The following is a 51,909-nucleotide window of genomic DNA, read 5'->3' on the forward strand; positions in this document are numbered from 1 at the left end:
CAACCACCGTTGCCAGATCAAGAATGTCGCGGAGAAACCGTCCGGTATGCGACGTGGGATGGCGGGCAACCTCTTCTGGGGTGCCCAGGGCGACCACTTCACCGCCGCCGTCGCCCCCTTCCGGCCCCATATCAATCACATAATCCGCCGTCTTGATCACGTCGAGGTTGTGTTCGATCACGACAACTGTGTTGCCAGCATCGACCAGACGGTGCAATACCCGCAGCAGGTTCTGAATATCGGCAAAGTGCAAACCGGTGGTTGGTTCATCGAGAATGTAGATGGTGCGACCGGTTGCCACGCGCGCCAGTTCCTTCGCCAGCTTGACGCGCTGGGCTTCACCGCCAGAGAGAGTGGTCGCCGGTTGACCGAGTTTGATGTAGTCGAGGCCAACATCGTGCAGGGTTTGCAGAATCCGGCGTACCCGTGGCACGTTGGCGAAAAACTCTAGCGCCGTCTGCACATCCATATCGAGCACGTCGGCGATGGTCTTGCCTTTGTACTTCACCTGCAACGTCTCGCGGTTGTAGCGTTTGCCCTTGCACTCGGCGCAGCGTACCCAGACATCGGCCAGGAATTGCATGTCAATCTTGATTTCACCGTTCCCCTCACAGGCTTCGCAGCGTCCACCTTTAAGGTTGAAGCTAAAGCGTCCCGGCCCGTAACCGCGCAGTTTGGCTTCGGGCGTTTCAGCAAACAACTCGCGCAAAAGATCGAACAGCTTCACATAGGTTGCCGGATTTGAACGTGGTGTGCGCCCAATCGGCTGCTGGTCGATGTTGATGACCTTGTCGAGCTGCTCAAGTCCGTACAGATTACGGAAGGGGCCGGGTTTGAGCTGGGCACGGTTGAGACGATTGGCCAGGGCCGGGTAAAGTGTTTCGGTAATGAGGGATGATTTGCCCGAACCGGAGACACCGGTAACGGCGACGAAGCAACCGAGCGGAAAACTAACCGTAACATCGCGCAGGTTGTTGAGGGTTGCTCCTTCCAGCGTCAACCATCCCTTCGTCGCCGAACGACGGCTGGTTGGGATGTGAATTGTCAGTCGACCGGAGAGGTACTGCCCGGTGAGCGAGGTTGGATGTTGGGCAACCTGATCAGGAGTACCGGCAGTAACGATCTGCCCGCCTTTCACGCCGGCTCCGGGGCCAAAGTCAATGATCCAGTCGGCGGCCTGCATCGTTTCCAGGTCGTGTTCGACGACGATCAGGGTGTTACCCAGATCGCGTAAGCGCAACAGTGAGTCGAGGAGTTTGCGATTATCGCGTTGATGCAGACCGATACTCGGCTCATCGAGAATATACATCACGCCAACCAGCCCGGAACCGATCTGTGAGGCCAGCCGAATCCGTTGCGCTTCCCCGCCGGAGAGGGTTGGCGCGGCCCGGTCGAGGGTCAGGTAGTGGAGGCCCACATTGTGCAGGAAACCGAGTCGTTCGCGAATCTCTTTCAGCACATCGCCGACGATTGCCTGCTCGGTCTCGTTGAGGTGATTGGGCAACTCACGCGCCCAATCGAGGGCTTGCGCGATATTCATTCGGGTCACGTCGCGAATTGAGCGGCCAACCACACGCACAGCCAGACTCTCCGGGCGGAGCCGGGCACCCTGACAATCCGGGCAGGGCTGTTCACTCATATACTGCGTGTAATATTCACGCATGGTGTCTGAGCCGCTCTGCATATAACGCCGCCGGATTTCGCTCGCCAGACCTTCCCAGGTGCGATAATACTCGCCGCGGGAACCATGCTCATTCGTCCACGAAAACCGGATGCGCTCCTGACCACTTCCGTAGATGATGGCATCGCGTTGACGCTGGGTCAACGAATGCCATGGAGCGTCGAGGTCGATCCGATAGTGTGCAGCAATCGCCTGTAACGCCTTATACGCCCAGGTGTCCTGCTTCTTGCGCATTTCGCCCCAATAGGTAACTGCGCCATCGTGAATCGAGAGCGCGTCGTTGGGCACCAGCAGCGCCGGATCGACCTCCAGCCGTGCGCCCAGGCCGCTACAGGTCGGGCAGGCGCCTTGCGGCGAGTTGAACGAAAACATCTGCGGGGTCAGTTCCGGGAAGGAGATACCACACGACGGACAGGTATTGCTTTCGCTCATCATCCATTCGCGGGGTTGAGCAGGATCGGCAGGTTCGTCGGCCAGGCTGATAATGACTTTCCCTTCGCCTACCCGCAATGCGGTTTCGATGCTGTCGGTCAGGCGGGTGATAAAGCCTTCCCGATCACCATTGTCACGTGCTGCCGGCAGGGCCAGACGGTCAATGACAACCTCTATCGAGTGTTTGACTTTCTTGTTGAGCTTGATCTCTTCGTCGAGCGAGCAGATTTCACCGTCTACTCGCACCCGCACAAAGCCTTCCGCCTTCGCTTCGGCGAAAATATCTTTGTACTCACCTTTGCGTTGCGAGACAACGGGGGCCAACACCATAAAGCGGGTGCCCGGTGGGAGTAAGAGCACCCGATCAACCATCTGTTGAGCCGATTGTGCAGCGACGGGTTGACCACAACGATGACAGTACTGATGACCAATGCGGGCGAAGAGCAGGCGCAGGTAATCGTAAATTTCGGTAACAGTGCCGACGGTTGAGCGCGGGTTCTTACTGGCGCTCTTCTGTTCGATGGCGATTGCCGGTGACAAGCCTTCGATCAGATCGACCTGCGGTTTTTCCATCTGACCGAGGAACTGGCGTGCGTAGGCCGATAAACTCTCGACATAGCGTCGTTGACCTTCGGCGTAGAGCGTATCAAACGCCAGCGAGCTTTTTCCCGATCCACTGACACCCGTCAATACCACCAGCTGGTCACGCGGAATTTCAACATCAATCCCTTTGAGGTTGTGCTCGCGGGCACCCTTGATTACGATTGTCGTCCTGGCCACGACTGTCTCCGCTGTTATACAGACGAAACAAGAGCGTCGTCCCTGCACGACGACGCTGACCTATCTTTTAGTATACCACTCTTTGGTAGAACAAACGAACTATGAATCAGAGATTTTCGCAGGCTCATGACTCCAGCTACGATGTCCCGTAGACTGACGTGGTCGCCGCTACCGATTCTTCCACCAGGTTGCACTCTCGACAAACAACGGCGTATCGGGCTGCAACTGCGCAGCGCGGTCGAGATCTGTTGCAATCGCTGGATCAGTAGCATCAACCAAAAATCTGCCCCATGCCTGGACGAAGAAAACCTCTGCGCGATCCGGTTGGATTGCCAGTACTCGTTCAGTTGCCGAGATCAAATGCTCACCCAACACAGTTTCCCAGCCCTCTGCTACCGTCCCCACGATGAGCGGTGATTCAGGACTAAAAATCTCAGCCGGTGCGGTTTGTCGCATCTGATCAATGACACCGGTATAATCGCCGTAAAACACGCGGTTCAGCAAGGGGAAGGCGCTGTTAGCAATCGCCTCCAGATGAGCGTCGTGCATCTTCTGGATCAGGCGCTGATTCCAGCGGAGCGATCCGCCGGTCGTTGGCGGATCGGTATTGCCGGCAGCGGCGACTGCCGCGTTGATCGCTGTTAAAGCCTCTGCCCATAAATCAGCCTGCGCAAATGCGACGGCCTGGCGGTTCTGTTCGGCAAACGGCGCGGTTTGATATTGGGGCACCAGATCGCTCATCGTGCGTTCAACCATGGAGCTGTTTTCCCATGCGTAGACCTGATAAAAAGGATAGTAGACGCCACAGGCATAACAGAAGATGTAGCGCTCCGACCGATCAAGAACAACCTCGGCAATCCCATCGCCGTCCAGGTCTGTGATGGAACCCACCCCAGGACTCGATGCATAGGCGGCAAGCTCCAGGCGCAGGGTATCATCGGCAAAACTGAACAGGTGATAACTACCGCTGTGCGCCCCCACTCCCCCTTCGACCTGCAACCAGATGCGATCCGGGCTGATATTGACCTGGCGAACAGCCCCAATAAAATCTGGTTCGAGCGAGGATTCGTCCTCGTCTGATGCCGATACCAGATTCTGCTGACTAAGAAGTTGCCAGCGTTCGCCGGTGTAGGCGTACACTGCAATAAAATGTGGTAGTGGCGGATCGAGAGCGAAGTTGCGCATGCCAGTGCTGTATACAGCCCACAATTGCCGATCTGGAGCGGAAGGCAACGGTTGGGCGGCAAACGAATCAAATGCCTCCGGTGGTAGTTCGGCCTTCACCAGAGCAAACAGCTCGTGCACAACCGGATCGAGAGTCGTTGTATCGCTGATGGCATTTGAGTCGATGTAGTACTGCTGGCCCGGTGCGCATTCACCGCGCAGAAAGGCCCACTCCTCGCAAACCGTTCCGTCATTGAACACACATACGCCCAGTTGTGCGCCATCAGCAGTGGTTTGTATCTCTACCTGCCCACCCTGTTCAATGCAGTAGCTCGCCGCAGGGTTGGCAAGGCCAATCATCGGCACTGCCGTTGGCCGGGAAGGTTCTGGTGCGGACTGGCGAGCTGGTGTAGCAGTGGCGGCACTTGGTTGAGCGGTTGGTGTGGATGTTGCTGCTGGTACCCAGGTGCAGCCGCCACTAAACACAAGAAAACTTATGATCAGGCCGAGCAGAGGATAACGAATGATCGTTGCCGGGTGCATAATAATCCATCTCTACCGGGGTGTGGCCCGGAAAGTATTGTATTCCTTACCGGCCCATCGTATAGAACTCGTCGTTAGGTCGCAGCGCACTCATATTGGCCAGCCGGTTACTCATAGCGAAGAACGCCGCTATCGCGCCGATCTCCCAGATGTCGTCGAGGGTCAGGCCGTGTTCCATCAGCGGTTGCCAGTCGTCTTCACTTATGCGTGCCGAGTCCAGGGCCACCTTTAGCGCATAATCGAGGATGGCGCGCTGACGGGGCGTGATCTCAGCGCGTCGGTAGTTCGTTGCGATCTGATCGGCCAGCCTTGGATTTTTGCTGCGAATACGCAGAATGGCGCCGTGGGCAATCACACAGTATAGACAATCATTGGCCGCCGAGGTAGCGACGACAATCATCTCTTTCTCGGCCTTGCTCAGATTCGAGGGGCGCTCCATCAGCGCATCGTGGTACGCAAAAAAGGCGCGAAATTCGTCGGGGCGTTGTGCCAGGGCCAGGAAGACGTTAGGGATAAAACCGCTCTTTTCGGCTACCTTTGCGATACGTTCACGAATGTCAACCGGCAAGTCATCGAGCCGCTCAGGATAGGGGAACCGACTGATTGGGCGCTCACTATGATCCATAGGTTTACTCCTTCCGTGTCCGGGCAACAAGGGTATTATACTGCGCACATGCTAATACGTGCAGTACATGGTGATGATGATGTGGTGAGAAGAGATTGTAACAGGGTGGACATTCACCCACTACCAGCACACTCTGGGGTGTTACTACAGGTGGGTATGCGGTAGAGCGATCCTGGCGATGGTGAGTTCATGCCTTCCCGTCAGTAGAGTCACGTACCGGAAAGGGAAACCGTCGCCATCCCAACCTGATCATGAGCGCTGCTGCTGCGGCAGCCACGCTGCCGCACTCCAAATGACGCGACCGGGCAAACTGTATCTTCGCCGGCGCGTGATACCACTGTGTGTACGGCGAACTGTCGTTCTCGGTACCGTATTCCACCGCCGTCCGAGGGGTGGTAGGGGCGGGTTCAGAACCCGCCCCTACCTGAATGCCCTCACCCCCGACCCCTCTCCCGCGCTGCGCGGGAGAGGGGAGCGCAGCAATCTGGATCGGGACATCCTAATGAAGTAGACGTTGTGTCAGGTCATACGCTCTGTTCATCCCTGAACTCTCGCCGGGATGAGCGCACGGTGGTGTGCTGAACATAACTGAACGCATGGCGGCAGGCTTTTCCGGTGAGGGTTGTGTAGTCTATGTTGCAAGAAACGCGCTTGAACCGGTACTGGTAGGTTCAAGCGCGTTCGTGATATGTTATCCTTCCCACTCTTCAAGGCGTTTTTTCACCGTTGCCAGGAACTGATCGGCGGTCGCGCCATCGGCAATCCGGTGATCGAAGGTGAATGAGAGGTAGCAGAGCGGACGAATCGCGATTGCATCAAGCCCATTTTGCGTAACCACGACCGGACGTTTGACAATTGCACCGATGCCGAGGATGCCGGCCTGGGGCTGATTGATGATTGGTGTGGCGAAGAGGCTACCGGTCACGCCGTGATTGGTGATGGTGAATGTGCCACCCTGGGTCTCTTCCGGGCGCAGTCGTTTGGAACGAGTGCGCTCGGCGAGGTCGTTGACGGCGCGAGCCAGACCGAGCAGATTCTTCTCGTCGGCGTCAGGGATCACCGGCACCAGCAAACCTTCCTGCAGCGCTACTGCTACGCCGATGTTGATCCGCCGATGCAGGATGATACCCTGGTCGGTGAAACTGCCGTTGAACACCGGCACTGCCTGGAGACCGGCAACTGCCGCCATCACAAAATAGGGGGTCATGGTCAGACGCACGCCCTGACGACTGAACGCTTCCTGGTGGGCGGCACGATGGGCAATGACGCGACTTAGATCGACTTCCATCACCGTGGTCACGTGCGGCGAGGTACGCACCGAACGTACCATATGTTCGGCAATACTGCGTCGCATCGGGGTGAGTGGCACCAGTTCCGCGTCCGCAGGAATATCGAACGTTGCCGGTGCGGGGGCCGCGGCTGGTACCGGAGCCGGTGCCGGGGCCGGTGTCGGGGTTGGTGCCGGGGTTGGTGCCGGGGCCGACGGGGGCGAGACGGGCGTGGGGGTGACCGGTGCCGCCACCGGTGTCGATGGTTGTTGCTGTCGTTCGTCCAGGAAGCGCAACACATCCTGCTTGGTGATACGGCCACCCTGACCGGTACCGCGAATCTGGCCGGGATCGAGGTTGTGCTCGGACAGTAAGCGGGCAACCACCGGCGAAAGATAGGTGTTACGCCCATCTGCTACCGGTGGAGCTACGGTAGCCGTCACGGAGGTGGAAGCTGAAGCCGTTGCAGCTATAGTTGTTGCTGCTGGTGCCGAAGCCGGTGTTGCAGGTACTGTTGCGCCTGCCGGGGCTAGGCGAGCGATGACTGTCCCGACCCGCACCGTCTCCCCCTCCGGTACCAGAATCTCGTGGAGCACGCCGGCTTCAGGAGCCGGCACTTCGGTGTCAACTTTGTCTGTTACCACTTCGAGCAGTGGTTCGTACTTAGCAACCGGATCGCCGGGCTGCTTTAGCCAGCGCCCGACCGTACCCTCGGTGACACTCTCGCCGAGCTGAGGCATTTTGATATCGATCATGAAGCTCACCTGCTGCTTAACTCACAAACGAATGTGTCTACACTGTAATCAGCCACAGGACTAGTGACGGTCATTAGTAGGCTGCCAGCCGCCGCATTGCTGCCGCAATCGAGGCAGGAGAGGGCATAAACGCCGTTTCCAGCGAATGAGCAAAGGGCATCGCCGGCACATCAGGGCCACCGATACGCACAATCGGCCCGTCGAGATACTCAAAAGCGTGTTCGGCAATAATGGCTGCTACTTCACCACCAAAACCGCCAAACAGATTATCCTCGTGGACGATCAAGACCTTGCCGGTACGGCGGACACTGGCGAGGATCGTTTCGGTATCGAGTGGCCGCAGGGTGCGTAGATCGACGACCTCTACACTTACCCCTTCTGCCGCCAGGGTTTGCGCTGCTTCGAGGCAGTAGTGCAGCATCAAGCCATAGGCAAAGACCGATATGTCTTCACCGGGACGTTTGATGTCAGCGGGGCCAATTGGTACTCGATAATCCTCTTCGGGCACAAACCCCTTAATCAGCCGGTAGGTCTTCTTGTGTTCGAGGAAGAGTACCGGATTGGGGTCTTCAATCGCGCTCTTCAGCAGTCCTTTTGCATCGTAAGGGGTAGCCGGTGTCACGACCTTCAGGCCGGGCACGTGAGCGAAGAAGGCTTCCACGCTTTGGCTATGGTAGAGTGCTCCGTGAATACCACCGCCGTAAGGTACCCGAATCACCAGCGGTACTTCCCAGTCGCCATTGGAGCGATAGTAAATACGGGCGGCTTCCTGCACGATCTGATTAAAGGCCGGGGCAATAAAATCGGCAAACTGGATCTCGGCGATGGGCAGTGTATCGTTCATTGCAGCGCCGATACAGGCGCCCACAATGACACTCTCGGCCAGCGGCGAGTCAATGACGCGCATGGGGCCATACTTGTCGTACAACCCTTCGGTGACACGGAAGACACCGCCGCGTTTGCCCACATCTTCACCGAAAATGAATACCCGTGAATCGGCAGCCATGGCTTCATCGAGGCCCTGGCGAATAGCTTCAAGCAAGTTCATCTCAGGCATACTATCCTCCCCGCAAATCAGCGACGCTGGCGCAACGGTGCGTAGACGTGGTCGTAGAGGGTTTCCGGTTCTGGCATCGGTGCTCGCTCGGCCTCTTCGGTGGCGCGATCAACGATTGCTTTCACCTCTGCACGCATCTCTTGTTCTTCAGCCTCACTCAAGACACCGTGCTCACGCAATTGGGCCACAAAGCGCACAATTGGGTCTTGATGACGAACTAGGGCAATCTCGTGCGGTGGGCGGTAGGTGCGGTCGTTATCGTCACTGGAGTGGGCCGTCATGCGCACGACTCGTGCTTCGATCAATGTAGGGCCATCACCGCGGCGTGCCCGTTCAACTGCGCGTCGAGTCACTTCATAGACGGCGAGGACATCGGTTCCATCAACGCTAATACCGGGAATGCCGTAGGCCGCAGCCCGTTCGGCAACGCTGCCAATAGCCATTTGCTGGCGTTGGTGAACACTGATCGCGTATTCATTATTTTCGCATTGGAAAATGACCGGCAGCCGGTGGACGGCTGCCAGATTGACTCCTTCGTGAAAATCACCCTGGCTGGTGGTGCCCTCACCGAAGGATACCCATACTACCGCGTCACCGCCTTTAATCTTCTCGGCCAGACCGATCCCTGCCGCATGCGGTATCTGGGTGCCGACCGGCGATGACTGGGTAACGATCTTCAGGCGCCGACAGCCGTAGTGGGCCGGCATCTGTCGTCCGCCTGAACTGGGATCGGTGGCCCGGGCGAACAGACCGAGCATCACTTCCGTCGGTGTCATGCCCATCACGAGAACGGTTGCCAGCCCGCGATAGTAGGGCAGAATGAAGTCTTTACCACGCATTAAGGCAAACGCGGCGCCAACCTGGGCAGCCTCGTGGCCCTGACAACTAATCACGAAGGGCGCTTTTCCGGCCCGATTGAGCACCCACATACGCTCGTCGAGTGCTCGCGCCAGCATCATGTACCGCAGCATATCGCGTAGCGTGTGCGGTGGTAGATCGTGCCCAAATCCTGGATCGGTGCTGATTTCATTGATTGAGAGGGTCATCGGCGCTCCCTTTCTCTAAACGGATATCCTGAAAACGAAAGTCCCGCCACGGTTCGCCGTAGCAGGACGCACCAACGCAGGCGTATGCTTTCTCACGCTTACGTTCCGTCCCCATCGACGGCGAGCAAATCATCAGCTAATCATGAATAGTATAGCCGAAAAATAGGGTTGATGCGAATAGATGGTATTGGTCTTTTGTCATAGTATGGATTAACATAACGTCAGTTGAGGGTGCGGGACGTTGGTTTCGCTCCGGGTGCCGTTGCTACCGCGCCATCTCCGTCACCGGGTAGTACCGGTGGTAGGGGCGCGTGATAGCAGCTTAGAGTGTGCGATGAATGCTGCGACACCAGATTTGATATGAGACACGCCCCCACCCTGACCCGCCCCCGCTGGGAGTGTGGACCAGCGGGGTAGAACCTAAACGTCCATAACAGGCTTTAGGAAGCCAACAGTATTGCCTTCGGCTATCTGGAGGTACAGATCGTGCAGGAGACAGGTGGAATGCAGTGATATTTGCTCTATCTACATCGACCCGACCACGACCCATCCATGGCAGGTCGGGGGTTTGTCTACCGAATGGTGTACGCGCTTATCAAACTCTCTTCGCCTAAGAGTTGAAGCTGGCTCTGGAAGCCGGCTTGTGCTCGTTCGATGAACGCTCGCGCCTCTTGAAAACGAAGGGCAGCGCGATTGGCGTGAGAGACATCATAGGTGCTGTAAAACTCAAGAATCGCATCCAGCCCGGTCAGTTCCAGCTCAAGGCCACGGCGGTAGTCTTCGTGTGCCGGCAGTAAGACACCCGGTACCCGTAGCTCCCCCAAATTGGCCAATGCTTGCGCAACCGTTGATCGCAACCGTTGTGTGGCGGCGACGTGGTTAATCGAGGCGCCACCGGGCTGGCTGGTCTCCTGACGATACGTCATCGTCGCTGTTCGCAGATCGGCACGTATCGACTCAACTGCACTGAGGTAAGAGACGGTCAAACTCTCAACCACTGCCAGTGGCTCTGCTTCGAGTGCCGGGATAGGCGTAGGGGTAGCAAAAGCTACAACTGATGGTGTCTCCACAGTAAAAGCCGGTTCTTGTTCGGCAGCCAGTGCTGCCAGTGCTTGCTCGCGGGCAATACTCACACTTTGATGCAGGAAGACTGCTACTGATAGCAACACAATTGGCAAAATCCAAAGCACAAGCCGTACCCGTGATGTTTCGCGATGCTGCCAGCGCCAGTGCAACCACCAGTCGCGGTGCGCTGTATCTTTCGCCGGCGATGATGCCGGCGTCGCAGGTGCTTCAATCGTTGCTTCCGGTGTAGCCGTCGGCACGCTCAGGTCGGCGATTGGACGAGCAGCGACCTTCCCTTGCCGTTCGAGGTAGGCCAGGCCGCGGCGAGCGTGAGGGTTTTGCGGATTAATACGCAACACGGCCTGTAAGCAGAATGCGCGTTGGGCAGGATCATCAACGACACCGCTCAACCACAACCATGCCCGCTCGTCGCGGGGATCGAGCTTTAGAGCGCGCGCCAGCAATCCCGCCGCAACACGGCGCTGACCACCGCGGGCGGCGGCGATCCCGCGTTCGACTAATTCACGCGCTTCAGCCGGATTGGCCCGAACACCAGATTCATTGACAGTGGTTGTCATTGCGATCTCGTTATATAGCGCTGCCCGCAGTGATATGTTGTAGTTTACTGTAACATATCTGTTACCCTGGGCAACGAGATTGTCGTCTACACCAGGTAAACGCAGAAATTGGTCTCAATCACACAAGTATAGTCTGATCAGAACACTTATGCAATGCCTGCGCTCAATGATCAGGGAGTAATGCATTGAGTGCGCGCTGGATCAGGGTCGAGTCTTGTACAAGATTGGCCCGTACTGTCTGCCAATATTCGGGACGTTCATAGCCCAATTGCCAGATGGCAATGCCGGCCAGATCGAGCTTCTGTACAGTTGCAATCTTATCGGCCAGACCGGTATCGGTCATAAACCAGACGGTGCGGGTACCGGCACTGGTGCGATAGGTAAAGGTGCTCTCACCCACTCGACCACGGGCATTACGTTCGATAAAACTGACCGTTGGCTGGTACTCGTTGATAATCTCTTCAATCACACGCCACGGACGAGCGGTGGCATTGCCGTTCGGCGGCCAATCGTAGCCGTAGAAGTGAACGCCGATCAATACTTTCGCCGGATCAACGACCTCACGGGCATAACTGGCGACCGCTTCGATCCAGTAGGCCGGTGCCACCGGGCCAGGGCCGGAACCGCGCCAATGATAATCGTAGGTCATAATCCGTAACTGATCGACGTGCGGCCCGATGGCTGCCCAATCCTGGAATGCCCCTAAACCGCCGTCGTCCCGATCCTTGGCATGGACGGCTACCGTCAGCAGCTTGTTGTGGGTATGCAGTGCAGCAGCCAGATCAACGATAAACGCGGTATAGTCATCGCGTAGTGACGGTGCCAGTGACTCATAATCGATATCAATGCCATCGTACCCACGGGCCAACACCTCATCCACAATATTCTGAATATGCCGCGCTCGCAGCTGGGGATTGGTCAGCACCGGAACCACCGCACCGGGATTATTGACATTATGAATGGAGGGGATAATCCGCACATTGTTCTCGTGCGCTATCCGCACCAATTCGTCATCACGTTGTCCGTAAAGACGGCCACTGGCATCGGTGGTGTACCAGAATGGACTGATGTCGTCGATAATGTCAACATTCGCGAAGAACGACTCACGGGCATCACCAGTAAAATTGGGCGGTAACCAGACAGCGATATAACGCCCGCTCTTTGGGTGGTAGCCAGCCATGTCCGGTTCGGGAGGGGCCGCGGTCGGTACTGGGGTTGGGGGAATCGGCGTTGGCAAAACCAGCAGGGGAGCTGCAGTCGTGGTTGGTTCGGGGGCAATCGTCGGTGAAGGAGCGGTAGCCGAGAACGTGATCAACGTCCTCGACATCTGCAAGGTCTGCCATAGCAGCACACCGGCAATGACTAATGCGCTGATGTAGATGCTTCCGGTAATAATCGTGCCAGCTCGCACGCTCGCCTCACTCTCCTGCTATTACGTCTAGGCTAGTAAGCACCTAGCTCGCGTAGACGTTCGTCGCTGATGCCAAAGTGATGAGCTATTTCATGCAATACCGTGCGCCGTACCTGTTCGCGTAGGGCTGATCTGGTGCGAAAATCGCGTTCAAGAGGTTCCTGGAAGATGGTGATGGTTGCCGGCAGGAAGATACCATCGCTATGTTGTTCAGTCAGCGGCGTTCCTTCGTAGAGACCGTAGATGGTCTGCCATGGGCGTAAGCCGAGTGCCAGTCGCTGTTCACGACTGGGACGTGGGGCAACCACGATCTCTACAGTGTCCAGGTGGCGGGCAAAGGCCGGTGGCAGGCTCTTGAGAACGTTCGCAACGAGATCGGCAAATTCTGATGTATTCATCACGTTGACAATAGTTGTGTTTGATAACATATCAATGCTCATTATACCGGTTGCGCTGAGATAGCGTCAAGCATTTTACTGATTTTGAACGCAAAGTACGGGAATGTATTCGCAGATTGTGGATCAAAAACCAATAACACAATGGTGCGTTATACTAGAGGCAGGGGCAGGCAACTCTGTTTTATCTGCGAGAAGGACGTATGGAACTTACCCAAATCTCTTTTCTGAAGCGGCTGCTCGCTACGCCCGGCCCTTCGGGTGACGAGGATCAGGCAGCACGGGTATGGCGGGCTGAAGCACGCACGTTTGCCGATCAGGTCTACAGTGATGTGTTGGGCAACAGCTTTGCCGTGTTGGAAGGCAGTGGTCCGCGGATTCTGCTGGCCGGTCATATCGATGAGATTGGCTTGATGATCAGCCATATCGACGATCAGGGCTTTCTGTTCTTCAGCCCGATTGGTGGCTGGGATGCGCAGGTTCTGGTCGGTCAGCGCGTGCGCTTGTTGGGCAAGAACGGTGACGTGATAGGGGTGATCGGGAAGAAGCCGATTCACCTGATGAAGCCCGACGAGCGCAATCAGGTCACGAAAATCGAACAGATGTGGATTGATATTGGGGCGACGAGCAAGAGCGAAGCCAGTGAACTGGTTCAGGTCGGCGATGTTGGCGTCATTGACGCACCGGTCTATGAGCTACCAGGGGGCCGCATTGTTAGTCGCTCTATCGACAACCGGATCGGCGCCTTTACCGTCCTGGAAGCCTTGCGTTTACTCAGCCAGAATCGGCCCAACGCTCACGTGGCGGCAGTAGCCACAACCCAGGAAGAGATCACCTTTGGCGGGGCAACGACAGCGGCGTTCAGTTTTGATCCGCAGATTGCGATTGTCGTGGATGTGACCTTTGCCACTGACCACCCAGACTCGGATCAGCGTCAGTGGAATGTAGTCAAACTGGGTGGTGGCCCGGTGTTGTCACGCGGTTCAGCCAACAGTGGTCGGGTTTTTCGACGGCTGGTTGAGCTGGCCGAGCGCGAATCGATCCCGTACAGTGTGCAAATTTCGCCACGGTACACCGGTACTGATGCCGACGCGATCCATCATGTGCGAGGAGGTATTGCCAGTGCCGTCATCTCGATCCCCAATCGCTATATGCATTCGCCGAACGAGATGATCGCATTGCACGATGTGGAATGCGCAGTGCGCCTGATCGCCGCTTTTGTGCATTCAGTCAGTAATGTGAACGAATTTATTCCACAAGATGAATAAAAATTATAACGTATCAGCTATGGCACCGTGGTACAATAGGAGCTGTCGCGCCGACGTTGTCGCGACCGGCCAGCGTTGGCCGATTCTACTCATCGTTGAGGGGTAAAGGTCATGGTGATGACAGATATTGAACGATCTGCCGCCGCGCCTTCTGAGAGCGTTGATCTGCTGAACATTGTGCAGCAACATTTTGATCAGGCGGCTGAACTGCTTAACCTTCCAGCCCGTCTGCGCGGTATTTTACGAGTGCCGCAGCGCGAATTGACCGTCAATTTCCCGGTGAAGCGAGATAGTGGACGGATCGAGGTCTTTCAAGGCTTTCGTGTCCAGCACAATCTGGCCCGTGGCCCAACGAAAGGTGGCATTCGCTACCACCCCAATGTCACGCTTGACGAGACCCGCGCCCTGGCAATGTTGATGACCTGGAAGTGTGCGCTGGCCGGTTTGCCATACGGCGGTGCGAAAGGTGCAGTGATCGTTGATCCCAAACAGCTTTCAACCGGTGAAATTGAACGCCTGACCCGCCGCTTCGCCACCGAGATTAGTGTTGTGATCGGCCCTGAGCGCGACATTCCGGCGCCCGATGTCGGTACCAACCCTCAGGTGATGGCGTGGATTATGGATACAATCTCGATGCACCAGGGCCATACCGTACCGGCGGTCGTGACCGGGAAGCCGATCAATATTGGCGGCTCAGAAGGGCGGCGCGAGGCTACCGGTCGTGGCTTGACCTACGTGTTGACGGCTGCGGCCCACCATCTTGGTCTGAATATCTCGGACATCCGGCTGGCGATTCAGGGGTGTGGCAATGTTGGCTCAACAGTAGCCCGTGAGGCAGTCGCATTGGGAATGAAGGTTATTGCCCTCAGTGACAGCCGTGGTGGGGTCTACAATCCGCACGGGCTGGATATTGAGGCTGTCCTGGCCCACAAAGCGCATACCGGCAGTGTGGTTGGTGCCGTCAATGCCGACTCGCTGACCAACGAAGAATTGCTGGAAGCCGAATGTGATGTGTTGGTGCCGGCGGCGTTAAGTGGTGTGATCACAGCCCAAAACGCCAGTCGGATCAAAGCACAGATCGTTGCTGAAGCGGCCAATGGTCCCACTACCAAAGCTGCTGATGCGATCCTATATGATCGGGGATGCCTGGTCATTCCAGACATTCTCGCCAATGCCGGTGGTGTCACCGTGAGCTACTTCGAGTGGGTGCAGGGTTTGCAAGAATTTTTCTGGAGCGAGCGGGAAGTCAACACGCAATTGCGCCGGGTGATGACCAATGCGTTGCAACAGGTCTTGCGTGTCTCAGCCGAGCGACAGGTCGATCTGCGCACGGCATCGTATATGCTGGCCGTGCAGCGCGTGGCCGACGCTGTCACGACCCGCGGTATTTATCCGTAGGATGAGCAGGCTATGGACGAACTAGATGCAGTAATCAACGAACTTATTCCTCACCCGATGAGCGGAAGGCGGTTTCTCTTTGGTCTCCTGTTAGGCTTTGCCGGGGGCGCAAGCGCTGCTGCGCTGCTGCTCCCCCGTAGCGGCCCGGCGCTACGGCAGTGGCTCAACGAACGCGCCACGGCGCTGGCCGGTCAGATTCGGCATATCCTGGCCGGCGAGGATAAACTGGGGTATAGTTGATTACTATGCTGTTTTTTCGTCATCCGTCCGGTTTTGCAGTGTACGTCGCCCAGGCTGATGGCCTGGGCGATAAGTTATCTCGTACATGTATGCAGAGAGGATGCTGCACGGATGTATGCAGTACCATTAAATCGATGAATCATCACTGGAGTTCGCAATCGTCATTGATCAACCCAGCCCCTGTACAACGTTTTGTTGCGTTGTCCGTGATGTATCGGTAGAGTCGGGCTGGAAGCTCGCGCTCATCTATCCGGGTTACGTGCCGGCAGGAGTAATCACTACACCCCGCGCTGATCGCGATCACAGTTGGCGTGGCAGCGTGGCTGCCGCACGCCAAACCATGCGCCACAAGTAACCCTCTCTGGTAACAGTATCCTCGCCAAAACGTGATCCCACTCTGACAACAGATGTTCGTGTTGCATCCACACGACATAGCCCGATGAGAATGGTATGTTAACCCAAGTTGCCACCTATGCTGTGAGCAGGTCACGTGAAGCTGATTGCCAGGATGGACAGCACGACGCTGCGCACAACATCGTGCAGTCTACCTGTATGAACGATTTGGATAGTAGCCAGTTTCCATAGACGCGCTACGTCACGACTCACGATAGCAACGCGGGTTATGCCCATCCTCTGTGTCCTCCATGTCTCTGTGATGACAAAGCAACTTGGGTTATGTTACCCGTTCCCTTGCGGCAGATTTTGCAAAAATCCAACATTCTACCAACATCCGGTTGTCATTCAAGAGTGGTATACTGTGCGTAGCATTGAGACAAATTACATTCCTCTGAGGAGGTCGTCTATGCCGTTCTTCTTCGATCCAACCTATCTGATCTTTGCCGTGCCGGCGATGCTCTTTGCCATCTGGGCACAGTTTCAGGTTCAGTCGGCTTTTAATAAATGGTCGCAAGTCGCCAATATGCGCCGCCTGAACGGATTTGATGTGGCGCGGGTATTGATGCGTAACGAAGGACTGGATCATGTCGGGGTCGAGACGATCCCCGGTATGCTGACCGATCACTACGATCCTTCCAGCAAAGTCATCCGGCTTTCGCAAGGGTCATTGCAGCCGTCAGTTGCGGCAATGGCCATTGTCGCGCATGAATTGGGCCACGCCGCACAAGATAAAGAGGGATATGCCTGGTTGCGGGTTCGTTCCGGGATTGTTGGTTTTGCCAACATCGGTTCTCAGCTTGGTACCTGGCTCTTCTTCATCGGGATGTTGCTAGGTGCTGCCGGAGGCCGTGGTTTTGGCTTCCAGTTGGCCGTTGTTGGGGTGATCCTGTTCAGTGCAGCGGTAGCTTTTACGCTGGTTACCCTGCCGGTTGAGTTTAATGCCAGCGCTCGTGCCCGTGAGATGTTGCAACGGGCCGGTCTGGTCACTGTGCAAGAGGCCGAAGGTGTGAACGCGGTGCTGAATGCAGCGGCGTTGACGTATGTTGCTGCCGCAGCACAGGCTATTGCACAGTTGCTGTACTTTGTGACCATTTTGATGCGACGGAGGGAATAATCGCATGACGGAAGAAGAGTTGCGGCGAAAGTTAGTCCACGGATTGCTGAGCCTGGTGCTGAGCCTGGCAGCAGCATGGCTGGCGACATATCTGACGAATAAGCTGCTGGGTGAACCGCCAAAATCAGAATCGCAAACAGTGTAATATGATAATCACGGTTGACACATGATCAATCTATGCGGGATGATGTCGATCGCGGGAGCGGTAGACACTGCCGGTTTCTGGTATCGCATATCTCCCCTTTTGATGTTCTGGCGTGGGGCGTGCCCGATGGAACGCCCCTTCTTCTATGTTTGAATGATGTTCTACGTCGTATGAGCACCTACCCAATCATTATCGGGGTCGCCGGCGGCAGCGCCAGCGGTAAGACAAGCGTCGCGCAGGCCATTTTGCAACGAGTCGGCGCTGATCGGATTGCCCACATCGACCACGACCGCTACTACAAAGATTTGAGCCATCTGCCCCTTGAAGAACGGGCAAAGTTCAACTTCGATCATCCCGATGCGCTTGATAATGATCTGCTGGTTGCCCATCTCGATGCGCTGTGTGCCGGTCAACCGGTAGATTTGCCAACCTACGACTACGCAACCTATGTGCGTCTACCGCAAACCGAACGGATCGAACCGCGCCCGGTGATTCTGGTCGAGGGGATTTTGATCTTCTACGAACCGGTGTTACGGCGGCGGATGCAAATTAAGTTGTTTGTTGATACCGACGCCGATCTGCGCTTTATCAGACGGTTGCGTCGCGATATTGTCGAGCGCGGTCGTTCGGTCGAGTCGGTGATCGAGCAGTATCTGGCGACGGTGCGGCCAATGCATCTGGAATTCGTGGAACCGACCAAGCGGTATGCGGATGTGATCTTCCCCGGTGGGGGGCGAAATCCGATTGCGATTGATATGGTCGTGGCCCGCATCGAAGCCGCCCTGCAAGCAATGCCTTGACAGCGAATCACAACCGGGCGCAAACTACTAACAGAATTCGATCTGATCGTTGGCGTTAACCCGGTTATGAATACCTATGCCATTTGACCCCACGCTTGCTGATGAATTACCACTCAGTTGGACACGGGCCTGCCTGCCGGTACCACGCTGGCAGGCCATTCGCTTGCCATTCTCCGGTTTTACCTGGCTGGCCTATGCCACGCTACCGCCCGACTACACACTTGACCATCTCCAGCGCGAGTATCTACCGGGCACACGGCTGCTGTTGCGTGGGTGTTCTGCCAGTCTGGCCGACCAACTGGCGATAGCCGGTTGGGAGTGTATCCGGGTTGGGATTGAAGGTCTGGTCGACCTGCGCGGTCACAGTCTGCAACGCCGTTCAGTGCGCAAGATGGTTCGTGCTGCGAGTCGGCATGGGTATGTAGTCGAGATCCCGTGGAGTCCATCGGCAGTAGCTCATCTGCGTCGGCTGGCGCGTGAAGCGCACTACGGACAGCGACCGCAACTGCGTTACCTGTTTCGCACTGTCTTTGAGCCTGAGACTCGTCTGTTTGTTTTTGTTGACGCCGAGGGCATCTGGCAAGGTGCGCTGCTGCTCACGCAGCCCTCGGCGACAACTGCGGTGACCGAATTGATGTTACGCAGGAAGCAGGCTCCTGCCGGTGTGATGGAGGCGCTCTTTGTAACTGCTGGGCAGACGTTACAGGCTGAAGGGTTTCACTTCTTGAGCCTCAATGAAGTGCCATTCCACCATCTCGATCACCGTCTCCGACCGCTAGAACGCCTGGTGACGCTAGTCGGGCGGCAGATGGGTGCCGTCTACGATACTAATGGCCTCTACCACTTCAAAGCAAAATTTGCCCCCCTCTGGCGACCGGTCTACATTTGCGCACAGACACGCCTTTCCCTGCTGGCCTTTGTTGATCTCTTCACGGTGTCTGGGTGTCTGGAGCTGGCGGCCAGTAGCCTCTATCATCAGCGGGCGGCATAAGCTGCCCGGATTGTCGGCGACCGGTCAGTATCTGCTCGTATGCCTGAAGTTGACGGAGTTGACGACGGTTAGGCCGAATGATGGGACGTGCCATACGCAAGGTGGTGAGCGCCGCTCGATAGCCGATGCCGTGATAGGCCATCAGATATGCCGCCGTCATCAATGGTGCTCTGCCGACCCCGGCGTGGCAATGGACAAACACCGGTAAGCCATCGCTAATGGCCTGAGTAATAAAATGCACCCCTTCATCAAGCTGTTCAATCGTTGGTGGATGGAAATCTGGTACCAGTAACCGTAAACTGCGCGCCGGTAGCGGCTCGCGAAAGGGATCAGCCCGTTCGGCCTGGAGCGAGAGCACTGCTCGCACACCGAGCTGATAAATAGCAGGCCATTGTTGAGCACTAAACTGACCACCAACGAAGAGCATTGGGCTAACGGGTGAGATATTCAGACCGAAAAATCGTTGCCATTGGGTGGCAAGATAGATACGCACGCGACGAATCATAAGACTTCTCTGGTACAATACACACTCGGACACTGTACGTATGGTAACACAGCTATGTGGCCATTTCGAAAACCTGTTGATCTCCAGGCGACAACGGTTCGTCCAGGCCAGCCAGCCGATGTGACAGCGGTGAGCCTGCTCTTTCGGCAGGCCGGACGCCGCTTTCTGTCAACGAACGGGAATGAATTGTATGCCGCTGTCGAAGAGGGACGGGCGGTTGTCCTTCAGCTCGATCACGATCTGCTGGCCGTGGCTACCTTGAGCAAGCCGATAGATCGAGTCTCTTGGTTGCGGGCATTGGCAATCAGTGAACGTGTGCAGCCTAAAGAGGCGTTGAAGGTATTGGCTCCTGCCCTCGAACAGCTCGCTCGTGATCAGGCTATCACCCACATCTACTATGCCGGCGATGAGCAAACCGATCAGTGGTTGCGTCCACTCCTCGAAGCTGCCGATTACTACCATCAAACTGATGTGGTTGTCTACGAAAAACGGGGCTGGGAAATTCCGGCAACCGGCAATCCTGATGTGCAAGTTCGCCCTGCCCATGCCGTTGATCTAGCCGAAGTGGTGCGACTCGATACGCGCTGTTTCGAGCCGCAATGGGTCAAGAATGAAGATATTCTGGCACCGGCTATCGCTGACGGCTCGTTTTTCGTGATGGCCGAGATCGATGGTGAGGTTGTGGGCTACAGTTACGCAACCAGTCATTTTGGTGGCCGACTGATGCACCTGGTACGAATTGCCGTTGATCCGGCATTGCGTGGCCGTGGAATTGGCGTGCGGTTGCTGGCAGAATTCGTGACCTATGCGGCTGAAGCCGGTGCCGGGTTGCTCACTCTCAACACACAGGCATACAACCATCATGCCCAGCGGCTCTACCGCTGGTTTGGCTTTGTGCCAACTGGCGAACGGCAGCCGGTGCTGTGTCGCTGGTTGTAGAGAGGGAGAACCGTGCCACCAAAAACTGATCCACGTGACTGGGAGCGGCTATTTGAAGGACGGCGGCGGCGGCGTGGGCCGCTGCGTATCGTGATGATTGCGCTGATCGCCGGTATCCTGATACTCGGACTGATCGGATCGGCACCGTTTGTGCTTGATCAAATCGAGACAATCCTCATTATTGCCCGCCAGCCCCAGATTGCAACGCAAACCCGCGAAACTCGTGCAACAGCGCAACAGGCAGCGACGCAGAGCGCTATTCCCACGCAACCCCCATCCCCTTCGCCCACCGCTACGCTGCCACCTGCACCCACGCCAGCGCCGATCATTGGCCGGGCGCAAGTCATCAATGGCGGCAATATTCGCAGTGCTCCTCGTGTCAGTGCCGACACCGTTATCGGTCAGGTCTGTGTTGGTGATCGCGTTGAATTGCTGGAAGAACAGACCATCGGTGACAACAATCGCTGGTATCGCTTGCGGGTTGTCGCAACTGCCGATGACTGCGTCCCACAACGAGTCGGTGCAGGTACTGAGGGGTGGGTTAGCGCCACGCTGCTGAGTCAGCCGGAACCGTGATCCGATGCGGTTTGGGCCAGGAATGACTTTGCTACAAGCCCATCGTTGTGTTGTCGCAAGGTAAGGTACCGTGTGCGATCAGTGTATGATGCGCTCTGTTCGCACACATCATCCCATCCTGACTTACCTTCATTCGAGCCTGTCATCTGGCCGCGACCTGTTCGTACACATCCAGCGTGGCCTGGGCCGTGGCTCGCCACGAAAAACGCGCCGCCTGACGCTGCCCGCGCTCGCGCAGAAAGCGGGCCAGATCGGGCGAACGTAACACGCGCAAGATACCCTCGGCGATCTCGTGCATATTGTGCGGATCGACGGTGAGCGCTGCTTCACCAACGACTTCCGGTAAACTGCCGGCATACGCACAGACCACTGGCGTGCCGCAAGCCATGGCCTCTAGCGGTGGTAAGCCGAATCCTTCATACGATGACGGAAATACAAACAGTAAGGCACCGCTGTACAGGGCCGGCAGGTCATCGTCACTCACTCCAGGGAGAATCTTCACCCGCTCGCTTAAACCGCGCTCGTTAGCAATCGTTGCCGGTAGTGGATAGCGCGGATCGAACTTACCGGCAATGACCAGTACTGTGTCGGTTAGCGACGCCGGCAGATCGGGGATGACGCGCTCCCAGGCGCGTAGCAGCCGGTCAATGTTCTTGTGCGGTTTGTTTGAGCCAACGTACAACACATAATGACGGGGCAGCCCATACCGCAAGCGCATATCGGTGATCTCATCAACTGGCTGGGGAGTAAACGAAGGCGCCGCAGCCAGCGGTGTGACCACAATCCGCTCGCGGGGAATGCGCAGATGAAACGCAAGATCGTCGCGTGAAACGGTTGAAATAGTGATCAGGCTGCGCGCACTCCGGGCAGCGAGGCGCAAGGCCAGCCGGTAGAAGCGCCGCCCGCGTGAACTAAGTGTGGTCGGGTAGCGTAAAGGCAAGACATCGTAAATGGTGACAACCGAAGGACAGGGGAGGAGATACGGCTTCACGATATAAGGGGAATGGAGTACGTCAAGCTGTATGCGGGCCGCTAGCAGCGGTAGTTCAAGCTGTTGGGTGAGCGCAAAAGGTTTACTCCGCACAATAATCTGCTCGACACTTGTGCCGTTTAGCGGTGGAAGTACCTGATCGGCGTTTACCAGCACAAACAGATGGTGTTGGCGACTGAGAGAACTCAGCTCCGGTAGCAGGGCAGTGATATAGCGACCAATACCGGGAAAATGGTCGCCGATATAACGGGCATCAAAGCCGATCCGCAGTGATTGCATCAGTGTTCATTATAGCCGGGATGTGGGTGTGTAAAAACAGGTGGCTCATGTTCAGAAGTGGTGCAGCCGGTCAATCATTGGGGTTTACTACGACGCAAGGGCACGTATGAGTGTACTCTACTGCACCGAGTTTGAACATGAGCCAATGAGAAATATCTCTTTTCATTTGACAAGTCAATGATTTATCAGGTACCATACTATTAGTTCGTCTAACTAACGGTTGATGTTCATGGATCAAATCACTATCGCCAACGCCCAACGCTTGCTCACCCTGCTCGACTGCATGCGGGCGAGACAGCCGCGTAGCCCCCTGTTCGATCAACTCAATGAATGGGGGTTATCGATCTCGCACCTGCGACTGCTCGCTTTGCTGGCCCCTGATCGGGAATTATCAATGCGTGAACTGGCTGAAGCGTTGAATATCAAGCCGCCATCACTGACGGCCCTGACACGTCGCTTGCTGCAAAGCGGGTTGCTTGAACGCCGCCCTCATCCCGACGATAGCCGGGTGATCCTGCTCTCGCTGAGTGAGTCTGGGCGTCAGCTTCATCGCGATCTCGAACACGAACGGTTAGGTCAACTGGTACACCTCCTGTCCGGTTTAAGCCATACCGAGCAACAGGTGTTTCTCGATTTACTTGAAAGGGCAATGCGGGCGTAACAGGATTCGGATTCGGTTAGCAGAGGGGTAGGAAAGAAACAGGTATGCAGGCTCAACGTAACATGGTTTCCGTGCCGGCTCAGCGCCCGGCTTCTGGTGCGTTAATACGGGCCATTCGCTATCTTGGCCGTCAGCGGCGCACTGTGCTGATCGCCTACGGTTCACTGGTGCTGGCCACCCTGGCTCAGTTGGCCGTACCGCAACTGGTACAAAATATGATCGACGCGGTCACGCGCAGTATTGTCGCGACCCGGATTTTGACGGAAGTACCGGCGGCATTTCAGGCTGCGGCGGCGGAACAGCTTGGCCTGACCATTGAAGCGTTGCAGCGTGATGCGGCAAACGCCGAAGGGATTGTGCTTAATGCTGCCTTGCTGATCCTGGTCTTCGCCGTCATGCGCGGTGTCTTCTCGTTTTTACAATCGTTCATGGCAGAGCAGACCTCTCACGGCCTGGCTTTCGATCTGCGCAATGCGATCTTCAGCAAGATTCAACGCATGTCGTTTAGTTTCTATGATCGCAATCAGACCGGGCAATTGATGGTACGCGCTACCGATGATGTTGAACGGGTGCGCACATTTGTAGCTCAGGGTCTTGTGTTGGCTGCCCAATCGTTTTTACTGTTAATCGGGGCGTTGATTGTGCTGGCCTTTACCAACTGGCAATTAACACTGGTTATTCTGCCTTTGTTGCCAATTGCGCTTGCTGTGTTCTTTGTCTTTGGCCGGATCAGCCAGCCGCTCTTTCTGGAAGTGCAGAATCGGCTTTCCCGTCTTAACACGATTTTGCAAGAAAATATCGCCGGTATTAAGGTCGTGAAGGCATTTACCCGCGAGCCGTATGAAGAACAACGCTTTGATCAGGCGGCGACTGCGCTGATGGAGCAGCAAATTCGGGTTAACCGGATTTTTGCCTTCCTCTTCCCGGTGATATTTTTAATTGCCCAATTAGGCCAGGCCGCCATTCTCTATTTTGGTGGTCAACAAATTCTGAACGGAACGCTGGCCCTCGGTGAATATCAGAAGTTTAGTCTCTATCTGGTGTACGTCTTCTTCCCACTCGGTCAGCTCGGTTTCATTATCGCATTGCTGGCTCAGGCCGGTGCCTCAGCCGGGCGCATCTTTGAAGTGCTCGATGCGCAGAGTGAGATTGTAGAACGACCAGACGCCATTGTGCTGCCGCCATTGCAGGGGCGGGTAGAGTTTCGCCATGTCACTTTCCGTTACTTCAACAGCAGCGCTCCCGTGTTGCAGGATGTCAGTTTTGTGGTTGAGCCGGGACAAACGGTTGCTCTGCTCGGCGCAACCGGTAGTGGCAAAACGTCGATCATCAATCTCATCCCGCGTTTCTACGATGTCAGCGCGGGGGCTGTGCTCATCGATGGTTATGACGTGCGTGACGTCACTATTGACAGCCTGCGCAGCCAGATCGGGATTGTGTTGCAAGAGAGCAACCTGTTTAGCGGAACGATCCGCGAGAATATTGCCTTTGGCCGCCCCGATGCCGGTGATGACGAGATCATTGCCGCAGCCAGAGCCGCGGCTGCACACGATTTCATCATGAGTTTTCCCGATGGTTACAACACGCGGGTGGGCGAGCGGGGGATGACGCTTTCCGGCGGGCAGAAACAGCGGATTGCGATTGCCCGTGCGTTGCTGCTCGACCCACGGCTGCTCATTCTTGACGATAGTACCAGCAATGTTGATGTGGCAACCGAAGCGCTGATTCAGCGGGCGCTCGATCGACTGATGCGTGGCCGTACCAGTTTCGTGATTGCTCAACGCATCAGCACTGTGCGAAACGCCGATCTGATCCTCGTCCTCGACAAGGGGCGACTGGTTGCCAGTGGTACGCACGCTGAATTGCTCGAACAAAGCCCAATCTACGCCGAAATCTACGCTTCGCAATTGATTGAAGATGCCCCGCTACCCTCAGTGAATGGTCAGGGTGAAGAAGGAGTGACAGGACGATGATGGGAGGACTGGGCGGCCCAGGCCGCATGCTCAACACCGATGTCCAGAAGCCGAAGAATGTGCTGGCGACGATTGCCCGCTTCTGGCCCTACTTTCGCCCCTACTGGCCGGTCGTGGTGCTCACCTTCGTCTTGATCACCGCCAGTGCCCAATTGCAGGTCACTGCCCCTGAACTGATTGGTCAGGCGGTTGACTGCTATCTCTTCCCACGGGCCGATGTCTGCTGGTACACCACGGTCGATGCCGCAGCAACGAATGCCAACCGTCTGAGCGGGCTGACCGGCCTGGTCGGTTGGTTGCTGGTTGTGTTTATCGGTGGTGCTTTTCTCCAGGGCCTGGCCTTCTTCAGTATGAACTGGGTTGGGCAGCGAGCACTCCGGCAGATACGAGAGGATGTTTTCGCGCACATTCATCGGCTCTCGCTGGGTTATTTTGCACGCAACGAAGCCGGTAATGTGATGAGCCGGATTACCAGCGACACCGATACGATTCAGCAAGCCCTGAGTTTTGCCTTGCTGAGCGTTGTCAGCGGCTTTTTGCAGATTGGTTTGACCATCAATGCGATGGTGCAGAGTAATCTACCGTATGCGCTGATCAGCCTGAGTGTGGTGCCATTTATGATGTTGGCAACCTTCTATTTTTCCACCCAGGCCCGGCGCGCATTTCGCGCCAGTCGGCAACAAATGGGCAATGTGAACGCCGGTTTGCAAGAGAGTATTGCTGGCGCTCGCGAAGTACAGGCCTTCAACCGTGAGGCAGAGAGCATTGCCCAGTTTGAACGGGCTAATGCCGCCAACCGCGATGCCAATATTCGCGCGGCCAGCTTCACCAGTGCCCTGAACCCGGTACTGGAAGCCCTGGGATACGTGGCTATTGCTATCGTTGTGGTTGTCGGTGCGCTGAGTGCGCTGCGCAATGCGCCACTCTTCGGTACCGGGATCATTTCACTGGGGACGATCTTTGCCTTCATTCAGTATGTGCAGCGCTTCAATCAGCCCATTCAGCAAATTGCCACCCTCTGGACAAACGTGCAGAATGCGATTGCTGGTGGCGAGCGCATCTTCGGGCTTCTCGATATCCAACCCGATCTGGTTGATGCGCCGAATGCGTATCCGCTACCGCCGATCCAGGGTCGAGTCGTCTTCGATCACGTTTGGGCCGAATACAAACCGGGTGAGCCGGTGCTGCGTGATGTAAGTTTTATCGCTGAACCGGGACAAACCATCGCTATCGTCGGCCCGACCGGTGCCGGCAAGACCACGCTGGTCAATCTCATCCCGCGTTTTTACGATGTCAGCGCCGGGCAGGTGACAATTGACGGCCATGATGTACGTGCCGTGACTGCTGCCAGCCTGCGTTCACAGATCGGCATTGTGCTGCAAGATACCTTCCTGTTTGCTGATACAGTGATGAACAATATCCGTTATGGACGCCTGTCTGCCACCGACGACGAGGTCATCGCTGCTGCCCAACTGGTTGGCGCACACGAGTTCATCGAGCGGTTACCCGACGGCTACCAGACGATCCTCGGTGAGCGAGGTACCGGTCTTAGTCAAGGGCAACGGCAACTGATCGCGATTGCGCGCGCAGCGCTGGCCAATCCCCGCATTCTGATCCTCGATGAAGCGACCAGTAGCGTTGACACCCGCACCGAGCGGATCATTCAGCGAGCGTTTGATCAGATGTTGGCAGGACGCACCAGCTTTGTGATTGCTCATCGCTTGAGTACAATCCGTAATGCCGATCTGGTGCTGATGGTCAAGAACGGTCAGATTGTCGAACGTGGTACGCATCAGGAGCTGTTGGCCTTGCGCGGAGCGTATTACGATCTGTATCAACAGCAATTTGCTGCCGGGGTAGAGGCAATTTCCTGAGTAGAACCTCTCTCGCCAACTGGCAACCACACAGGCTGACCGGAGCCGGTTTTACCCGCGCTGGCATAAGGGGCGGGAGATGATTTATTCCATCCTATGGAGTAGGGTAGGTGCAGGCAACATCTGCGCCTACCCCTGCAGAGAGCGTGCAGGTATCCCCGTGTCGCGCTGTTTAGCGTGCAATGGTTATCGGGCAACGATTGGCAGATAGCGATCATACGCCAGTGGTAGTCCGGTAATGAGCGGGAACGGCGTGCCACCGGTTGGGACATCAGTGACGCCGCCAATACCAACTGGTCGATCTGTTGCCAGGTATTGACGAACAAAGGCGCTCCAGTCATCGTTTTGTCCACGATACAGCAGATATTCGACCTGCAGCGGTTGTGTGCCCAAGAGAGCGTGGTGAGGGAATAATTCGGCTAGACCAGCACCGATGGGTAACTCTGGTAGCCCGACCTGTCCGTTTGCCAGCCTGCGGGTGGCTATAACCAGTGGTGCACTTCCACCAAGGGCATTTCTCAGGTGCAGTGTTGCGGTACGGGCCGCTGCCAGATCGGCGGCCTGTACCGCCGGCGCAGTGGCCAGAGCTGCCGCAAAATCACCAAGATCGATAAAGGCATCTTCCGGTGCCGGGAAGCGCTCGCCAAGCGAGTCCCGCATCGCATTAATCAGTCCATTTCCTGAGCTATCATAAGCTGTACTGCTGGTACGCACATCAATCAGCAACAATTGCATTACGGCAGCGCGCTCATTGAGGACACGTGTTAATTCAACCGCCAGTGCATCGCGTGCCGCCTTCACTTCATCAGCACGCGCAAGGTCGAGGGCCGTCAGCGCATATTCACGCAGAACACCATCGGCCCGCACGGCGTTACCGTACAATGCCGGCAGATCAATCGCAACTGTCCGCGGAGCGTTGTTAGCCGCATTAAGACGACTCAACACGCGGTTGAGCCAGGCGGTGCGCCAGATTTGCCCAGGCGGTGCGACCAGATAATCAGCCGCCGGTGCCAGGGCCAATGCCGTATTTAAATTGGCCGTGAGGGGTGCCTGCATCAGGATCAGATCAATGCGCTTTGCCGCAGTTGTGGTGGCATTAGTCAGCGCTGTACCAAGATCGGCAATCGCCATGGTCGGTGTATTCGCGACCGACTCATCACTGCCAAAACCGAGTGCCGGGTGAGCCGGGCCAACGAGCACCAGCATGGTACGAGTGGCTGGAAATTCGGTTAGGCCGAAGGTAACAAAGTCCCGCAGTGTCGCCGGATCGGCACTGTTTGGCTCTAATCGGTTCCGGCAATCAACGGTACTATCACGCAAGGCACACATCTGACCACCGGTAATCCCATAACCGTCGTAGAAGGTCACAATCGAAAGATTGGGATAGGTCGTCGCCAATGAGCGCAGGCGCTCTAGCTCAAAATCCGGGCGTGCAACAGCACTGGTGCGTAATGGGTCGCCGAGTGCGTTATCAGCCGCAACATAGATTAACACCGTCCAGCTTGCCGGCGGCAGACCATCCGGCAATCCTTCGTCATCGACCGGTCGTACCGGCAACGAAGGAGATTCAGGCAGAAATGTGATAGTACGTTCGGCAAAGCTGTAACCGTAGGCGGGCAACTGCTCTGTGCCGCGATTGTCGTGAACGATGGCGTACCAGCGGTACGGATGGCCGTAGCGCAGGGGGAAGGTGGCAAAACTGGCCGGCACGAGATCAATGTACGGTTCATCCGCGGTGAGCAGTGGACTGCACAATTGCGGTGGCAAGCCGGTTTCCGGGACAATCACAACCGGATCGTAGAGACAAATCTGATACAACTCGTCTTCGCTGTCTCGCGGTTCGATGGAAAGACGCACCGGATTGTCATCGCGCAGCACCAGGCGGGCACCAGGTTGTGGAGCAAGCAGGCGTGGTGAACTAAGCTTCAGGTCGAGATCGAGAATCGCTTCACCGGCAGCCAGTTCGCTAACAACTGGCCCTGCCAGGAGACCAAGACGGCGCTGATCACGACTCCCACTCAATGGCTGATTGACAAACCAGACCTGATAGCTTTGACCAGTCGCGAGTGGTGGTACATCGAACTGATAGCGAAACCCATCATCTACAGGTGCCGCACTGGCGGTGGCAACGACCGTCTGACCATTCGTGTCGGAGCGTACCAGGAGGACTTGAACGTCGCTCAGATCGGCTGCGTCCCGGTTGAGCTGGCTAACCCGGCCACCCAGGGTCGCAAGTGTGCGTGTGCATACCTGGGCTTCAATGTCATCGAACGAAAGCGCGAGTGCGGTACCGTCATTGACGCCGCGCATCGTGATCTGCAATCGTGCAGCGCCTTGATCGACCAGCGATGCCACGTCGGTGGCTGCCCAGGTGAAACTGCGCCAGTTACCATCGGCCCGGCCACTGAGCGGAATATCCACGGTAAAGACACGTCCGGCAGGTGTAGGGTCATCAGGTAGATTGAGCGAAATGGTCACACTATCGCTTGGGCCGAGCGCATCCGGCACGATCCGATACCGTAAGGAACCGATGATCTGTTCGGTAGTTGGTGGTATTGAAAATTGTTGCCCGAAGGCATCAATATCGATACCTCCATCACCGTCGCCATCGTCATCCTCGACCAGAAAGATGGCCTGGGGTGGTGAAAAGACGCGGGCAGACGCCGTGGTGAAACTGACCTCGTTCCGCAGTGGTCGCCAGGGTGATGAGGAGGGCGAGCGATCAATGGCTACGTCCTCAATCGCATCGAAGCAAACCAGATTTGCCAGTGTAGCTGATGGTGCTTCATACGCAGCACCAGATTGTGCTGGCCACGCAGTTATCAGCAGCACGATGCAGAAGAGTATTGAGAGCCGGCGCGGCCAGTACGCAACCCGCCGGGTCGAAGTCTGGTACACGAGAGACACCATGCGTTGCTACCTCACTACAGGCGATATGCCATATCACCCTGGTATCCTCAAAAGTCGTTCTCACTATTGGTGACATCGTAGCAGATACATTACGGGACTCCGGTATCAGCTTTAAGTAACGTTGTGCAGGTCGTGATACCAGACGTGACATATAGCGTGACCGACTCGATCTTCCGTAATGCGCTGGTTGCAGGTGTCAGATTCTCACTATGAATTCATGCTACTACATCCTACATCGTTGTGACTGCCGAAGCCAGTACAAATTTGGTTAACTTGAGTGCGAATTGTTGGGTAGCACCGGCTTCAGTGAGGATTATTTCAGAAATATCTACTAAAGGTTATATCATTCATTACTGACCGACTTCGTGATGGTGTCAACGGGGTGACACACGCCGGATCGTGAGCATAGCTGCTGCGGCGGCATGGCTGCCGCACTCCAAATACTGCGACACGCGCATAACGAGCAGGCAAGGCAACTCATTTAGCGCGTGATGGCACAACCGGAACTGCGCTCTGCTGACGGGCCAGGAGCAGGGTAGGCTGTTATTGGTGATTGGCAAGCGTGCATGCGCCTGTGCGACGGTTTGGATGCAGACAGCATAGCTGTTATGAAATAAGTTCTACTCATCCTGTCTGAGCACGCCAGCGGCGTGCGTTCCCGGTGAGGAGTACCGGCTTTGGTGCGGACTCCCGATCCTGCGCGTACCGGGTGGGAAGCGAGCCAGCGGCGTGCGTTCCCGGTGAGGAGTACCGGTTTTAGAAGTTATCTCATTAATTACTGACAGACCACATGGTTGTGACGAGAACACACAGCATCCCCGCGACCAGCAGGGTCAACGACCTGACACGTACCTGATCGCGAGCACGGCTGGTGCGGCAGCCATGCTGCCGCACTCCAAACGCTGCGACACGCGCCTGACGAGCGGGTAAGCCAATCTATCTAGCGCGTGGTGGTGCCGGCGATGATCGTCAGCACTGCATACCGGCGTGTCGGGAGCAGGATATGCTGTCGTTGGCGATTGGCAAAGCGTTCATGCGCCTGTGCGACCGCCTGGGTGCACAACAGCACAGCTTTTATGAAATTAAGTTCCAGGGAGGACGCCCGATCCTGCACAGATGGCGGATGAGTCACCGTGCAGCCGCAGGGTTTACCCCGGCACGTTGTAGGAAGTCACTTTACACATAGCGGATACTGCATCTCAGCGGGATTGTTCGACACAGTTGCAATGCATCCTGGTGACCAACATCTGTACATGGTTTCACAATAGTGCAACATCTGGCGGCAAGATGCTACAATGAGGGTACTATCAGCCGGCAAGCCATGACGTTACTCTGTGTTGTATCCCCGACAAAACACTACAGGCTATCAGGATGCGGTAACCGGGTACCGGATATGCCTTCCGTACACCTCTGTTGGCTATCGTTCGACTACAAGCTACGTAGTGGACAAAATAGCAGGAAAGGAACAATCAGATGACGGCAAAACAGAAAACAGTTGTTGCCGCCGCACTGGGTGAGTGTGTGCATGTCGCAGGGGTAATGAATTTTTTGCGACTGGCGGAAGAGGCGGGCTGGCGTACCGTCTTTCTCGGCCCGGCGACGCCGATTGAACGAGTCATTGATGCTGCCCGCCACGAACAGGCAGATCTGGTCGGTGTATCGTACCGCCTGACACCGGAGACCGGTGCTCATCTGCTAGGGCGTTTTGCTGAAGCTGCTGATGAATTGCACGCCGCCGGGGTACGCTTCGCCTTCGCCGGAACCCCACCTCTGGCAGCAAAGGCGATTACCCTCGGTTTCTTCGAGCAGGTCTTCGATGGCAGTGAGTCTGCCGATCAGGTACTGGCATACCTGCGCGGACAATGTCTGGCTACAGCAACTGAAGCCGATTTTCCCCAACACACTGTTGAGCGTATTCGCTGGAAATCGCCTTACCCGCTCATTCGTCACCACTTCGGTTTGCCGACGATGCAGGCTACCATTGACGGCATTGCCCGGATTGCAGAGGCTCGTTGCCTTGATGTTATCTCGTTGGGCATCGACCAGGATGCGCAAGAGAACTTCTTCCGTCCTGACCGTCAAGCCCCGGCGCGTAGAGGTGCGGGTGGCGTACCGGTGCGCAGTGCAGATGACTATCGTGCACTCTATACTGCCAGCCGGCGGGGGAACTACCCCTTGTTGAGAACCTATTCCGGCACTGATGATTTTGTCCGCCTGGCCGAGATGTACGTCGAAACGATCAACATTGCCTGGTGTGCCATCCCGCTCTTCTGGTTTAACCAAATGGATGGACGCGGGCCGTGGGATTTGGAAGGATCGATCCGCGAACACCAGACGGTTATGCGCTGGTATGGCGAGCGGAATATCCCGGTTGAGCTAAATGAACCTCATCATTGGGGGATGCGAGATGCGCCTGATACTGTCTTTGTCGCCAGTGCCTACCTCTCCGCGTACAATGCGCGGGCTTTTGGGGTGCGCGATTATATTGCGCAATTGATGTTTAACAGCCCGCCAGGACTCTCCGATGCGATGGACCTGGCAAAAATGCTGGCGGTGATCGAAATAACAAAGCCTCTGACAGGCCCAGACTTCCGTATCTGGAAGCAGACCCGTACCGGATTACTGAGTTACCCGGTTGATCAGACAGCCTCACGGGCACATCTGGCGACGAGTGTCTACTTGCAAATGGCGCTACGCCCGCACATTGTTCATGTTGTTGGACATACGGAAGCGCATCATGCCGCTACTGCCGAGGATATTATCGAGGCCTGTGGCATGGCACGGCGTGCCATCGAAAATGCGCTGCGTGGCCAACCTGATTTGACCGCCGACCCTGTCGTTCAGGTACGCGCCGCGCAACTGGTGGAAGAGACGCACTACCTGCTGGATGCGATTACTCAACTCGCACCCGCCGGTGTGACCGATCCCCTGATCGATCCGGTGACCTTAACGAAAGCGGTTACGGTTGGTTTACTCGATGCCCCTCAGTTGCGCAACAATCCCTTTGCTCCTGGTCGGGTCGTTACTCGCTTCATTAATGGCATGTGCGTGGCTGTTGATGAACGAGGGCGTCCTCTTGATGAAAAGCAACGCATTCAGCAGATTATGGATCGTCGTTCGGCGATGGAGACCTCCAGATAAGAGAGAGCAACATCTATGGCACCCTCAACCCGTTACACTGTGATTGGTGCGGGCAATGGTGGGAAAGCGATGGCTGCCCACCTCGCCCTCATGGGGTTCGAGATCACCCTGTACAATCGGACTCCTGCTCATGTGGAAGCAATTCGTCAACGTCGAGGCATTGAACTCGAGGCAGGAGAAACCGGTCCCCACGGATTTGGACAGCTTGCGTGCGTGACGTCAGATATGCGGGAGGCATTGGAGCACTGCGATGTGGCTATGATCGTGATCCCCTCATCAGCGCATGCAGAGGTAGCCCGTGTTATGGCACCGCATCTGCGTGATGGGCAGATCATCATTCTCCATCCCGGACGTACGTGCGGGGCGATTGAAGTAGCCAAAGTGTTGCGTGATGAACGGTGTCGAGCAGATGTTACCATTGCCGAGGCGGAAACGTTCATTTATGCCAGCCGCTCTGACGGCCCGGCGCAGGCGCGCATTTTTCGGATAAAAGAAGCAGTGCCATTAGCTGCGCTTCCGGCCAATCGCACTGGTGATGTGTTGGGGGTGTTACGTGATGCGTTTCCCCAATATATCGATGGCGGGAATGTGTTGCGGACCGGCCTGAACAATATGGGCGCAATCTTTCACCCGGCATTGACATTACTCAATGCCGGTCGGATCGAATCAACCCGCGGTGATTTTCAATTCTACATTGACGGTGTTACCCCATCGGTTGCCCGTGTACTAGAGGTTCTCGACCGAGAGCGCGTCACAGTGGCTGCGGCGCTCGGTATCCGTGCCCGTACCGCTCAGGAATGGTTGCTCATGGCATACAACGCAGCCGGTGATTCGCTGTACGAAGCGATCCAGAATCAACCGGGGTATTATGGCATCAAAGCACCGCCAACCCTACATCATCGGTATATCTTTGAGGATGTCCCGATGAGCCTGGTTCCGATTGCCGCACTCGGGCAACGCTATGGTGTGGCCGTTCCTGGTATTGATAGTATCATTCGCCTGGCGTGTATTATTCATCGTACCGATTACTGGCGGCGGGGGCGCACGCTCGAAAAGCTCGGTATCGCAAATCTGAGTGTCAGTGAGCTAACTCGCTATGTTGAAGAAGGCACCCTCGATTAACTGAACAGAAGATGATGAATGGGGTGATCACATCTCAGCCACACGTGGCCAGGTAAGCCGTGTCTTCTTCAGTTAGCCGGAGCAGTCGATGAGATGCTGGACACGCATTGTTGCATGCATAAGACCAAATCTTGCTCAACAATATGCACTGTTCAGGTGTGATCCGTGTGCTGAGGCATTACCGAGTGTATCAGCGGCGAATCGCCGGTGAATGGTTGGCGGAATCGTAGGGGCGACGCATGCGTTGCCCCTATAAACCGATTTGATATAAGATCCTCTTTTTGCAGATCGTCCTGTTCGGCGGTCTGATGGACACTATCTCTGCCAGGGCGAAGTCTGGTACAATAGAGCGACTATGCGCCACGACTCCACTGGAGGCGATATGACTGAACTACATCATCTCACCGTCACTGCTGCACAAGCAGCACTTGCTGCCGGCGACATCACGGCGGTGGAACTTACCGAAGCCTGTCTGGCCCGGATCAACGCTACTGAACCGACAATCCGCGCCTTTCTTCATCTCACACCAGATGCAGCTCTGGCCGCGGCACGGGCTGCCGATGAACGGCGGCAAAAAGGACGCTCACTCGGGCCGCTCGACGGCATTCCAATCGCGATCAAAGATGTTATCTGCACTGATGGCGTTCCGACGACTGCCGGCTCACGGATTCTGGCCGGTTTTCGCCCCCCGTACAATGCCACAGTGATCGAGCGCCTTGTTGCGGCGGGGGCCGTTCTGGTCGGTAAACTCAACTGCGATGAGTTTGCTATGGGTTCGAGCACTGAGAATAGTGCCTATCAGATTACCACCAACCCGTGGGATCCAACCAGGGTTCCGGGCGGGAGCAGTGGTGGTAGCGCGGCAGCAGTCGCCGCCGGTCAGGTGCCGGCTACTCTGGGAACCGATACTGGTGGTTCAATTCGTCAACCGGCTGCGCTCTGTGGAATCAGCGGTCTTAAGCCGACGTATGGCCGGGTTAGCCGCTATGGTCTCATTGCATATGGATCATCACTTGATCAAATCGGGCCAATGGCATGGACAGTTGCCGATCTGGCGGTACTGCTCAACGTCATCGCCGGCCATGATCCGCGTGATGGCACCAGTGCTCCCATTGATACTCCCGATTACACCGCAGCTCTGACCGGTGACATTCGCGGGTTGCGGATCGGTATTCCCCGTGAATATTTTGTTGAAGGGATGGAGCCTGGTGTCGAGTCAGCTACCCGTACTGCTATCGAGGTGTTGCGCGATCTGGGAGCGATCCTGGTCGATGTCTCGTTGCCACACACCAGATATGCGTTACCCACCTATTACATCATTGCCCCCGCCGAAGCCAGTGCCAACCTTGCCCGTTTCGACGGCGTGCGCTACGGCTTCCGGGCCGAGGGTGAAACGATGTGGGAGCAGATCGAACAGACCCGTGGTCAGGGATTTGGCCCTGAAGTCCGGCGCCGCATCATGCTCGGCACGTATGCCCTCTCCGCAGGGTATTACGATGCCTATTATCGGCGCGCCCAGCAGGTGCGCACGTTGATTAAGCGCGACTTTGAGCAGGTGTTTACGCAGGTAGACCTGTTGGCAGCACCGACCTCGCCAACCGTTGCTTTTCCAATTGGTCAGAAGATCAACGATCCGCTGGCAATGTATCTGAGCGATGTCTGCACATTGCCAATCAACCTGGCCGGTGTACCGGCGTTGGTTGTACCATGCGGTTGCAGTGAGGGTCTGCCGGTAGGTCTGCAACTGATCGGACGCCCCTTCGATGAAGCCACGCTGCTACGGGTAGGTGATGCCTATCAGCGTCTGACCGAATGGCATATGCAGCGTCCCAGGCTCAAGGTTTAGGCGGCCGGCGTCTCTGCGCACTGATCGGTCAAGATATGGTATACTAGAAAACGGCTTAAAACAAATATGTCGTGTCGAAAGATATAAGGAGAGAGACAATCAATGAGTCGTTCGCGAGCTTCAGGTCGGCCTCGTTCGCGCCGCCGCGAGTGTGAATTCACCAAGCTGGGCATTGTCCCGGACTACAAGGATGTCAAGCGCTTGCAGAAATACCTGACGGCGCAAGGCAAGATTCTCCCCCGTCGCCGTACCGGTGTCTCGGCTAAGATGCAGCGCCGCCTGGCGGTTGCGATTAAGCGAGCACGCCACCTGGCACTATTGCCGGTTGCTCCATCGCATACGCGCTAACGAACAGTGGTGTGATGCCTGTGGGGCGGCCCTTGTGGCCGCCCTATATCCATCGTATACGCGCTAACAACAGTGGTGCAATGCTCGTGCTGAAAGCGTTGCGCCTGGACACAAAGCACTATGACCACAAATGCTTCTTCATCACCCCAACCGTCGCTCGATACCCAGGCCTGGCTCAATAGTGTTCGGGCTGCATGGCAGCGTACCGGTTTGCGCATTACCGTTCCTCGCATGCGGGTGATTGAAACGATTGCGTCATACCGTGCTCCTTTCAGTGCCGAACAGCTCTACGCCGATCTGTGTACGCACAGTGAAACCCCCGGGCGGGCAACCGTCTATCGCACCATTGAACAACTTCACGCCAGTGGCTGGTTGGCCCGTATTCACGGGCCGGTCGGCGAAGAGGGGTATGTACCCTGCCATCCTGGTCATCTACATCACCTGGTTTGTACCAGGTGTGGTGCGGTCACCAGCTTTGAAGGGTGCGATCTCGATAATTTGCTGAACCGGGTTGCGGCTGAAACTGGCTTTAGTGTGGAGGGGCATCTCTTGCAGCTCTTTGGGCGTTGTGCGCACTGTCAGACCAATTAATAAAATCCTATCGAATAAGCTGTATGTCTATACTCTGGTGAGACGGCGAGGGGATTGCCCTCGCCTTTTGCTTCAGCAGATGTTTCGGACAGGAATCGAGTGCGCTTGATCATCACACGCTCGATAAACGAGCCGAAGCAGCATGGTGAAACCGTAACGCCGCTGCTCGTCTGAACTGACCTCGCGATGCTACGGTATGGCAATTCCGAAATCGAGGAGACGGGGACGCACGATGTCGAGTGCATTCATGCGTTGGAGACGCATGATCAGATAATCTACATCAAGCTGGTGACGCCGGATGATCCCAGCCGCATCCTGCGTATCGTGCTTACCCTGTTCAGGCCCACGCTGTAATAACAATTTGTGGGCCACAATATCTTCAGGTGCGGCCAGAAACACCTGGGCACCGAGGAGTGGCACACGACGTCGTCGTTCCTGCATGAGATCGTCAAGCCAGAATGGATGACTGGTGCCGGATCGCCGCACGCTAAGGTCCTCAAATACTTTGATACCACGCCAGATCACGCGCGAACCATCCGATTGCACCGCTTTATGGGATTGCTGCAATAGATTGACGATCCGCGACAATGTTTGTCGTTGTACCAAAATATCTACATCATTCAAAGGACGGCGGTCACCATACACATGAGCTGCTGCTCCACCGATAACCGCCCAGGCTATCTGATCGCCGTCGAGTAAACGTTGAACGATTGCAAGATTTCCGGCGATAAGTGACATGGTTTCCTCTTACATAAGTGCACCACCGGCGGCTAGCCACGCCTCGCGGGTTAATTCCATCTCGTAAAACTCAACCTGTGCATCAAAGCGATTGCGCCGAAAGTAAGGGCGCAAGTGTTTATACTGTTCTTCATCTAATAAGCGTAACACAGGCTCATTACCAATATGGCGCCATTCACTGCCTAAACCAACGAACCCCAACCGCTGATAGCAACGCACTGCCCGTCGATTGAAAGCCGCCACATCGAGGACCATACGCTGGTAACCAAGCGAGCCAAAGTAGTAGGCCAGGAAGAGGCGCAGTGCTTCCCCACCGAAACCCTGACCGACATACGGCTGGGCCAGGGAAATACCTAACCGTGCCGACTGACGTTGGCGATCAAATTCTCGTAACGATAAGCGACCGATCAACGTCCCTGACCTCAACTCAATGGCCCACGCCTCGGTTGCACCTGTCCAAAACTGATCATCGCGATCAGCCTGATAAGGACGCGGGATATTCCACAAGGCACTGAACGGTTCGCTATAACGCGGCCAGCGCTCTTGCATCAATGTATCGGCTCGTCGCCATGGACGAATTTTTACCCGTTCACCGAGCAATTCGCGCTTCTCCGCTTCCTGCTCCACACCGCCTCCTATCATACCACGCTTAATCGACGTTTCAACGCTGCTAGAACTTACTGTTGTGGACGCAGATAGTTCATCGACATCCAGCCCTCGATCACCTGGCCGTTGAGTTCAAACCGCACTTTTAACCATGGAATATTATCGGCCATCACCGGGCCTTTCAGCTTACGCACGACTGTACCGTTGGGGACAACCATCACTATTGTCTCCGGTCGGGTATTTGGTGCAGAACGTAAATTTAAACCCTCATTGATATTCACGACGTATAGTTCCGGGGTGTCTTGGCCGGTAAGGTTGAGATCGGGCCACTGCCATGCGGGTAATTCCGGCAGGCGTGGCGCACTTAGATTCAAGCGATCAAAGGCCCAGGTTACTGCCCAATATGATCCAAGGGCAACGGTGAGTAACAGCAATATCATGATAAGCCAGCCGGTCAGGCTGCGCCGCCGATCCTGGCGGCGAAATTGATCAATGTCGAAGGCAGCGGTTATAGCCTGACTGAAGCGGTCGCGCAGGTTTTGCGAGCGCGAAGGAGCCGGTGTACGAACGGGGTTGGTGCTGCCACGCGGCGTTGCTGTTCGTTCTGGTGCTGGCAATGCAACCTGGGCCACTTCTGGTCGATTCACAGAGAGACGGCGGGTAGGTACGGTCAACTGATGCCAGAGATTGTTGATAGCAGTGCCAAACACCTGCGCATCGGCGAAGCGTTGCCCTGGTTCGCGAGCGGTCGCCTGCGCAATAAGATCGTCAAGTGAAGGTACGTACATCGTTGGGCGTATCCGTGCCAGAGAGGGGACAGACTGGGTGAGGTGTGCTAACGCGGTTGTTTTGGCATCCTCACCGCGGATCGGTCGCTGGCCGGTAATCAGTTCAAAGAGTAAGATGCCCAATGCATATACCACACTTGCCGGTTGGGCTGCCTGACCGGTGCTTAATTCGGGTGCACGATAGTAGGCCAGATCGGCGGGTACCAGGGCAGGTGAAAGGTGCCAGCTCTCGACGAGTTTGACCTGATTATCACCGACGAGTAACAGGTTTGCGCTGCTAATGGGGGGATGATACAATCCCAGCGGGAGTTCGGGTGAACGTTGGCGCTGGCAGAGCGCGATGGCATCGACCACCTGGTGTACAATGCTGAGAGCCTGGGTAACGCTCAAGGCACCAATTCCGTACAGTGGGCGGCCTTCAGCAGCTTCTGTAATCAGGAAGGGGCGACCATTGCTTTCTCCGCTGTCGAACACTTCCAGGAAGACAGGATGTGAGCGTCGGGCACTTTGGGCCGCTTCAGCGAGAAACTGCTGCCGCTTCTGGTCATTACCGAGAAGAGACTTCCGTAACAGATGCACAAACACCGGTCGCTGAAGCCGCAAATCGGTTGCTTTGTACACCACCGCGAGGCGTGTTTCTCCCAGCGCCTCGTGGACCTGATAACGGCCAAAGATGACTGGCGAATTTGTTGTTCCAGGTGAGGTCATGCGCGAGACCTGTCACTCGTATTTGACAGTATCGTTTCAACTATTACCAATAGTGTTACTGATCTTACTACAAGTCTATCCAGATAATCCATCTATTCGATAAGCAGACAAATGTCTTCACCAGCTTTGGTAGATTTTTGGGATAGGCTCTACATCTCTATTCTTAGTATACCGCTGTCGCGCAAGACGTGCATCATATAACCCGGGATGAGGACGTTGCCATCAGCTTATTTTTGAACACGGGGCAACCCACATTCGCCGTGGGTTGCCCTCCTTCTGCCCTGGCTACGCAGTCAGACAGGCTTCAATTGCCAGTGCAAACCGGGCTACGGCCTCATCGGCCTGCGCTTTGGTCAGGGTCAATGGCGGGCAAAAGCGGATTGTTGAGGCACCGCAGGTAAGTACCAGCAGTCCTTTGCGAAAACTCTCGACCATCACTGCATCGGCCAGCGCACTGGCGGGATTGCCCTGACTATCGACAAACTCGACACCGATCATCAGGCCACGCCCACGCACTGCCCCGATCTGTGGGAACCGCTGCTGAAGGGCTTGCAGTTGTTTGAGGAGATAGGCACCAACCGTGGCGGCATTGTCCATCAACTCCTCTTCAACCAGCGTGAGCAGCTCATACGCGACCGCACAGGTCAGGCCATTCCCACCATACGTATTGCCATGTGAACCGGGTTGCCATTTGTGGGCCAGCTCGCTACGGGCGATCATGGCACCCAGCGGCAAGCCACCACCCAGTCCCTTGGCCGAAGCCACAATATCAGGCACAATACCCTCGTGTTCAAAAGCCCACATCTTACCGGTACGACCTACACCGCTCTGCACCTCATCAACGATCAGCAGAATGCCGTAACGATCACAGATTGAGCGCAGACGAGCCAGCGCACCAGGAGGCGGCACTACATAGCCACCCTCACCCTGGATCGGCTCGATAATGATGGCGGCAACTTCTTCCGGGGGTGTTGTGGTCTTGAACAACGTGCGCTCGATCAGATCAAGGCAGGCAATATCGCACTCTGGGAAACGAAGATTGATCGGGCAGCGGTAGCAATTGGGATAGTAGGTGTGACTAACGCCGGGCAGCAGAGGGAAGAACCCCTGGCGTTGACGCGGTTTGGACGCGGTAAGTGAAAGGCTGCCGTAGCTACGACCGTGAAATGCGCCGTAGAAGGCAATGATGTTCTGGCGACCGGTTGCATATCGGGCCAGTTTAATGCTGGCTTCAACCGCTTCCGTGCCACTGTTCGTGAAAAAGACTTGCCAGTCCTTGCCGCCGGGCATTAGTGAGACCAGCTTCTCGGCAGCACGCACCATCGGTTCGTTGTAGAAGTCGGTACCTGCCATGTGGGTGAAACGTTGAAGTTGTGCCTGGGCCACCTGGATCAGACGCGGATGGCAATGACCGGCCGCCAAAACTGCAATGCCTGCATTCATATCGAGGAAGCGATTGCCATCGACATCCCACACCTCACAGCCCTGCGCATGATCAATCACCAGGGGGTACACCCGTCCAAGCGGGGCAATGACGGTGTGATCGCGAGCCACCAGCTCCTGCGCTCGTGGGCCAGGAACCGGACCCGGCATGTAATCGGTGGGCAACCGTGCCGTATCAGTATGTGTGGTCATGATGTGCTCCCTTGCAGCTAACTCCAATTGTCAGGGTCATCATTGTAGCCGACGTGCAGATCGGGCGTCAAGCATTGCCGATGGCGGTATAGTTCAAGCGATGACATTGTATGCATTTACCCGTGGCTATCAATCCCGTCTGCATTGGTGTGGGAAAACGAGACTGCCGCATGCCAAAATAATAACCTCCATTTCTTTCTATTTTCTAGTTCCTATTTTCTCAGCAACGTACACTCCAACCCAAGAGTCGGCAATCCTGGACATACCTGTTATGATGAGAATGCGATATTTCTTGCTCGTTCATGACGATGATATGTCATCGTGAGCAATTGTATGACACCATTGTTGACTTCTCGTCATCGTCTCTGGACAGCAATCGAAGAGCAGATAACTACTCCTTCTGCTCAGCAACGCTTGCTATACCAGAGTTTGCAACGTCGGCTACACACCACGCCTGGCGGGGAAGGTGGGGTATGGAGTATTCTCCGGCAGCGAGCTGATCCGGTGCAATACCGACCGCAGCGCATCGATGGTGTGATCGAGGAGACCGTCCACGAGGGTGACCAGCAGGTGACGGTGTTACGCAGTCCAGGCGGACACTACCTGCGCCTCAGCCCTGCAGAACGGGAAATCTGGCAGGCGATGGATGGAACGCAAACCATCGCACAGTTGGCGATGATGGGTTTTGTGCGCTTCAAGCAGTTGTTGCCGGTTGCCGGACTGGTTGAGACATTACGGGTGCAGGGATTTCTTGTTGATCGTCCGGTCGGCATCTATCGACATATACGCGCTCGCCTCGAACGGCATACGGCTGAAGGCTGGGGACAGCGTCTATTGCGCCTTACCCATGGTCATACGTTTACCCTGTCGCATACTGATGGGGTGTTTGAATTGCTTTACCGTTGGGGCGGACGGTGGCTCTTCAATCGGGTTTTTGCGATATTGCTCGGCATTATCTGCGTGATTGGGTTGCTTTGCTACTTTTTGCCGGGTCAACAGATTGAACTGATCAGCAATGAATCGTTCGCCCTCGACATTTTGTTTTTGGGTGTGGCGTTGTTTGTGACCCTTACGTTGCACGAGATTGCGCATGGCCTGACGGTAAAACACTTCGGTCGTCAGGTATCGCGAGCCGGGATCATGCTCTACTTCGGGATGCCGGCAGCGTTTGTTGATACCAGTGACATCTGGCTGGCCCCACGCAATGCCCGTGTGCTTGTTTCGCTGGCCGGGCCGCTGTGCGACCTGCTGGTCGGTTCGGTTGCTGCGATTATCGCTGTCTTAGCACCCGAAACAACCGGTGGAGTGTGGATGCGACGGATTGCGACTGCCTCATATCTCACCGCGCTCTTCAATTTCAATCCACTGCTCGAACTTGATGGTTATTTTATCCTGGTTGACGCCTTGCGTCTGCCCAACCTGCGTAAGCGGGCACTGGCATTTATCAGTGGGCCATTCTGGCAGAAGTTGCGTTCCGGGGTCGCGTTGAATCGCGAAGAGCGAATTTTTGCCGGTTATGGTCTGTTAAGTGCGATTTACACGGTGGTAGCCGTCGTGATGGCGATTCTGTTCTGGCAGCGACAGTTTTCCGGTATGCTCAGTAACCTATGGGCTGGCGGTTTGATCGGGCGTTTGCTGGCAATCGCTCTCGTTGTCCTGGTCATCGGGCCGTTACTGATCGGTGTTGGTTTGGTCGGCTGGGGAGCAGTGCGAGCCGCCGCTGCCTGGCTGAACCGACGTGGTTATGCCCGCAATCCATTGTTTGTTGCCGGTACATTTGGCTTGCTGGCGCTGATGGTCGGTCTTCTCCCACTACGCTTTGGGTTGAGTCTGGAGATCGGCGTTCTCCTCACCTCGCTCTGGATAGCCGCGGTGGTGATGCAGTGGTATTTACAACGTGATTACGAGGGAGCCTGGATCAATCGGGCGCTGGCCAGTTTTTTATTGATAAGTGTTATCGAACTGATTGCACAGGCAGGCTATCTCATCGTGCCGGCAGCCGTCCGTCTCTGGTCGGGGATGGAGATTGTAGGCTATGCGTTGTTGCTGTTCGCGGGGTTTGTCGCTCTCCTTGATGTTGATCTGCATCAGCAGCGCAGCAGTGAACTGATTGCCAGTGCGTTACTGCTTACGATTGCCTTTCCAGCCGGTGCACTTGCCGCCGAACTGATTCGCCAGACGCACCCGGAATACAGTCCATGGTGGGCATTGATTGCCGCAGTTCCGGTGTACAGCGGGTTGATCGGACAGGCACTGCTGTTACCACTCCTGATTAGTTTACGCGATTCCCGCCTCTTCTGGAGCTGGTTGTTGCTCTGGCTGGGGATTCTGGCTCAGATTGGCAGCTATTTGCTCGAATTGCTGCCGATGTGGCGCAATACACTACCAGCTTTGACCCTACTGGTTTTGGCCGCAGGTTTGTGGGCGGCAGCCTGGGCAACGCATCTGGTTACACTACATAATGTTAGCCTGAGTGAGTTAAGCTGGCCGTTAGAGTCAGCACTGGGTGAACGTGTCCGCTTGCAAGATGGCTTTCGCCATGTCTATATTGGACTATACCGGTTACTACGTAACAATTATGGTATTCAGCGCACGACTGCACTAGACAATCGGATGGATGTGCTGGCGGCAACTGCCAACTGGGAGATCACATTTGATCGCGATCAGGTACGGATCAGCCCGGTGGTGATGGAACAACCGCTCGGTGTGCAGGGCACCCGTTATGCCGAGGTCTTGCGCTATGCGATCAAGACGCTGGAACAGCTTGCCGGTCGTACCTTTGCTCGACAGGCACTCTTGAAAGCGTATGATGCGCTGCCGTGGCCGGAACGGGAAGCACTTGATCGCCATTGTCTGCCCCATATGTCGTGGGCGAAGGATATTTCGCGTGCTTTTGGTGATGCTCGTGAAGCGCGTATGCGATTGCTGCGCCAGATTGAGTTATTCGTGACGTGCGATGACCAGGAGCTGAAAGCGCTGGCTGCGGCCTTTATGCCACAGCGGGTTTGCGCCGGCGAACTAATCCTGCGCGCCGGCGAACCACCAGATGGCATCTGGGTGGTTGAGACAGGCGAGATTCTGGAGCGTGATGGTGATCGGGTGCGTGAATTGCACCGTGGCGACTATTTCGGTGAGCTGCAAGGGCTAGAGGTGATACGGTGTGAATATCGGGCTACTATCGAGAGCGAACTCCTCTATTTACCGGCAGGTGAGTTGCAACGAATGTTGCGTGAAGCGGCACCACATACTGCTGAGGGGGCTGAACTACTTGCTCGCATGCGTCTGCTCGAACGAGTTCCGTTGCTCAGCGATCTGTCACGGGCACAATTGCGCGAGTTGGCCCGGCAGGCCGAACGGATAACGGTTGATGCACGTCAGGTGATTATCCGTCAAGGTCGCCCTGGCGGAAAACTCTATGTGATCGCACGTGGTCAGGTAGCCGTGTTACGGCAGGAAGAGACGCCACAAGGGCCGCGGGGACCGGCTCGTTTGATCGCCCGTCTGGGGCCGACCGAGTTTTTTGGCGAGATGGAGTTTCTCCGTGGTGTTCCTCCGATTGCCAGTGTCGTTGCCGTTACGCCGGTAGAGGTGATAGCACTGCCGCATCAGGCACTGGCCCAACTGATGCTAGGCGGTGATCGGGTGATTCACCAGCTAGAGCACCTTGCCGGTGGTCGCCTGCTTGAATTGCAGGCAAAGTCTTGAAGAGAGTAGTACGCTGCGACTGGCCCCACCCTCACCCGCCCCTGCTCTACGCATGACCCATAACTCGGATGATACATAGCCCGCGTGCGGGAGCGGGGCTGGAGGTGAGAGCCGGCGAGTCGGCGGGTTAAAACCCTGCCTCACGTCGTGGAAGCCCCTACGGGGCTGGCCTGGCGGTAGGGAGCAGTAGCGGGCGTGCTGCGTCTAGTAGAGCGCTGCAACTGGCCCCGCCCAACCCCATCCCCGCCAGGGACGGGAATTGCCGATGCAGGTCGGTATTACGATACACCGTTGGAAGCAGGTAGTGCTGGCGGTTGCCGGTGCTGGATGAGCTGGAGGCTCGCGCTGCCAGGAAGCAGTCAGGTGTTCGGCATGGAATGTATGAATTCGAGTCGGCATTGCCTGATTGCAGTCAGGATGAACCGAATTATTTGCCGGCCCCGCCATTACTATTCCCGGCAACATTTGCTATGATGTTGACCTGAGCCTTCGTTGATGAAATTCTGAGGGAGCACATCTATGACTCCTACCATTGTGGTTGTCGGTAGCCTAAACATGGATCTGGTGGTACGCGCACCACGCCATCCGCAACCGGGGGAAACAGTAATTGGTAGTGATTTTCAAACCTTTCCGGGTGGTAAAGGGGCAAATCAGGCAGTGGCCGCAGCCCGGTTGGGAGCACGTGTCCACCTCGTCGGGCGGGTGGGAGTAGATGCGTTCGGTCATACCCTGCTGGCAACAGTTCAAGAGCACGGCGTCGATCCCACCTTTGTTCAGCGTGACCCAACGGCCCCCACCGGTGTTGCGTTGATTACCCTTGATTCCCACGGTCAAAATACGATAGTTGTCGCGCCGGGTGCGAATATGCAGGTAATGGAAGCGGATGTGTTACGTGCGGAGTCGGTGCTGGCAACGGCTGATATGCTGTTGATGCAACTGGAATGCCCGCTTGAGGTCGTGATTGCGGCGGCCCGCCTGGCTCATCATCACGGTGTTCCGGTGGTGTTAAATCCGGCCCCGGCCCGTCCGTTACCGGTTGATCTGTTGGGGCTGGTTGATTTCCTCATTCCCAATCAACTTGAATTACAAGCCCTTGCCGAAGGTGAAGCCGATCTGCGCACCGCGATTAGCTATCTGCAACAACGTGGTGTCCGCAATGTTGTGGTCACCCTGGCCGAAGCCGGCGCTGTCCTGGCCGAAGCCGATCAGATCATCCACGAACCGGCGTTCGAGGTGCCGGTTGTCGATACGGTGGCGGCCGGTGATGCGTTTGTTGCTGCTTTCTGCGTTGCCAGCGCCAGCGGCAAATCGCCGCAGGAGGCTGTCCGTTGGGGAAACGCAGCCGGTGCGCTGGCGGTCACCCGTGAAGGTGCGCAGCCGTCATTGCCGGCTTATCGAGAGGTGTTGCGGTTGTTGAGGGTTAACGGATGAGGGAAATTGCCTGGCATAACCCAAGTTGCTACCTTTGTCACCACAGAGACACGGAGGACACAGAGGAGGTGAATAAACCGGGTTGCTACCGTGAGTCGTGACGTAGCACGTCCATGGGAACCGAATGCTACCCACATCGCTCATGCGGTTACGCCACACGGTGTTGCGGGCAACATCAGGCTGTTTATTCTGACAGTCAGACTCCGTGGTCTGCTCACAATCATAGGTGGCAACTTGAGTTAATGTTACATTGACGGAAAGTGTATCAGACTTGTCTGCATGTTCTACCTGAAACTATCCTCTCTATGTCTGGTAAAGTTGTTTGATGTTAGCGGTTAGAACGTGTGCTTATTTGGAGATCTCTATAAGGCGAAAACGGCTGACTGAAACAATCTTAAATTCATCTGGTTCAATGCGATCATCAAACTCGACTACAGCAATTGTCCCATCATGCAGTTGTTTGATGGCAAGAATCCGACGATGCAGGTCGGGAAAATCTTGTCGCACAAGTTTTGCCATCTGACTGATCTGAATACGACCGATCATCTCGTTCTCTGCCGGGCTTTTCGCTTCAATTGGGATAATATGTAACATGCCGGATTTATCTACACCAACGTAGAGAGCATCCAGTTCAACTTCACCCATACCCACAACAAAGCTGCGATAATGATTCTGTAGGTGAAAACACGTTAAACCGGTAAATATGTCTACCAGACGGTTGTAGAGAACTCGCGTTAGCAGTGATTGTTCATCATTTCGTAGCAGTTTTTCCACCACGTCAGGGATTGCGTTGTAAATGTCCACAGGTGCAAAATCATGGAAGGGGATACCGAAATGTGGTGCATTTTGGAGCAGTCGAAATGCGTATGATCCGCGACCAGCAGGCTCAATTGCCCAATAGCCTGTGGACAGTATTCTATCAGGTAAGCTTCTGCGCGAGCGGTAAGTGTAAATAATGTCTGGAATGTTTCGTATCGCAATACCTCGCTGTTTACATATCTCTACTAACTCATCTTTGTGAAATTTCAAATAACGCTCTCCCTGACGATAATGCCGTAAAAAGACTTCCAGCAGAACTTCGTCGTACCGCGATAAATCTTGAGGTTTCACGTTCTCTTCAGGCTGTTCTTTCTTCCTCCGTGTAGACACTATCAGCTCCTATTTGTTGTCGGTTTGCGCAGAATAAGGACATGCTCTGCCAAATCCTGCCTGGTGACCGTAGCACGCCGGGTTCGCCACAGCTCAATACCTTCCACGTCATATCCAACGCGGTGGGCAACGTCAGCTAACAAGTGTGCGGTGCGAATATGCACCCGGAAGAATGACATTTGATCACCAACAACATACGCACAACGTGCTCCGGGCCGTAATTTTGGGAATAATGCTGCCAGATGGCGGTACATGCCACCAAAGTACAGACGAACGACCCGATGATACAAGCGTTCAAATCCTGATGTTTTTCCTAATGCAAGCCGTCGTTCTTCAACTTCTTCGGCGATACGCACAATGGCTGGAATATCTTTGATATAGATATCATCGCTATCCCCTGCAAACACATTCCGTGAGTTGCTACGGAGGAGATTCGCTTTCAATGCCCGCAACTCGTGTTTCGTTTGGATCAGGCCAAGCAGAACACTCTCCAGGCGAGTGCTGCGCGTATAGTCTTTCTCGTTTGGGTAGGGTGGCGAGGTAATCACAATACCAATGGGTGGACAGTGGTCAAGACGCGACAGTGATCGCGCATCATCCTGGTACATATATGCAGGTGGAAATGGGAGCGGTCGTGTTGTTTGAAGGTGTTGTATATCTGCGAGCATCCGCTCAACCGTGTTGACAAATGCGCCAATGACATCAGCATCGTCACGAGGCGGCCGACAGTATATCTCCGGGCCGAAGCCAATATTCCCGGCTTTCGTCACAATCACATGCGCCAGTGCCAGGCGCATAAAGTCGTGAATACGATCGTCGGCAACTGCCTGTTCGATGGCAAATCGAATGGCCAGCACTCGCATCAGCGGGTTCGGGCTTATCCATCCTTTCGGTATCAGCGTGGCTACTGAAGAAGGAAGGAGTTCATCTGGATGAAACTGTTCGGCAAGATGCTGGTCCGCAATGGCAGTTCCCTTCGACAACAACGGGGTAAACAGGTCGAGTTGATGATGACCGTCTGGAATTGGCTGTAAACCCACCCGACGGAGACAGGCGATTGCCAGTTCTAACACATCATCAAGGCAGCGCAGTACCGCCGCGACATCGATATCCCACGCCATCTTGACGCGAGTTGCCAGCAGTGCAACAGGATTGCTATCGCTACTGATCGTAGGAAAACCCTGTAATCGAGCCTCTACCGGTGTCGTGGCTGTGCCACAAAATGGATCACATACCCAATCTCGTTCGGCGTCAGCGTTGAGGCGATGTAAATATTCACGTACTAAATGGGGTGGATAACCGAGAATGAAACGATACCATCCATGAATTGGTTCGTCAGCCGGTTGTAACTGATTCTTCGCACCATACGCTGCGGTTGATGGCTCGGCGATGGTTGAACTATTCAGCATGGGTTCTCGTTCTCGCATACGATCGTGCCTTTGTCTGTGCTGTTGAAATTATACACGCAAGGCCGATCAACAGCCATGCCTTATAGTCCAAATCTGAATCGCACCGGTTGGGTACCTCGCGCAATGAACGGGCAGTGCAGGAAGTTACCGGGCAGGCGATGAGCGCAATGAAGTGGAACTACGGCAATAAAAACATCTGAATTTCACCATTGCGGGCATTACGGGCCGTGATCCGATACCGTATCTGCCCCTGTTCGTCGCTGCGTAACGGGCCGCTGCGTGTGACCTGGGAACCGGGCCGGGCGGCCAGGACGAATGATACCGATCCGTCGGGTTGGATGAGGGCGATTTCTAAGTCTCCCGACTCGACGGCAACCATGACGACGGCCTGGACTTCGGTGTTGGCCGGTAGTGCCGGTATCCGGTATTCGTCGCTCCCTTCTGCGCTGACGAAGGTGGTCAGGATGTTGGCGGCACCGGCTTGTTGTGAGATGGTGGTCTGTTCGCCACTGATGAGCAGGCATCCGGCGAGCAGGGTGGTGAAGCCGATGAAGGCGATGATTGCACCTGCCCGCCGGATGAGTGCTGAACGCATGACAGGGCCAGTTGGGATTGAGCGGTTCTGGTGATCAGCCATACGACTCCGGACGGTAATCTACGGTGTAGGTGGCTTCTTCGGGAACCAGCTCTACCCGCAGGGGGCGTCGTGAAACTAGGCGAATGCTGGCCCCACAGTTTCGGTTCGCACAGACGACCTGTCCACCAACCGGAACGTACGGAAAAATGGCCAGTTTTTGTTTGCAAGATGGGCATTTGACGATTTCAACCGACATAGTGTCACCTACAGGTCTGTAGCTATGAACCTGAACACGTCACACGTATCCTTACGCCTCGCTTACTCGTTTGGTGAGTAAGAAGGGTCGGTTAGCACATTGCTTTGCGTGCTGTTTCATTTACTACTTTGAATCGGCAAAAAGTGCATCAACGAAGGTCTGCGCATCAAACAGGGCCAGATCGTCCATCTTTTCGCCAGTGCCGATGTAGCGAATTGGCCGTTCGATGTCCTGGGCAATCGCGAAGGCAATGCCTCCCTTCGCTGTACCGTCCATTTTGGTGATGGCGACATCGGTGACGCCGGCGGCTTTCAGAAATGCCTTCGCCTGTAACACGCCGTTCTGGCCGGTTGTGGCATCGATGACCAGGATGGTCTCGTGTGGCGCTCCCGGTAGTTTGCGGCCAATGATGTTGCGGATTTTTTCCAGTTCCTGCATCAGGTTGTATTTGGCGTGCAGGCGACCGGCAGTGTCGATAATCAGCACGTCAACGTCTTGTTCGAGCGCGGCATCAATGGCCTTGTAGACAACGGCAGCGGCGTCGGCGCCCTGGCCGAGGCTGACACACGGCACACCGGCGCGCTCGGCCCATGTTTCGAGTTGTTCGGTGGCTGCCGCACGGAAGGTGTCTCCCGCTGCCAGCAAGACCTTCTTGCCGAAACGGTTTTTGTAGCGATGGGCCAGTTTCGCGATCAGGGTTGTCTTGCCGGCACCATTCACGCCAACGACCAGAATGACGTATGGTCTGGCATTGGGGCGTTGTTGACCGGCGTACTCGGCAAAGGTGCGCACCATTTCGGCTTTGAGCATCTCGCGCGCCTCACGTGCCTTTTTGACCCCGTGACGGTTGACCCGGTCAATGGTGCGATTGACCAGATACTGAGTTGTCTCTAGCCCGACATCGGCCTGGATCAATGCCTCTTCCAGCTCGTCCCACAGCTCATCGGTGATCGGATCATCATTGGCGAAGAGCTGCGCGATCCGGCCAAAGATGCCTTTGCGCGATTTTTCCAGTGATGCAGCAACCTGCTCTTCTTCACGCGCAGCTTCTTCTTCGCTGCGCGGTGCATCCTGAGCGCGACCGAATAGACGGCGAAACATACCGGTTCCCCTTATGCGGTGCGAACAACACAACTGCTATCGGTTGTTCGCTGATAGGCTTTGGATTGTGGCAGGTCAACTGCGTTGGGTGACGTAACGCGATGGTTTGACCTGCGTCTCTTCCTGATTATAGCTGATCACGAGCGGAGGTGCGGCAGCGAATGCAGCGGCAGCCTGCCACCAGACGGCTACAATCGCCGGACTGGAACCATACCAGAGGCGATCTGGTCGTGGGTCGTGGCGTAATCCGGGGATGATCAGGTGCAATGAGTCGGGCAAGAGACCGTAATCGAGTGGTACGACGCCGTCTCCCCATTGTGCGCCCTCGCCACTGATCAGGCGATAGCTCTGATATGCGCCACGTTCCGGTGGGGGGCCGTCGGGATCGCCGAAGATGCTGCGGCCAATGACGCTCACGTAACGCACGTCGGGCCAGTACGCACCCGGGTAGTTTTGGTCTACCCAGCGAATCTGACTCAACCCACCAATCCGACCGTCACGAATTGCCCGTTGTGGTGTGCCAAGGGTCACCAGCATGCTGACACGCTGATAGCCAAAGCAGGTGCGCTGGCGATACGGTTTGTCGCCGAGAAAGATGCGGGCCAGAACCCCGCCCGCACTGTGGGCGACCAGTATGACTTTGTCGCTGCTGGTGGCGGCCAGGGTTTGCTTGACCGCTCGATCAAGTTTCTCAAGTAAGCCGGCATAGCTATCGAACACCACTACCTGTGCCCAATCCCAGCGGTTGATGGGGGTAATGAAGACAGGTTGGCCACTAATGGTATGCAAATGGGCACGTAGCGGCTCGTAGAGCGATGGATTGCTGCCAAAGCCACCAACTATCAGAATGGGTTGTTTTTGCACCGATGTTGTCATCGATTACGCCTTTTGACGATAA

Annotated in this window: 40 protein-coding genes; 19 read left to right on the top strand and 21 right to left on the bottom strand. The window is 55.8% G+C overall.

Annotation, left to right across the window (positions count from 1 at the left end):
* The 9 genes from uvrA to VAE57_RS14365 form a co-directional block, all read right to left on the bottom strand.
* The coding region (gene uvrA, locus VAE57_RS14325; RefSeq protein ID WP_322822548.1) for an excinuclease ABC subunit UvrA at nucleotides 1-2,893 on the bottom strand (2,893 nt) is incomplete at its 3' end.
* Nucleotides 2,894-3,061: 168 nt separating this feature from the next.
* Entirely contained in the window at nucleotides 3,062-4,600 is a 1,539-nt protein-coding gene (locus VAE57_RS14330; RefSeq protein WP_322822549.1) for a DUF333 domain-containing protein, read from the bottom strand.
* Nucleotides 4,601-4,646: 46 nt separating this feature from the next.
* Complete coding sequence (locus tag VAE57_RS14335) at nucleotides 4,647-5,225, bottom strand: peroxidase-related enzyme (RefSeq protein ID WP_322822550.1); 579 nt, start codon at nucleotides 5,223-5,225, stop codon at nucleotides 4,647-4,649.
* Nucleotides 5,226-5,916: 691 nt separating this feature from the next.
* Nucleotides 5,917-7,248, bottom strand: coding sequence for a dihydrolipoamide acetyltransferase family protein (locus VAE57_RS14340; RefSeq protein WP_322822551.1), 1,332 nt, complete (start codon nucleotides 7,246-7,248; stop codon nucleotides 5,917-5,919).
* A 73-nt stretch (nucleotides 7,249-7,321) separates the two neighbouring features.
* Complete coding sequence (locus VAE57_RS14345; protein WP_322822552.1) at nucleotides 7,322-8,305, bottom strand: alpha-ketoacid dehydrogenase subunit beta; 984 nt, start codon at nucleotides 8,303-8,305, stop codon at nucleotides 7,322-7,324.
* A gap of 17 nt (nucleotides 8,306-8,322) precedes the next feature.
* Complete coding sequence (locus VAE57_RS14350) at nucleotides 8,323-9,351, bottom strand: thiamine pyrophosphate-dependent dehydrogenase E1 component subunit alpha (protein WP_322822553.1); 1,029 nt, start codon at nucleotides 9,349-9,351, stop codon at nucleotides 8,323-8,325.
* 572 nt (nucleotides 9,352-9,923) lie between these two features.
* Nucleotides 9,924-10,994, bottom strand: coding sequence for a hypothetical protein (locus tag VAE57_RS14355; RefSeq protein ID WP_322822554.1), 1,071 nt, complete (start codon nucleotides 10,992-10,994; stop codon nucleotides 9,924-9,926).
* A 163-nt stretch (nucleotides 10,995-11,157) separates the two neighbouring features.
* Complete coding sequence (locus VAE57_RS14360) at nucleotides 11,158-12,405, bottom strand: glycosyl hydrolase family 18 protein (RefSeq protein ID WP_322822555.1); 1,248 nt, start codon at nucleotides 12,403-12,405, stop codon at nucleotides 11,158-11,160.
* Nucleotides 12,406-12,437: 32 nt separating this feature from the next.
* Nucleotides 12,438-12,833, bottom strand: a complete 396-nt coding sequence (locus VAE57_RS14365; RefSeq protein WP_322822556.1) for a metallopeptidase family protein — start codon at nucleotides 12,831-12,833, stop codon at nucleotides 12,438-12,440.
* 170 nt (nucleotides 12,834-13,003) lie between these two features.
* On the opposite strand from VAE57_RS14365, the gene VAE57_RS14370 reads away from it, so the two are divergent.
* From VAE57_RS14370 to VAE57_RS14400, 7 genes are all read left to right on the top strand, one after another.
* Nucleotides 13,004-14,068 (top strand): M42 family metallopeptidase, encoded by a 1,065-nt coding sequence (locus tag VAE57_RS14370; RefSeq protein WP_322822557.1) that lies wholly within the window; start codon nucleotides 13,004-13,006, stop codon nucleotides 14,066-14,068.
* A gap of 111 nt (nucleotides 14,069-14,179) precedes the next feature.
* Nucleotides 14,180-15,466: a Glu/Leu/Phe/Val dehydrogenase gene (locus VAE57_RS14375; RefSeq protein ID WP_322822558.1), complete on the top strand. Its 1,287-nt coding sequence runs from the start codon at nucleotides 14,180-14,182 to the stop codon at nucleotides 15,464-15,466.
* Nucleotides 15,467-15,478: 12 nt separating this feature from the next.
* Nucleotides 15,479-15,706 (top strand): YtxH domain-containing protein, encoded by a 228-nt coding sequence (locus VAE57_RS14380; RefSeq protein WP_322822559.1) that lies wholly within the window; start codon nucleotides 15,479-15,481, stop codon nucleotides 15,704-15,706.
* Nucleotides 15,707-16,508: 802 nt separating this feature from the next.
* On the top strand, nucleotides 16,509-17,216 hold the full coding sequence (locus tag VAE57_RS14385; RefSeq protein WP_322822560.1) for a zinc metallopeptidase: 708 nt from the start codon (nucleotides 16,509-16,511) through the stop codon (nucleotides 17,214-17,216).
* 4 nt (nucleotides 17,217-17,220) lie between these two features.
* A complete protein-coding gene (locus tag VAE57_RS14390) occupies nucleotides 17,221-17,361 on the top strand; it encodes a hypothetical protein (RefSeq protein ID WP_012257572.1) in 141 nt (46 codons plus the stop codon).
* Nucleotides 17,362-17,531: 170 nt separating this feature from the next.
* Entirely contained in the window at nucleotides 17,532-18,161 is a 630-nt protein-coding gene (gene udk / locus VAE57_RS14395; protein ID WP_322822561.1) for a uridine kinase, read from the top strand.
* 76 nt (nucleotides 18,162-18,237) lie between these two features.
* Nucleotides 18,238-19,152 carry a DUF2156 domain-containing protein gene (locus VAE57_RS14400; protein ID WP_322822562.1) on the top strand — a complete coding sequence of 305 codons (915 nt, stop codon included), beginning with the start codon at nucleotides 18,238-18,240 and terminating at the stop codon, nucleotides 19,150-19,152.
* Here the strand turns inward: VAE57_RS14400 and VAE57_RS14405 are convergent.
* Nucleotides 19,091-19,657 (bottom strand): dual specificity protein phosphatase, encoded by a 567-nt coding sequence (locus VAE57_RS14405; RefSeq protein WP_322822563.1) that lies wholly within the window; start codon nucleotides 19,655-19,657, stop codon nucleotides 19,091-19,093. The genes VAE57_RS14400 and VAE57_RS14405 overlap by 62 nt on opposite strands.
* 54 nt (nucleotides 19,658-19,711) lie before the next feature.
* Here VAE57_RS14405 and VAE57_RS14410 point away from each other — a divergent pair, with 54 nt between their 5' ends.
* Nucleotides 19,712-20,596 (top strand): GNAT family N-acetyltransferase, encoded by an 885-nt coding sequence (locus VAE57_RS14410; RefSeq protein ID WP_322822564.1) that lies wholly within the window; start codon nucleotides 19,712-19,714, stop codon nucleotides 20,594-20,596.
* A gap of 12 nt (nucleotides 20,597-20,608) precedes the next feature.
* Nucleotides 20,609-21,172, top strand: coding sequence for an SH3 domain-containing protein (locus tag VAE57_RS14415; protein WP_322822565.1), 564 nt, complete (start codon nucleotides 20,609-20,611; stop codon nucleotides 21,170-21,172).
* A 142-nt stretch (nucleotides 21,173-21,314) separates the two neighbouring features.
* Here the strand turns inward: VAE57_RS14415 and VAE57_RS14420 are convergent, their stop codons facing one another.
* Nucleotides 21,315-22,442 carry a glycosyltransferase family 1 protein gene (locus VAE57_RS14420; RefSeq protein WP_322822566.1) on the bottom strand — a complete coding sequence of 376 codons (1,128 nt, stop codon included), beginning with the start codon at nucleotides 22,440-22,442 and terminating at the stop codon, nucleotides 21,315-21,317.
* A gap of 229 nt (nucleotides 22,443-22,671) precedes the next feature.
* Between VAE57_RS14420 and VAE57_RS14425 the strand changes: the two genes are divergently transcribed.
* The 3 genes from VAE57_RS14425 to VAE57_RS14435 are packed head-to-tail and all read left to right on the top strand — an operon-like array spanning nucleotide 22,672 to nucleotide 26,950.
* Nucleotides 22,672-23,103, top strand: a complete 432-nt coding sequence (locus VAE57_RS14425; RefSeq protein WP_322822567.1) for a MarR family transcriptional regulator — start codon at nucleotides 22,672-22,674, stop codon at nucleotides 23,101-23,103.
* A 44-nt stretch (nucleotides 23,104-23,147) separates the two neighbouring features.
* Nucleotides 23,148-25,076: an ABC transporter ATP-binding protein gene (locus VAE57_RS14430; RefSeq protein ID WP_322822568.1), complete on the top strand. Its 1,929-nt coding sequence runs from the start codon at nucleotides 23,148-23,150 to the stop codon at nucleotides 25,074-25,076.
* Nucleotides 25,073-26,950 carry an ABC transporter ATP-binding protein gene (locus VAE57_RS14435; protein ID WP_322822569.1) on the top strand — a complete coding sequence of 626 codons (1,878 nt, stop codon included), beginning with the start codon at nucleotides 25,073-25,075 and terminating at the stop codon, nucleotides 26,948-26,950. Before VAE57_RS14430 ends, VAE57_RS14435 begins: the two co-directional genes overlap by 4 nt.
* Before the next feature lie 186 nt (nucleotides 26,951-27,136).
* Here VAE57_RS14435 and VAE57_RS14440 read toward each other — a convergent pair whose 3' ends face one another.
* Nucleotides 27,137-29,860 carry a clostripain-related cysteine peptidase gene (locus tag VAE57_RS14440; RefSeq protein ID WP_322822570.1) on the bottom strand — a complete coding sequence of 908 codons (2,724 nt, stop codon included), beginning with the start codon at nucleotides 29,858-29,860 and terminating at the stop codon, nucleotides 27,137-27,139.
* A 1,473-nt stretch (nucleotides 29,861-31,333) separates the two neighbouring features.
* Between VAE57_RS14440 and VAE57_RS14445 the strand changes: the two genes are divergently transcribed.
* From VAE57_RS14445 to VAE57_RS14465, 5 genes are all read left to right on the top strand, one after another.
* The gene (locus VAE57_RS14445) at nucleotides 31,334-33,001 is read left to right on the top strand and encodes a cobalamin B12-binding domain-containing protein (protein ID WP_322822571.1); all 1,668 of its coding nucleotides are present in this window, start codon (nucleotides 31,334-31,336) and stop codon (nucleotides 32,999-33,001) included.
* 15 nt (nucleotides 33,002-33,016) lie between these two features.
* Entirely contained in the window at nucleotides 33,017-34,123 is a 1,107-nt protein-coding gene (locus VAE57_RS14450; RefSeq protein ID WP_322822572.1) for an NAD/NADP-dependent octopine/nopaline dehydrogenase family protein, read from the top strand.
* 382 nt (nucleotides 34,124-34,505) lie between these two features.
* A complete protein-coding gene (gene gatA / locus VAE57_RS14455) occupies nucleotides 34,506-35,969 on the top strand; it encodes an Asp-tRNA(Asn)/Glu-tRNA(Gln) amidotransferase subunit GatA (RefSeq protein WP_322822573.1) in 1,464 nt (487 codons plus the stop codon).
* A 102-nt stretch (nucleotides 35,970-36,071) separates the two neighbouring features.
* Entirely contained in the window at nucleotides 36,072-36,317 is a 246-nt protein-coding gene (gene rpsR / locus VAE57_RS14460) for a 30S ribosomal protein S18 (protein ID WP_012257584.1), read from the top strand.
* A gap of 120 nt (nucleotides 36,318-36,437) precedes the next feature.
* Nucleotides 36,438-36,908, top strand: a complete 471-nt coding sequence (locus VAE57_RS14465) for a transcriptional repressor (RefSeq protein ID WP_322822574.1) — start codon at nucleotides 36,438-36,440, stop codon at nucleotides 36,906-36,908.
* Nucleotides 36,909-37,097: 189 nt separating this feature from the next.
* On the opposite strand, the gene VAE57_RS14470 is transcribed toward VAE57_RS14465, so the two are convergent.
* The 4 genes from VAE57_RS14470 to VAE57_RS14485 form a co-directional block, all read right to left on the bottom strand.
* Nucleotides 37,098-37,646: a hypothetical protein gene (locus tag VAE57_RS14470; protein WP_322822575.1), complete on the bottom strand. Its 549-nt coding sequence runs from the start codon at nucleotides 37,644-37,646 to the stop codon at nucleotides 37,098-37,100.
* A 9-nt stretch (nucleotides 37,647-37,655) separates the two neighbouring features.
* Nucleotides 37,656-38,273, bottom strand: a complete 618-nt coding sequence (locus VAE57_RS14475; protein WP_322822576.1) for a GNAT family N-acetyltransferase — start codon at nucleotides 38,271-38,273, stop codon at nucleotides 37,656-37,658.
* Nucleotides 38,274-38,323: 50 nt separating this feature from the next.
* Nucleotides 38,324-39,748: a serine/threonine protein kinase gene (locus VAE57_RS14480; protein WP_322822577.1), complete on the bottom strand. Its 1,425-nt coding sequence runs from the start codon at nucleotides 39,746-39,748 to the stop codon at nucleotides 38,324-38,326.
* 285 nt (nucleotides 39,749-40,033) lie between these two features.
* Nucleotides 40,034-41,383: an acetyl ornithine aminotransferase family protein gene (locus VAE57_RS14485; RefSeq protein ID WP_322822578.1), complete on the bottom strand. Its 1,350-nt coding sequence runs from the start codon at nucleotides 41,381-41,383 to the stop codon at nucleotides 40,034-40,036.
* 333 nt (nucleotides 41,384-41,716) lie between these two features.
* Between VAE57_RS14485 and VAE57_RS14490 the strand changes: the two genes are divergently transcribed.
* Together VAE57_RS14490 and rbsK are read left to right on the top strand one after the other, a co-directional pair.
* Entirely contained in the window at nucleotides 41,717-45,088 is a 3,372-nt protein-coding gene (locus tag VAE57_RS14490) for a cyclic nucleotide-binding domain-containing protein (RefSeq protein ID WP_322822579.1), read from the top strand.
* Nucleotides 45,089-45,607: 519 nt separating this feature from the next.
* A complete protein-coding gene (rbsK, locus tag VAE57_RS14495; protein ID WP_322822580.1) occupies nucleotides 45,608-46,519 on the top strand; it encodes a ribokinase in 912 nt (303 codons plus the stop codon).
* 348 nt (nucleotides 46,520-46,867) lie between these two features.
* Here the strand turns inward: rbsK and VAE57_RS14500 are convergent, their stop codons facing one another.
* The 5 genes from VAE57_RS14500 to VAE57_RS14520 form a co-directional block, all read right to left on the bottom strand.
* Nucleotides 46,868-47,629 carry a hypothetical protein gene (locus tag VAE57_RS14500; protein ID WP_322822581.1) on the bottom strand — a complete coding sequence of 254 codons (762 nt, stop codon included), beginning with the start codon at nucleotides 47,627-47,629 and terminating at the stop codon, nucleotides 46,868-46,870.
* A gap of 41 nt (nucleotides 47,630-47,670) precedes the next feature.
* On the bottom strand, nucleotides 47,671-49,095 hold the full coding sequence (locus tag VAE57_RS14505; RefSeq protein ID WP_322822582.1) for a hypothetical protein: 1,425 nt from the start codon (nucleotides 49,093-49,095) through the stop codon (nucleotides 47,671-47,673).
* 160 nt (nucleotides 49,096-49,255) lie between these two features.
* Nucleotides 49,256-49,714: a hypothetical protein gene (locus VAE57_RS14510; protein WP_322822583.1), complete on the bottom strand. Its 459-nt coding sequence runs from the start codon at nucleotides 49,712-49,714 to the stop codon at nucleotides 49,256-49,258.
* Nucleotides 49,715-50,033: 319 nt separating this feature from the next.
* Entirely contained in the window at nucleotides 50,034-51,011 is a 978-nt protein-coding gene (gene ftsY / locus VAE57_RS14515; RefSeq protein ID WP_287158073.1) for a signal recognition particle-docking protein FtsY, read from the bottom strand.
* Nucleotides 51,012-51,086: 75 nt separating this feature from the next.
* A complete protein-coding gene (locus VAE57_RS14520; RefSeq protein ID WP_322822584.1) occupies nucleotides 51,087-51,887 on the bottom strand; it encodes a lipase in 801 nt (266 codons plus the stop codon).
* Nucleotides 51,888-51,909: the final 22 nt, after the last annotated feature.

The sequence above is a fragment of the Chloroflexus sp. genome, assembly GCF_034434295.1.
Taxonomy (GTDB): Bacteria; Chloroflexota; Chloroflexia; order Chloroflexales; family Chloroflexaceae; genus Chloroflexus.

What these genes read in the sequence shown, in the direction of transcription:
- VAE57_RS14350 (WP_322822553.1), bottom strand. Translation starts at nt 9,351, where the DNA reads ATGACCCTCTCAATCAATGAAATCAGCACCGATCCAGGATTTGGGCAC.
- VAE57_RS14420 (WP_322822566.1), bottom strand. Translation starts at nt 22,442, where the DNA reads ATGCAATCACTGCGGATCGGCTTTGATGCCCGTTATATCGGCGACCAT.
- VAE57_RS14385 (WP_322822560.1), top strand. Translation starts at nt 16,509, where the DNA reads ATGCCGTTCTTCTTCGATCCAACCTATCTGATCTTTGCCGTGCCGGCG.
- VAE57_RS14430 (WP_322822568.1), top strand. Translation starts at nt 23,148, where the DNA reads ATGCAGGCTCAACGTAACATGGTTTCCGTGCCGGCTCAGCGCCCGGCT.
- VAE57_RS14345 (WP_322822552.1), bottom strand. Translation starts at nt 8,305, where the DNA reads ATGCCTGAGATGAACTTGCTTGAAGCTATTCGCCAGGGCCTCGATGAA.
- VAE57_RS14465 (WP_322822574.1), top strand. Translation starts at nt 36,438, where the DNA reads ATGACCACAAATGCTTCTTCATCACCCCAACCGTCGCTCGATACCCAG.
- VAE57_RS14375 (WP_322822558.1), top strand. Translation starts at nt 14,180, where the DNA reads ATGGTGATGACAGATATTGAACGATCTGCCGCCGCGCCTTCTGAGAGC.
- VAE57_RS14405 (WP_322822563.1), bottom strand. Translation starts at nt 19,657, where the DNA reads ATGATTCGTCGCGTGCGTATCTATCTTGCCACCCAATGGCAACGATTT.
- VAE57_RS14390 (WP_012257572.1), top strand. Translation starts at nt 17,221, where the DNA reads ATGACGGAAGAAGAGTTGCGGCGAAAGTTAGTCCACGGATTGCTGAGC.
- ftsY (WP_287158073.1), bottom strand. Translation starts at nt 51,011, where the DNA reads ATGTTTCGCCGTCTATTCGGTCGCGCTCAGGATGCACCGCGCAGCGAA.
- VAE57_RS14450 (WP_322822572.1), top strand. Translation starts at nt 33,017, where the DNA reads ATGGCACCCTCAACCCGTTACACTGTGATTGGTGCGGGCAATGGTGGG.
- VAE57_RS14330 (WP_322822549.1), bottom strand. Translation starts at nt 4,600, where the DNA reads ATGCACCCGGCAACGATCATTCGTTATCCTCTGCTCGGCCTGATCATA.
- rpsR (WP_012257584.1), top strand. Translation starts at nt 36,072, where the DNA reads ATGAGTCGTTCGCGAGCTTCAGGTCGGCCTCGTTCGCGCCGCCGCGAG.
- VAE57_RS14400 (WP_322822562.1), top strand. Translation starts at nt 18,238, where the DNA reads ATGCCATTTGACCCCACGCTTGCTGATGAATTACCACTCAGTTGGACA.
- VAE57_RS14490 (WP_322822579.1), top strand. Translation starts at nt 41,717, where the DNA reads ATGACACCATTGTTGACTTCTCGTCATCGTCTCTGGACAGCAATCGAA.
- VAE57_RS14510 (WP_322822583.1), bottom strand. Translation starts at nt 49,714, where the DNA reads ATGGCTGATCACCAGAACCGCTCAATCCCAACTGGCCCTGTCATGCGT.
- VAE57_RS14410 (WP_322822564.1), top strand. Translation starts at nt 19,712, where the DNA reads ATGTGGCCATTTCGAAAACCTGTTGATCTCCAGGCGACAACGGTTCGT.
- VAE57_RS14440 (WP_322822570.1), bottom strand. Translation starts at nt 29,860, where the DNA reads ATGGTGTCTCTCGTGTACCAGACTTCGACCCGGCGGGTTGCGTACTGG.
- rbsK (WP_322822580.1), top strand. Translation starts at nt 45,608, where the DNA reads ATGACTCCTACCATTGTGGTTGTCGGTAGCCTAAACATGGATCTGGTG.
- VAE57_RS14505 (WP_322822582.1), bottom strand. Translation starts at nt 49,095, where the DNA reads ATGCGAGAACGAGAACCCATGCTGAATAGTTCAACCATCGCCGAGCCA.
- VAE57_RS14435 (WP_322822569.1), top strand. Translation starts at nt 25,073, where the DNA reads ATGATGGGAGGACTGGGCGGCCCAGGCCGCATGCTCAACACCGATGTC.
- udk (WP_322822561.1), top strand. Translation starts at nt 17,532, where the DNA reads ATGAGCACCTACCCAATCATTATCGGGGTCGCCGGCGGCAGCGCCAGC.
- VAE57_RS14370 (WP_322822557.1), top strand. Translation starts at nt 13,004, where the DNA reads ATGGAACTTACCCAAATCTCTTTTCTGAAGCGGCTGCTCGCTACGCCC.
- VAE57_RS14380 (WP_322822559.1), top strand. Translation starts at nt 15,479, where the DNA reads ATGGACGAACTAGATGCAGTAATCAACGAACTTATTCCTCACCCGATG.
- VAE57_RS14335 (WP_322822550.1), bottom strand. Translation starts at nt 5,225, where the DNA reads ATGGATCATAGTGAGCGCCCAATCAGTCGGTTCCCCTATCCTGAGCGG.
- VAE57_RS14470 (WP_322822575.1), bottom strand. Translation starts at nt 37,646, where the DNA reads ATGTCACTTATCGCCGGAAATCTTGCAATCGTTCAACGTTTACTCGAC.
- gatA (WP_322822573.1), top strand. Translation starts at nt 34,506, where the DNA reads ATGACTGAACTACATCATCTCACCGTCACTGCTGCACAAGCAGCACTT.
- VAE57_RS14445 (WP_322822571.1), top strand. Translation starts at nt 31,334, where the DNA reads ATGACGGCAAAACAGAAAACAGTTGTTGCCGCCGCACTGGGTGAGTGT.
- VAE57_RS14425 (WP_322822567.1), top strand. Translation starts at nt 22,672, where the DNA reads ATGGATCAAATCACTATCGCCAACGCCCAACGCTTGCTCACCCTGCTC.
- VAE57_RS14520 (WP_322822584.1), bottom strand. Translation starts at nt 51,887, where the DNA reads ATGACAACATCGGTGCAAAAACAACCCATTCTGATAGTTGGTGGCTTT.
- VAE57_RS14355 (WP_322822554.1), bottom strand. Translation starts at nt 10,994, where the DNA reads ATGACAACCACTGTCAATGAATCTGGTGTTCGGGCCAATCCGGCTGAA.
- VAE57_RS14365 (WP_322822556.1), bottom strand. Translation starts at nt 12,833, where the DNA reads ATGTTATCAAACACAACTATTGTCAACGTGATGAATACATCAGAATTT.
- VAE57_RS14485 (WP_322822578.1), bottom strand. Translation starts at nt 41,383, where the DNA reads ATGACCACACATACTGATACGGCACGGTTGCCCACCGATTACATGCCG.
- VAE57_RS14480 (WP_322822577.1), bottom strand. Translation starts at nt 39,748, where the DNA reads ATGACCTCACCTGGAACAACAAATTCGCCAGTCATCTTTGGCCGTTAT.
- VAE57_RS14340 (WP_322822551.1), bottom strand. Translation starts at nt 7,248, where the DNA reads ATGATCGATATCAAAATGCCTCAGCTCGGCGAGAGTGTCACCGAGGGT.